This window comes from Halomonas dongshanensis, assembly GCF_024790395.1.
In the GTDB taxonomy this organism is placed as follows: domain Bacteria; phylum Pseudomonadota; class Gammaproteobacteria; order Pseudomonadales; family Halomonadaceae; genus Vreelandella; species Vreelandella dongshanensis.
In genome coordinates this window covers 1-40,713 of record NZ_JAJISC010000011.1, presented here as the reverse complement: position 1 = coordinate 40,713, position 40,713 = coordinate 1, and the positions used below count along the sequence as shown (strand labels likewise).

The following is a 40,713-nucleotide window of genomic DNA, read 5'->3' as shown; positions in this document are numbered from 1 at the left end:
AACACCCTGGTAACTCCCTGACAAACCAAGACTTTTCAGTCTCATCACCGCCGGTGCGCTTGGCGTCCCCCGGCAGCGGATGCGTACTTTACGGATTACCCCCGGCCTTGGCAAGGGGTTTTTCCGATTTTTCAAAAAAGCATCATTTGAGCGTCACACGGGCGTAACGTTTCTTGCCTGCCTGAATGACATACTCCTTACCGGTAGCCAGCATAGTGTCGGGTGCGACCGACTCACCGTCGACCTTTACGCTGCCGTTTTTCAGCATGTCTTTGGCCTGAGCACTGTTCTTGGTCAGTCCCGAGCGATTGAGCACGGTAGCGATAGGGGCAGACTCGGCGCCTTCGAAGTCGACCTCAACTTCGGGCAGGTCATCAGGAAGTTCACCTTCGGCTAGCTGATTACCCGCTGACTTATGCGCGTTGGCGGCGGCTTCCTCACCGTGATAGCGCGCAATCAACTCACGGGCGAGCTCCATTTTGACGTCGCGCGGGTTGGCGCCCTGCTCGATGCTTTGCTTGAGCGCGTCGATCTCTTCGTTGCTCTTGAGCGAGAGAAGCTCGAAATAGCGCCACATGAGGCTATCGGGCATCGACACCAGCTTGTTGAACATCACGCCAGGTGCCTCATCGAGACCGACGTAGTTGCCCAATGATTTGGACATCTTCTGTACGCCGTCCAGCCCTTCGAGCAGCGGCATGGTGATGACCACCTGGGCTTCCTGACCAAAGTGCTTTTGAATCTCGCGCCCCATCAAGAGGTTGAATTTCTGATCGGTGCCCCCGAGTTCGATGTCCGCTTCCAGCGCTACCGAATCGTACCCCTGGACGAGCGGATAGAGGAATTCGTGAATCGAAATCGACTGGTTGGCCTTGTAGCGCTTCTCGAAGTCGTCGCGTTCGAGCATGCGGGCAACGGTGCTTTGCGCGGCGAGCTCGATCATTTTGGCTGCCGTTAGCTCGCCAAACCACTCGGCGTTGAAGCGCACCTCGGTTTTCTCGGGATCCAGGATTTTAAATACCTGGGCTTTATAGGTCTCAGCGTTGGCCTTGACCTCGGCTTCGGTAAGCGGCTTACGCGTGACGTTCTTGCCCGACGGATCACCGATACGCCCGGTAAAATCGCCGATCAAGAAGATGACGGTATGTCCCAGGTCCTGAAACTGGCGCATTTTGGTCAGCAGCACGCTGTGGCCCAGGTGCAAGTCGGGCGCGGTGGGATCGAACCCTGCCTTGATGCGCAGCTTACGGCCGGAGGCGAGCTTCTTCTTGAACTCATCTTCGACCAAAATTTCGTGCGTGCCGCGCGTGAGTAGCGCCAGCGCCTGATCCACCTCGCTCATCGAGCCTTCTCCCTCAATTTTGCCTGCGCCTGCGAGCGCTTGGTTACACGTTGACCGACGATGTTACCATGCCACTCGGTTTTGGTTGAGTCTGCCGAGGTGGGCGCTTTCAAGCGATTCACTGTGTTAAAGGAGAAAACGCGATGCCCCACCCTGCCCACCGCACTGACGACGCCTCAACGAATGCCTCCGGCCTCTACGTTGGGTTGATGTCGGGCACCAGCCTCGATGGCATCGATGCGGCGCTGGTCAACATCGACGCGCACGGACGCCCCGTACTTTTAGGCCATCATGCCGAACCCATGCCGAGCGAGCTTCGTCAGCGCCTATGGGCGCTTTGCCACGCTAGCTCAGCGGGGTTTGACGAGTTCGCCGCAGCCGAAGACGCCTTTTGCGCCCTTCAGGCCAAAGCGGTGGCGACGCTGCTGGCAAACGAAGGCATCGATACCACTGAGATCGTGGCTCTTGGCAGTCACGGCCAGACCATCGAGCACGCCCCAAACGGCCACGCTTCCACGGCCAATGCCCCGTCCTATACGTTGCAGCTGGACAACCCTAGCCTTTTGGCCGAGCTTACCGGCTGCACGGTAGTCGCCGATTTTCGCCGCCGCGATCTTGCCGCAGGCGGACAGGCGGCACCGCTTGCGCCCGCCTTTCACCATGCCCTATTCGCCGACGACCAGCGCCACCGCTTGATTCTCAACCTAGGCGGCTTCGCCAACGTGACCTCGCTGCCACCCAATGGCGGCGAGGTCATCGGTTTCGACAGTGGCCCCGCCAACGCCCTACTGGATGCCTGGTACGCGCGCCACCACGACGGCCACTTCGATGCCGAAGGTGCCTGGGCCGCCCAAGGACGAATCGACTATGCACTTTTGCGCCGCATGCTCGACGACGCCTTCTTTCACCAGCCGCCGCCGCGCAGCACCGGGCGCGAGCACTTTCATCTCGACTGGTTAGCCCAGCACCTTCGCGGCGATGAACGCCCAGTAGACGTTCAAGCCACACTTGCCGAACTCACCGCTGCAAGCGTGGCCGATGCCGTTGCCCTCTTGGGGCTGGGCACGCAAACGCTCGAGCTCATCGCCGCTGGCGGCGGGGTTCACAATACCCACCTCATGGCACGCCTTCAGGCGCGCCTGCCTCAGGCATCACTCACTACCCCCGATGCCTATGGCTGGCCTGGCGATTGGATCGAGGCGGGCGCCTTTGCCTGGCTCGCCTACCGCCGTTTGCAGGGGCTGCCCGGCAATCTGCCAAGTGTCACTGGTGCGCGCGGGCCTCGCTTGCTCGGCGGTGTCTATGCCGCCTGAGAGTCACCCACGCGCATTGCTTTGCCGAGCGTGGCCGCAGTTCGGTACTATCGCTTCTCTTTTCTCCTGCATTTGTCGTTTGCCCTGAGGAGTCGCCATGTTCGATGTCGCCCTTCCCGAGTCCCTTGCCACCGCACGCGAGCGCCTACACCGCGCCCTGGAGCACGCTGGTCGGCCGCTCGACGATGCGCTGCTTCTGGCAGTGAGCAAGACCAAACCGGAAAGCGCAGTACGCCAGGCACACCAGCTAGGCCAGCGCGATTTCGGCGAGAACTACCTACAAGAGGCACTCGACAAACAGACGGCCCTCAGCGAACTCGACGATATCGTTTGGCATTTCATTGGCCCGCTGCAATCCAATAAGACGCGCTCCGTGGCCGAGCGCTTTGCCTGGGTACACAGCGTCGATCGCCTCAAGATCGCCCAACGCCTGAACGAGCAGCGCCCGGCAACACTAGCGCCGCTCAACGTCTGCTTGCAGGTCAATATCAGCCGAGAGCCGAGCAAGTCGGGCGTAGCCCCAGAAGAGACGCTGGCCCTGGCGCGCGAGATTCTAACCCTGCCGCGCCTACGCCTGCGGGGGCTAATGGCGATTCCCGCCCCGGCCGAGTCGATGGCACAGCAGCAGGCGCCGTTCGCTGCCCTGCGTAAGCTGCGCGACGAGCTGCAGGCAAGCCTGCCCGAGGCTCTGCTTGACACCCTGTCGATGGGTATGAGCGATGATCTTGAAGCCGCCGTGACAGAAGGTGCCACCATCGTCCGCCTGGGCAGCGCGATCTTTGGCGCCCGCTGAGGGCAGTGCCTAGCAAGCCGCCAGCACCAGACAACGACACCATTTACGAGGGAGACGACACCATGGAGAAGCAGATCACCTTCATCGGCGCGGGCAACATGGCCAGCGCCATCATCGGCGGCCTCGTCGCCAGCGGCGCGGCACCTGCCACTATCACCGCCACCGCGACCCGCGAGTCGACACTGGCGCCGCTTAGTGAGCGTCTCGGCATTCAAACGACCACCGATAACCGTACCGCCGTAGCTAGCGCTGACATCGTCGTTCTCGGCGTCAAGCCCAAGGTGATGCGTCAGGTGTGCCAAGAGATTGCCGAGGTAGCGCAGACGCATCGTCCGCTGATCGTCTCCATTGCGGCAGGGCTCGAGGTTGCCTCGATCGACGCCTGGCTCGGAGGCGGTCATGCCATCGTGCGCTGCATGCCCAACACGCCCTCGCTGGTTGGCCAGGGCGCCAGCGGCCTGTATGCCAACGCCGCCGTAAGTGAGGATCAGCGCGCCGCCGCCAGCGCGCTGATGGCCGCCGTCGGCCTAGTCGAATGGGTCGATGAAGAGCGCCTACTCAACGCCGTGACCGCCGTCGCGGGAAGCGCCCCGGCCTACTTCTTCTTGATGTTCGAAGCCATGGAAGCCGCCGCCGTGGCGCTTGGCCTGCCCGCCGCCACGGCGCGGCGCTTGGCGATCCAAACCGGGCTAGGCGCCGCCACCATGGCCCAGGCAAGCGATAAGGACCCGGCCACGCTCAAGCAGAACGTAATGTCGCCTGGCGGCACCACCGAGCGCGCCATCGCGCACATGGAGGATGCCAAAATGCGCCAAATCGTTCAGGATGCCATGCACACCTGCGCCCAGCGCGCCGAAGAGATGGCCAAGGAGCTCGGCACGCCCTAGCGGGCCGCTTGGCGCGTATCCACCACCCTCTCTTTCTAACGTATTACCAACATATCACCGCCACACTACTGCGCCCTGACGCACGAGGAGTCACACCGATGGGGAATCAACTGGGCAGCGCCGGGTTATCGTTGATCAATTTGCTGATCAACCTTTACCTCTTCATGCTGATGCTACGTTTTCTGCTGCAGGCATCGCGCGCCGATTACTACAATCCGCTCAGCCAGTCCGTGGTCAAGATCACCCAACCCGCCGTGGGTCTTTTCCAAGGCTTTTTGCGCCCCATCAACGGGCGCTACGACTTGGCCACGCTAGCAGCAGGCTTCGTGCTCAAGGTCGGCAGCATCGCGATCATTTTCGCGCTGTTCGCCAATGGCCTGCCAAATCTTGCCCATCTCGCCATCGCCGGGGTAGCCGCGCTCGCCAACGCCATTCTCAAGATCTACTTCTTCGCCTTGATCGTGATGATCATCCTGAGCTGGGTAGCGCCGAACGCAAGCCACCCAGGCGCGCTTTTAGTCATGCAACTGGTCGAGCCGATCATGGCGCCAGTGCGTCGGATCATTCCGCCGCTGGGCATGATCGATCTGTCGCCCATCGTCGTTTTCATCGCCATCAACCTGCTGGATAGCCTGGTCGTCGGGTCGCTGATTCGCGCCGCCGGCCCCGCTGGCTGGTTCGTCGGCCTGTGATCACCAGGACAACACGCAAGTAGAACGGGACCCACGCCTTCGATGCCTGACTCTGACACTCTCGCCTACGCCGACCGCCCCGCTGGCTCCGTAGGCTTGGTCACGCCCCATATCGCTAAATTCGATACCCCACTGGCCCTGGCCTGCGGCAAGGTGCTGCCGGAATACGAGCTGATCTACGAGACCTACGGCACGCTCAACGCCGAGCGCAGCAACGCTGTGTTAATCTGCCACGCGCTCTCCGGCCATCATCACGCGGCGGGCTACCACAGCGAAGAGGATCGCAAGCCTGGCTGGTGGGACGCCCACATCGGCCCCGGCAAGCCGATCGACACCAACCGCTTTTTCGTCATTGCGCTCAACAACCTCGGCGGCTGCCACGGAAGCACGGGGCCGGTGAGCCACAACCCGGCCACGGGGCGCCAGTGGGGTCCCGAGTTTCCGCTTGTCACGGTCAGCGATTGGGTCAATAGCCAAGCGCGCCTGGCCGATTACCTCGGCATCGAGCGCTTTGCCGCAGCGGTAGGCGGAAGCCTTGGCGGCATGCAGGTGCTGCAGTGGGCGATCACCTACCCCGAGCGCGTAGCCAATGCGGCGATCATCGCCGCCACGCCACGGCTCTCGGCGCAGAACATCGCCTTCAACGAGGTCGCCCGCCAGGCGATTCGCTCCGACCCCGAGTTCTTCGATGGCTGGTATGCCGAACACGACACCGTGCCCAAGCGCGGGCTCAAGCTTGCACGCATGGTCGGCCATATCACCTATCTTTCCGAAGACGCCATGGGCAGCAAGTTTGGTCGTGATCTGCGCAGCGACGATCTTAACTTCGGCTTCGACGTCGAATTCCAGGTCGAGTCCTACCTGCGCTACCAGGGCGACGCCTTCTCCACCGCCTTCGACGCCAACACCTACTTGTTGATGACCAAGGCGCTGGACTACTTCGACCCAGCCGCCGCCTTTGAAGGCGATCTGGCCCAGGCGCTGGCCCCGGCGCAGTGCCCGTTTCTGGTCATCAGCTTCACCACCGACTGGCGCTTTCCGCCTTCGCGCTCGCGCGAGCTGGTGGACGCACTCACCCAGGCGGGCAAGCCAGTGAGCTATGCCAACATCGCCTCACCCCACGGCCACGACGCTTTCTTGCTGCCCGAGCCGCGTTACGAGGCCCTGTTTAGCGCCTTCATGACGCGCATCGCCCGCGATCTCGAGCTCGATCCAGACCACGCCACGCAGGGGGTTGCATGATGCGCGCCGATCTCGCACTGATTTACGATTGGGTAGCCGAAGGCGCCCACGTGCTCGACCTGGCCTGCGGCGACGGCGTTCTACTCGACACCCTCGCCCAGCACAAAAAAGTGACCGGCTACGGTCTCGAAATCGACCCTGACGGCATAACCGCCTGCGTTGCGCGCGGGGTCAGCGTTATCGAGCACAACCTCGATGACGGCTTAGGCTGTTTTCAGGACAACAGCTATGACCTGGTCATCATGACCCAGGCACTGCAGGCCCTGCGCCGTCCCGACAAGATGCTCGACGAGATGCTCAGGGTCGCCAACGAAGGCATCATCACCTTCCCCAACTTTGCCTACTGGCGCCACCGCATCCACTTGGGCCTACGCGGCTACATGCCAGTTTCCAAGTCGCTGCCCCACGCCTGGTACGACACCCCCAACATCCACCTCTCGACCTTCAACGACTTCGAGCACCTATGCCAGGAGAAGGGGCTGGTCATCGTCGATCGGGCGGTGGGCGTGGGTAACCAGCGCGGCCACTGGAGCTCGCGGCTGTGGCCGAACCTGTTCGGCGAGATCGCCATCTTCCGCGTTAGGCGACGCTAACCCGCACCGGTAGTCGCCGGTCAAGCGCAATGCTCACCGGCACGCCCGTTGCCCACTCCACGCGGGTGCCAAAGGCCATCACCTCGACGCCCGCCGCCGTCGCCGCTTGAAGCCCTGCGGCATAGGCGGGGTCGATATGCGCGGCGGGCGCCACATCATTGATGCCCTCGTGAGCGACGCAAAACAGCAGCACTGCCCGCTCGCCTTTGCGCGCCAGCGCTTCGAGCACGTGAAGATGTTTCAAGCCACGTGCGCTAACCGAGTCGGGAAAATAGCCGTGGCCATCGCTCTCCTTGAGCGTCACCTGTTTGACCTCGATATAGACCCGCGCATTGGGCGCTTCACTAAGCGCTCGCGCATCGTGTGGCTGCTGTTCCAAGACGAAATCGAGCCGCGCCTCACCGACACGCACCTCGCGACGGCAGTGGGCATAGCCCGCCAAGGGCGCGAGGCTGCTTTGGCTAAGCGCCGCCTCGACGATGCGGTTGGTCCGCCCGGTATGTACCGATACCGGCGCGGTTCTGCCATTGGCCTCTGGCAGCTCGATCAGCTCCCAAGTCCAGGCGAGCTTGCGTCGTGGGTTATCGCTGGGCGAAAGCCACACCCGGCAACCCGGCACGTTGACCGCCTTCATCGAGCCGGTATTGGGACAGTGCGCGACCACCTCACGCCCGTCATCCAAACGCACCTCGGCGAAGAAGCGCTTGTAGCGTCGCACCAGCGTGCCCGCTACAAGCGGCGGGTAGGCCAGCGTCATAGCCGCGCCACGAAGCGGGTAAGACGCGCAACCGCCTCCTCCAGCCGGGCGACATCGTTGGTAAAGGCGATGCGCACGTAGCGCTCACCGTCGCGCACGGCAAAATCGATTCCCGGCGTGATCGCCACGTTCTCCTCCTGCAGCAGGCGCTCGCAGAACGCTTGGCTATCGTCGCTGTAGCGCGAGATATCGAGCCATAGGTAGAAGGCGCCCTGTGGGGGCAAGTCGGGCGCAAGGCCCAGCGTGGCGAGTCCTTGCATGAGCACGTCGCGCCGAGTTTTGAACGTCGCCCGGCGTGCTTCGAGCAGCTCACGACACTCTGGAGTGAAAGCCGCTAGTGCCGCGTACTGCGCAGGCGTAGAGGCGGCCAAGAAGACGTTTTGGGCCAGCCGCGAAAGCGGCTCCACAGCGGCCTCGGGCGCGACCAGCCAGCCCAGGCGCCAGCCGGTCATGCCGAAGTATTTGGAGAAGCTGTTGACCACGAAAGCACTTTCGCCAAGCGCCAGCGCCGAGGTCGGCGCCTCGTCGTAGTTGAGCCCTTGATAGATTTCATCGACCAGGAGCTGGCCGCCGCGCGACGCGACCGTCTGCATCACCGCGCTCAGCGCCGAGGCGCTCAACGTGTGGCCGGTAGGGTTGGAGGGGGTGGCGAGCATGGCTAGGCGCGTCTCCTCGCGCCAGTGGCGCGCGATGAGCTCGGCATCGAGCTGCCAGCCGCTCTCGCGCGCGACGGCCACGGTATCGATCTCGGCTCCGGCCAAGGCCATGAAGTGGCGATTGCAGGGGTAGTTAGGGTCGGCCATCAGCACCCGATCGCCGCTGCCCACCAGCAGTTGGCTTGCCAACAGCAGCGCCCCGGACGCCCCCGGCGTGACGACGATGCGCGCCGGGTCGACGTCGGCCGCGAAGTGCTCGGCGTAGTGCTTGGCAATCGCGACTTTGAGCGCTGGCAGGCCAGTGGCCGGGGTGTAGCGGGTACGCCCCTCGGCTAGCGCCTGCTGCCCGGCGGCGATGATGGGCGCAGGGGTAGAAAAGTCGGGTTCGCCCACCTCCAGGTGAATGACGTCGTGGCCCTGGGCTTCGCGCGCCTGGGCCATCTCCAGCAAGTGCATGACACGAAAGGGGGCGACGCGATGCACCCGCGTATTTCCAATCATTGACGCTCCTCGGCTCGGGTCCCAAAGGTAGGCAGCATACTCTTATAGCCTCTAGGAACATGGTCTAAGACTCACTATTATGCTTGCAACGGCGCCGTCTTTCAGCTAAACAAGCATCCCTTTGGCGTGAGATCGTGAGACGAGTTTCATGGTCGATCAGCAGTCACTTACGTAAGAGGCAGTCCCATGCCAGTAGCGGAAAAGAAACCGGAAGCTTCCAAGTCCTTCGTCCCGTACGAGCCTGCAGCGGGCGAAGAGTATATGAACGAGCGCCAGCTTGCGCATTTTCGCCAGCTGTTGCTGGACTGGAAACAGGACCTCATGGAAGAGGTGGATCGCACCGTACGCCACCTGCAAGAAGACGCCAGCAACTACGCCGACCCTGCCGACCGCGCAACCCAGGAAGAGGGCTTCAGCCTCGAACTGCGTACCCGCGATCGCGAGCGTAAGCTGTTGAAAAAGATCAACGAGACTATCGAGAAGATCGACGAAGACGACTACGGCTTCTGCGAAGCCTGCGGCGTCGAGATCGGCATTCGCCGTCTGGAAGCACGCCCAACGGCAACGCTCTGCGTCGACTGCAAGACGTTGGCAGAACTCAAAGAGAAGCAGCTCGGCGGCTAAGCCCTTGGCGCCCACCGCATGACCGCTTCCGTAACGGGCACCCCAAGGTGCCCGTTTTCGTTTCGCCGCCAAGGACTTTCCATGCCGACCATCCCGCCCGCTGCTAAGCACCGCCTCTATCGCGGCCGCTTCGCGCCCACCCCCTCCGGCCCGCTGCACTTCGGCTCGCTGGTAGCGGCGCTGGGCAGCTACCTGGACGCCCGCGCCCAGCAGGGGCACTGGGGCGTGCGCATCGAAGACATCGATCCACCGCGCTGCCCGCCGGGCGCCGACGCTCTCATTCTGACCCAGCTCGAACGTTTCGGCCTCACCTGGGATGGCGAGGTTAGCTGGCAGTCGCAGCGCAACGACGCCTACCAACACGCGTTGGAACGCCTCGTGGCTGAAGGGCTTGCTTACCCCTGCAGCTGTTCGCGCAAGCAGTGGGCCGACTCCCCCATCTATCCTGGTTGGTGCCGCAGCGGCCTACGCGAGCCCGGCAAGCCCGTCGCCTGGCGACTGCGCAGCGACCTCGGCCCCCGCCCGGTAAGCTGGGACGACCGCCTCTTCGGGCTCACCACCTTTGATCCCGCCACCCTCGGTGACGTCGTGCTCAAGCGCAAAGAGGGCCTCTGGGCCTACCAACTAGCGGTGGTGGTAGACGACGCCGAGCAGGGCATTACCGACGTGGTACGCGGCGCCGACCTGCTCGACAACACGCCCTGGCAACTGCAGCTTCAAACGGCCCTGGGCGCCTTACACCCGCGTTATCTTCATCTGCCCTTGATCGTCACCGCCAGCGGGCAGAAACTCTCCAAGCAGAACCTGGCGCCACCGCTTGCCGAGGACGCCGAGGGCGTTCGTCGCGAACTTTATCGCGCCCTGGTCGCGCTCGACCAGGCGCCGCCCAAAGCGCTTGCAGCCGAGCCCCCCAAAACCCAGCTCGCCTGGGCGATCGAGCAATGGGACGCCGCCAAACTCGTAGCGCGCATGGAACGCGCGCTCGAAGAAGAGAGCTGAAGCCAAGGGAGGCGAAAGGAGATCCGCGATGTACGTCTACCGCTTGATGCTGTTTCTGGTATTTGGGGGCTACCTGCTCTCGCCGCTATTGATGAGCGGCTGGGGTGACCCCAGCGCGGCCTGGTACCGCCCTTTCGTCATCTGGGGTGGGCTCATCGCCCTTACCCTGTGGCTGGAACAGAAAAGGAAGCTCGATGAGCGTTGAACTTCTCGGCGTACTGCTCTTGGGCGGCGGCTATCTAGGGCTCTTGTTTCTCTGCGCTAGCGCGGTCGAGCGGGGCAAAGTGTCCATTCGCGTACTGCGCCACCCTATCGTCTACACCCTGGCACTCGGGGTCTATGCGAGCGCTTGGGCGCTCTATGGCAGCCTCGAATTCGCTGCCGAAGCGGGGTTTGGCTATCTCGCCTACTATCTGGGTGCGGCTGGCGCGTTCTTACTCGCTCCGGTGCTATTGGTGCCTATTCAGCGCATCACCCGCACCTATCAGCTCTCTTCGCTAGCCGACCTCTTCGCCTTTCGCTTTCGCTCGCGCTGGGCGGGCACGTTGGTTACGCTGATCAGCGCCCTGGCGGTGCTGCCGCTGCTCGGCATTCAGGTACAGACCCTCGGTGGCGCGGTCAGCCTGCTCACCCAAGGCCAAGCGGGTAGCAGCGTAGCACTCGTGTTCTGCGCGCCCATTGCCGCCTTTGCCATTCTCTTCGGCACGCGCCACGCCCACGCCCGCGCGCAGCCCGACGTGCTGCTCAGTACGCTCGCCGTCGAGTCCGTGGTCAAGCTCGCGGCGATGCTGGCGCTTGGTGGGCTTGCGCTGTGGCTCGTCTTCGATGGCCCGGCATCGTTACAGCAGTGGCTCGAAGGGCCGGGGCTCGCCGCCCAGGTAGCGACCACCAAGCTCGACCCGGCGCACTGGCGCACGCTTTTGCTGCTTTTTTTCGCCGCCGCCTTTTTGATGCCGCACCTGTTTCATATCACCTTCGCCGAAAACCTGTCGCGCCACACCCTGCTCCAAGCGAGCTGGACGCTGCCGCTGTTTCTGCTGCTGATGGCGCTGCCGGTACCCTTGATCTGGTGGGCGGCCCAGGCGAGCCAGGGCGACGTGCCGCTGGCGGCCTACGCCGCCTATTTCATCGATACCCACTGGTGGATCGGTGCCATTGCCTTTATTGGCGGCTTGGCAGCCGCCAGCAGCACCATGATCGTCATTGCGCTTGCGCTGTCGGGCATGGTGCTCAACCACATCGTCCTGGTGGCGCGCCCACCCGAGGCCCATAGCGATCTTTATGGTTGGCTGCTGTGGCTACGCCGGGGGTTGATCGTCGCCGTGGTCGTGAGCGGCTGGCTGTTCGATCAGTGGCTCAAACATAGCGCCGTGCTCACCGATTTGGGGCTGACCGCGTTCGTGGGTATCGCCCAGTGCCTACCCGGCATGCTAGCCCTGCTCTACTGGCCGGGCGCCAACCGCACGGGCGTGGTCGTGGGTTTGCTTGGCGGCGCGATCATCTGGCTCTGGGGGCTGTGGCTACCGCTGGTTACCGGCGTAACGCTGCCGCCGCTGCCCTATGCGCTATTCTTACCCCCCGATTCACCGCTGTGGTACCACACGGCACTGCTCTCACTGGCCGTCAACATTCTGCTCCTGATCGTCATTTCGCTGTTTACGCGCACCTCCGAAGGCGAGCGCTCGGCCGCCGAGGCCTGTTCGGTGGATGCGGTGATTCGCTCCAAGCGGCTACCGCTGGAGGCGGCGACCGCCGCCGACTTCACCCCGCACTTGGCCCAGGCCATTGGCGACGAAGCCGCCACCCGCGAGGTCGCTCGGGCGATGAAGGCGCTGCGCCTGCAGCCAGAAGAGCGGCGCCCCTACGCCCTGCGCCGCCTGCGCGACCGCCTTCAAGCCAACCTTTCGGGGCTGATGGGCCCATCGGTTGCCCGCGACATCGTCGACCGCTACCTGCCCTACCGCCACGACGACGCCCCGGCCACCGACGACATCCACTTCGTCGAGAGCCGCCTGGAGGCCTACCGCTCGCGCCTGACCGGCCTTGCCCGCGAGCTCGATGGGCTGCGCCGCCACCATCGTCAAACTCTGGCGCACTTGCCGCTGGGCCTGTGCGTGGTGGGCGATGACGACGAGGTCGTGATGTGGAACCAGGCGCTGTCGCAGCTTTCCGGCATTGGCGGCGACAGCGTCATCGGCTCGCGCTACGACAACCTGCCTGCCCCCTGGCCGACGCTTCTAGCCCGCGTGCTCGGCGCCACCCAGGCGCCGCTCTACAAGCAGGCGGTGACTCTGCACGGGCGCGACTATTTCCTCACCCTGCACAAAGCCGTATTGGATGGCCACGACAGTCGGGGCGGCAGCGTCATCCTGGTCGAGGATCACACCGAAATGAAATGGCTGGAAGAGGAGCTTGCGCACGCAGCGCGCCTGGCGTCCATCGGCCAGCTCGCCGCCGGTGTCGCGCATGAGATCGGCAACCCCATCACCGGTATCTCGTCGCTGGCCCAGAACCTGCGCTACGACACCGAAGACCCGGCGCTTTTGGAAACGGCCGATCAGATCCAGCAGCTTACTCAGCGCGTCACCCGCATCGTCAACTCGCTAGTGGGCTTTGCCCACGGCGGTCTGCCTAGCGCCGTGCTCGATGCCCCGGTGGATTTGGCGTTGATCAGCGCCGAAGCGCTGCACTTGATTAACCTGGCCCGCTCGGGCGAGGATGTGACGCTGATCAACACCTGTCCCGAAGGGATCATCGTGCGTGGCGACGGCCAGCGGCTCACCCAGGTCATGGTCAACCTTCTAAGCAACGCTCGCGACGCCTGTAGCGCCGGTGATGAGATCGTGATCAGCGCTGGCACTGGGGAGCATCAGGCCTGGTGGCGAGTGACCGACACCGGACGCGGCATCGCAGCCGACGTGCGCGAGCATCTTTTCGAGCCCTTCGTCACCACCAAGGCGCCCGGCGAAGGCACTGGGCTTGGCCTCTCGCTGGCCTATCAGATCGTCGCCGAACACCAAGGTAAGATCGAGGTGGCTTCGCCACCGCCGGACACGCCCTGCGGCACCGCCATGACGCTATGGCTGCCGTGTCATCAACAGGATGCCTCGAACGCCCATGCCCAGGATTCTCATCGTTGAAGACGAAGCCATCATCCGCAGCGCGCTGAAGCGTTTGCTGGAGCGGCACGATTATCAGGTCGAGGAGGCGGCGAGTGTCGAGGCCTGCGCGCCCTTAGAGCTCGCCGCTTTCGATCTCATCATCAGCGACCTGCGCCTGCCCGGCGAGCCGGGTACTGCACTCATCCAGGCAGGGGCCCCCGTGCCCGTTCTGATCATGACCAGCTACGCCAGCATGCGTTCGGCGGTCGATGCGCTCAAGCAGGGTGCGGTCGACTACGTGGCCAAACCCTTCGATCACGCCGAGCTGCTGGAGACGGTCGAGCGCATCCTGCATCAGCAATCCGTACAGCACGCCGAGCCGCCGGAGATCACCGTGGGCGGCGAGCGTCGCCCGACGATGATCGGCGACTGCCACGCCATGCAGGTGGTCTACACCCGCATTCGCAAGACCGCCCCGGCCGACGTCACCGTGCTGATCCAGGGCGAGTCGGGCACCGGCAAGGAGCTCGTGGCGCGCGCCATTCATCAGCAGAGCAAGCGTGTCGATGCACCGCTAATCTGCGTCAACTGCGCGGCCATCCCCGAAACACTGATCGAATCCGAACTCTTTGGCCACGAAAAAGGCGCCTTCACCGGCGCCAGCGCCGCGCGTACGGGCCTAGTGGAGGCCGCCGATGGGGGTACGCTGTTTCTCGATGAGATCGGCGAGCTGCCGTTAGACGCCCAGGCGCGTTTGCTACGCGTATTGCAGGAGGGGGAAATCCGTAAGATCGGCTCGGTCGAGACTCGCCACGTCAACGTCCGCCTGATTGCCGCTACCCACCGCGACCTGCGGGCACTGTCGAAAAGCGGCGACTTTCGTCTCGACCTCTACTACCGCCTCAACGTCATGCAGATCGAGCTGCCGCCGCTGCGCGAGCGCGAAGACGACGTACTCCAGCTCGCCGACGTGCTGCTCGACAAGGCGTGCCAGCGCCACGACCGCCCCGGCCTTCGCCTGTCGCGAGCGGCGCGCCAGGATATCCGCGACTACCCCTGGCCCGGTAACGTGCGCGAGCTGGAAAACGCGCTGGAGCGCGGCGTCATTCTCGCCGAAGGTCATCTGATCCATCCCGACGACCTGGGGCTTGGCCCTGTCACGCCTCGCCCGCGCCCGGCCAACGCCACCGCTACGCCAGAAGCCCTCGACGGCGAGAGCCTCAATGAAGACGACCTCTCGCTGGAGGACTACTTTCAACACTTCGTTCTCGAGCACCAAGAAAGCATGAGCGAAACCGAACTGGCACAAAAGCTCGGCATCAGCCGCAAGAGCCTTTGGGAGCGCCGCCAGCGCCTGGGCATTCCACGCAAGAAGAGCAGCCGCCGCCCCTAAATAAACGTACGGGGCGCTAAAAACTCAGCCTCGTTTCAAAGCCCCTAGCTGCCATTCTATCGCCCCACACGGTAGCGCTGCGACCATGGTCCAATAGCTCCAGACGGTAAAAAACGATCCATCTTCATAGCGCAAAATGCGGTGTTACCGTCCCACACAACGCTGCCCTGTGCATGCCTCAAAATGGGTAACACAGCGGCTTTCCAGGGTGTACCCATGCTCGCAAAAAACACATAAGAAATTGAATTAAAAATGAATAAAAAGAAATGGCATGCGCTCTGCAATATTTATAGCAAGAAGAACAAGCTGGGCTCGGCGGCTTCAATAACAACAACAAGATTCAAGCGCCTCCCCTTCGGTCACAACAAGAACAACAGGTCCGAAGCGAGACAACGGCACCAACAAGAACAACAGGCCCGGATCTCATCGCTTGCTGACACTGGGATAGCCATGGCTAACCAGTGGGCGAACAACAACAAGACAGCAAGCTGTCCCACGATAAGGACGCGACGTACGCAAGGCACTGCGCCCCAACAACAATAACGGCAGTGAAGGCGTGCACCCCGGAGCCAACAACAACTCACCGGGGAGAAAAAGTTCGCGGTTGGATTATTGTTTTGAATACGAGGCGGTCGGAAATAACGTACGCCGTACGCGTTTACTGACTGTGGTGCGTATTCAGGGCGATGCGCCATCATGAAGAAAAATAGCAGCAGGGATGCTGGTCGATGGCCCAATGAGCATGGGCTCAGAAGGTGATCGATAAGTTGCTTGAATTGCTTATCTTGTATAGGGGAGGCCCATTTGGCCTCCCCTTTCTGCGTCTAGTGCCAGCACGTCCCCGCGTTATGCGTTTCAGCCAACGCCACGAGCGCCGTGGTCTTGGTATAGGCGGCGGCATTGACGATCAACGCCTCACCCATGAGTAGATTGCGCGTTTCGAGCCGTGCACGAAGCCCGGTGTCAATGATCTCCTCGAAATCGGCGTTGTGCGCCAGCGACAGTACCCGGCGGTGCATCTCGATTCCACAGTAGGCCAGGGCGTCTTCACGAATCTCATCGAGTAGCGCTTGGCAGGCGACATCGCTGGCATGCTGTTGATCTTCGAACAGCGTCTGGGGAAAGAGAATCCCGCGCCGCTCAGTTTGCCAGAGGCGCTGAAACTCGGCGTCGAAGCTATCAAGACAGGCGGCGATCACCTCTAAAATCCAGCGCTGGTAAGCCGCAAGCTCGTCGGCGCTGCGGTGAGCGGGCTGACTGAAGTAGGCCATCAAGAAGTTGGCGACCGCCATGCCGAGATCGAAGGCCATGGGGCCATACTGGGAGAACTCGGGGTCGATGATGCGCACGCTCGCATCGGTCGCCATGATCGAGCCCGAATGCAGGTCACCGTGAAGCATGGTTTCGGTGTTGGCGGTGAACTTCATCAGCATCCGCTGTGCCTTGGCCTTGAGCGCGACGTTGCCGCGCAGGCGCGCTACGACCGCGGAAAGCTCCGGGGTGTGATGGTTCATCTCGGCGTCGTAATACGGGTCGGTGAACACCAGCGATTCGGTAATGGCGGGAATCGCCACGTTGCCCGAGAAGAGCCCGACATCGGCCTTCTTCTCCGGGCTTGGCAGCGAAAGCTCCGAGCCGCGAAAGGCCGTCTGCGCGCAGAAACGCCCCAGGGTCTCGCCAAGCTCGGCCACGCGCTCGCCCTTGATTAGCTTGCGGCGCAAAATGACGTGCGGGTAGAGATACTCCATTACGATCAGCGCCTGAGGCTTGTCGAAGTAGAACACCTCCGGCGCCACGCCCGGTGCGTAGCGCGCCTGACGCACCAAAGCGTAGTACTCGTAGTGAGCGCGGTAGAGCGGCAAACGCCAGCTCTCGCCCACCATGCGCACGTAGGGCAGCGCCTGCTTGACCACGACCGCACCCTGAGTGCCTTCGACGATGAACACCAGATTTAAATTGCCGTCGCCGACTTCACGGATACGCCAGTTGGCCGGATCTCCCCCCACGCGCTCGCTTACCGCGGGGATATCGCCTAGGCGTACGCCCAACGTCTCGACGCTCAAGGCGACATAGTCGCTGGCGCGTTGGGTATCGTTGGTCGCCTCGCCTGCCGTTGTGCTCTCGCGGCGCGAGGTATTTTGGCTCTCCACTGGGCTTTGCCCGGGACTCTGCCCTGAACTCTCCACTATGCGCTCCTCGTTCTGTAAGCTCGTTATCGGAACTCGTTGTAAAAGCTGTTCAAAATTCAGGCGTATTTGGCATACCGGTAAGGCAATGTCAAACCTCGCAGCGAAGAGGCCACCTTTGGCATGGTTTATGTCGATGACATGCAAGCACGACGCGGGCGTTTCACGCTCTGTCATATGCTCGCCGATAGCGACGCCGAACTGAACGCCATGGCCGCTCGGCTGGGCATCGATAGGCGCTGGCACCAATACCCAGGCTCCCCCAAGAGTCATTACGATATAAGTCTAGAGGATCGCGCCCGCGCCATCGCCATGGGCGCCCAGCCCGTGGGCCGACGCGAGGTGGCGCTGCTGCTCAAATCACGCCGTCAAAAGGCCAATAGATACCAGATCGGCGTCAAACACGACGGGCGGTGAGTAGCGCTTTTATTCGACCTCCTGGATCGCGAAAACGCTGTCACGTGACTGTAAGGAAACGTTCGTAGGCTAGGCGGACCTACCGCTATGGAGCCTCTTCCATGTTCGAACGTTCGCTCTCAACTGCCATTGCCCTTGCCGCCCTCATGCTGTCCGCCAGCGCCTCGGCCGAGACCCTCAGGCTCTATACCAGCCAGCCCAATAGTGATGCCCAACAGACGGTCGACGCTTTCCAGGCTTCCTATCCCGATATCGAGGTAGAGTGGGTGCGCGACGGCACCTCGCGGTTGATGACCCGCCTGCGCTCCGAGCTTGCTGCGGGTGTAAGTAGCCCCGATGTGTTGCTGATCGCCGATAGCATGACCATGGAGTCTCTCAAGCAAGAGGAGTTGCTACAGCCCTACGCGAGCCCCGAGCGCGACGCCTACGACCCCGAACTCTTCGACGCCGACGGTTACTACTACGGCACAAAACTGATCACCACCGGCATCGTCTACAACACCGGCGCGGAAGAGCGCCCGACGCGCTGGGCAGATCTGCTCGCTCCCGAATACGCCGGGCTCGTTACCCTGCCAAGCCCGCTCTACTCGGGGGCAGCACTGATTCACATGGCGGCCATCGAAGCCGACCCCGACCCCGACCTCGGCGATGACTACTACGCGGCACTCCACGCCAATCGCGCCGAAGCGCAAAGCGGTAACGGTGGCGTCTTCAACGCCGTGGCGGCGGGTACCAAGCCTTACGGCATCGTGGTCGATTTCCTGCCCATTCGTGAAGCCGCCAAGGGCTCACCGGTCGCGTTCGTCTTCCCCGAAGAGGGCGTCAGTGCGGTAACCGAGCCGGTCGCCATCATGGCCGGTGCCGAGAACATCGATGCGGCGCAGAAGTTCGTCGATTTCGTGCTCTCGCAAGAGGGTCAGGCGCTGGTCAGCCGTCAGGGCTACCTGCCCGCGCATCCGGACGTCGCCCCGCCCGAAGGCTTCCCGGCGCGCGACACTATCGAGCTGATGCCGGTAGACATCGCCACGGCACTGGACGGCGAAGAGGCCATGAAGCAGCGCTTCAGCGACCTGTTCGGCGGCTGACATGACGCCAAGCCTTTCCCACGGCAGCCAGCACCGCTGGCTGCTGAGCGCGCTGACGCTGGCCATCGTACTCTTGAGTCTGGCACCCAGCCTGCGCCTACTCATCGAAGCGCTGAGCGATTTGGCGCAAGGTGCCGAGGCGCCGCTGTGGCGCGTACTGCAATCGACAGCCACTTGGCGCGCGCTCTCCCACAGCCTTTACACCTCGACGCTGGGCATGCTGATCGCGCTCGCCCTGGGCAGTTTGTTCGCTTTCATCATTACCCTGACCGACGTTCGCGGCAAAGCGGCCCTGGTGTTCTGCTTCATGCTGCCGATGATGATTCCGCCGCAGGTGACCGCCCTTGCCTGGCTTCAGCTCTTTGGCCCGGCAAGTCCGCTACTCAAGAGCCTAGGTCTCGCCCCGCCGCTGGGCAGCCCCCAACCGCTCTACTCCGCCGAAGGGATTGCGCTGCTGCTGGGCATTCAGAGTGCACCGCTGGTGTTTCTTGGGCTGCGCACCTCGCTGCTGTCACTACCTCGCGAGCTTGTCGAGGCCGCGCGTATCAGCGGCGCTCGCCAATCCCAGGTATGGCGCCACGTGATTTTACCCGTGACCCGCAGCGGCTTGGTGGCGGGTGGCGCCATGGCGTTCATCTCCAGCCTAGGCAACTTCGGCATCCCCGCCATGCTCGGCATTCCTGCGGGGTATTACGTGCTACCAACGCTGATCTACCAGCGGATGGCCAGCTTCGGTACCCACGTACTGGCAGAAATGGCATCGCTTTCGCTGCTGATCGGTGTGTTGGCGCTCGCCGGTGTGGCGCTTCAGCAGCGCTGGATGGGGCGCAGCCGCTATGGCCTGGTGGGCCACAGCGGGCGAGCGCACGACTTCGCCCTGGGGCGCTATCGCGGGCTGGCTACGGCGCTGCTCGTGGCGCTGCTGTCGATCATTCTCGTTGCCCCGCTTGCGGCTCTTGCCACGAGCTCGCTGGTACCGGCGATGGGCGTACCGCTGAGCGCTGAGAGCGCAACGCTTGGCGCCTACGCCGAAGTCATCGGTCGCCAAGGGGCGACCTGGCGAGCCATGCGCAACAGTCTGTGGCTCGCGGGCGGCGCGGCGCTGGTGTTGATGCTCTGCTGTCTACCCCTGGCCTACCGCCTTCAGCGCCTGCCGCCGCGCCTGCAAAGCGTGACGCTGAGCGCTATCGAACTGCCCTACGCGCTCCCCGGCGTAGTACTGGCGGTGGCCTGCATTCTACTGTTCGTACGCCCGCTGCCGCTGATCGAAGTCACCCTCTACGGCACGCTGGGACTGATTTTCATTGCCTACCTAGCGCGCTTTTTAGTGGTGTGCCTCAAGCCGGTCGCGGCGAGCTTGGCTCAACTCGACCCCTCGCTCGAGGAGGCCGCGCAGTTGGCGGGCGCAGGCCCCTGGCGGCGGCTAATCACCATCGCCTTACCGCTGGTGGCGCCAGCGCTGTTCGCCGGGGGACTGTTGGTCTTTTTGCTGGCGGTCAACGAGCTCACGGTCTCGGCGCTTTTATGGAGCGCGGGTAACGAAACCCTGGGCGTGCTCATCTTCAACCTCGACGAAGGGGGCGAAAGCGTGCTCGCCGCCGCGGTCTCGATGCTGGTGGTCGGCTTGGTCGCCGCGCTGATGCTGTCGCTGAGTCTGCTGGCCCCGCGTCTACCCAAAGGAGTGGTGCCATGGCAGGACTGACCATCGAACGGGTCACCAAGCACTTTGGCGATCATGCTGCCGTCGACGCGATGTCGCTTGCCATCGAACCGGGCGAATTCGTTGCCCTTCTCGGCCCGAGCGGCTGCGGAAAGACGACGATGCTGCGCATGTTGGCTGGGTTCGAAGCGGTGAGCCAGGGCGAAATCCACCTGGGTGATACGCTGCTGGCAAGCGCGACGCAGCATACCCCGCCTGAGGCGCGCAACATGGCGATGGTGTTTCAATCCTACGCCCTATGGCCGCACATGAGCGTGGCCGATAACGTCGGCTACCCACTCAAACTGCGCCAGATACGCGGCGCCGATTATCAGCGCCGCGTGGCCCAGGCGCTCGACCTGGTAGCGCTTGGCCCTTACGCTGCGCGTACGCCTCAGGATCTTTCTGGTGGCCAGCGTCAGCGGGTCGCGCTGGCACGGTGTCTGGTCACCGACCCTGCCGTGGTGCTGCTCGACGAGCCGCTAGCGAATCTCGACCGCCACCTGCGTGCCTCGATGGAGCATGGCTTCGCCGATTTTCATCGGCGTACCGGCGCCACCATGGTCTACGTCACCCACGACCAACACGAAGCAATGGCACTGGCTGACCGTATCGCCGTCATGCGCGCCGGGCGCTTGGTGCAGTGGGCCACTCCCGAAACGCTCTACCGTCGACCGCGCACGCCCTGGGTGGCGAGCTTCATCGGCCAAGGCAGCCAGCTAATGCTCGGCGCTGGCGCCCCGGGGCAGCACGTTGCAAGCACGACCTTGATGCAGGGGCTGCACGCCCCCGAGCATCAGCGCACCCACACCGTGCTGGTGCGCCCCGAGCACGTTTACATACACGCAAACGCACCAACGTCTCAGGATCTTACCGCCCGCGTCGAGCGCCAGACTTTTCGCGGCGAGCGCTTCGAGGTACACCTGCGCTTACCCGATGGCGTAGCACTCATGGCCTATCACCCCGAAGCACTGCATGAAGGCCAGCAGGTCGGGCTAACGCTTACCGAAGGGTGGGGCCTGGAGGCCGACACATGAGCGCGACCATCACCTGCCTTGGCGGTTTTGGCGGCAAAGGCGCGGCGGCGATTCTCATCGAGACCGACGGTAAGCGGCTGCTGCTGGATGCCGGTGGCGCGCTGCACCCTGGTGAAACGCTGACCTGGGCCCAGTACCTTGATGAGCATGCGCTCGATCTAGATGCCGTACTGATCAGCCACGACCACATCGACCATATCGGTGGCGTGGACAAGCTTGCCCCCTCGGTTCCGATCTACTGCACGCCGCTAGTGGCCAAAGCACTACCGCCGGGGCGCGTCTGGCATGCCCTACCCGAGCGCGGCCGCTGCCAAGTGGCAGGCGTTACCGTCACCACCGGGCAAGCGGGGCATTCGCTTGGCGGCGTGTGGCTGCACTTGGCGGTGGCAGGCGGCATTTTCTATAGCGGTGATGCCTGCTTCGAATCCAGGGTTTACCCCTTCGATTCTCCGCCGCCCGCGCGCTTGGCGCTGCTCGATGCCTCCTATGGCGCCTACGATACGCCGCAGCGCGACTGTCTGACGGCCATCGAGACACATCTCAAGCATCCACTCGCGCTGCCGGTACCGGCGAGCGGGCGCGCGCTAGAGATGGCCCTATGGCTTGGCGAAGAGGCCGACCGACGCTGCCTTGGCCTAGCCATCGCCCCGGTCATCCGCGCCCATCTGGCGACACTGCTGACGCTTCCTGAAACGCTGCGGCGACCGGGTGTCACACCTGCCATCGAGGCCCTGCTGGCGCACCCCGATGCGCCCCATCCGTCGCTTTATCTCTTCGACGATCACGACGATACCGCCGCCATGTGGCCTCGGCACCGTCTCTTGCATACCGGCTACCTGACGCCCGCACGCTGCGCCGAGCTCGCCGCAGGGCAAATATTTTTGCAGCGCTGGAACGTGCATCTGCGCGCCTCACACCTCGTCGCGCTGGCCGATGATCTGGGCGCCGACGTCGTGGTACCGCTCTTCACATCGCTTGACGAACCGAATACAAGCGTATGGCGTCATCTGTTGGGCAGACGCTTTACCGCTCAGCGCACACTATCACTGCCTCATTCACACCGCCCTTCGCTCACCTCTTGGAGTATGGCATGACCGCTACCGTCATCGTCGATGTGGATGGCACCCTGGCCGAGTTTCATCCCGACACCGTGCATCACTGGGTGCTCGGCCCGATCAAGCAGTGGGATCCCTTTTTTGCCCATATGGCCGAGGCGCCGGTGATCGAGCCAGTCGCGCGGCTGGTCAAGCTGCTCAAGGCGCAGGGGCAGCAGATCGTCATCTGTAGCGGTCGGCCCGATACCCATCGCGCACATACCCAACAGTGGCTAGTGCGCCATGAGATTCCTTTCGACGCCATGTACCTGCGCCCGGACGGCCACGATCATGTCGATGACGAAAAGGTCAAAGAGGCGCTGCTCGCTACCATGCGCGACGACGGCTTCGAGCCCTGGCTCGTGCTCGACGACCGCGACGCTGTCGTCGAGCAGTGGCGTGCGCTCGGCCTCACCTGCCTGCAGTGCGCGCCGGGAGATTTTTAACCTCACTTTTTAACCCCACGCGCGCCAACATCGATATGCAGTCGATTAGCATTTCGACATTTTGTGGTAGGGTAAGGATTACCGCGCTCGTAAGAGTCGCCATCACGCCTCACTGCACGCTGCTCGGCACAGCGATTGGCGCCGCGCCGCTCGAGGCTTAGGTAACCGGCATAAGGAGCTTTGCCTTGACTACCCCCTCTACCGCTGACGGCGCGCTTTCCGTCGCCGAACTCCACCGCCTGATCACCGCTTCGCAAGGCGATGAAACGCTTGTGTGGCCGGATGCCGACATCACCCTCGATGAGGCCAACCAGACGCTGGTGTTTGAACTTCGTGACTACGGCAACCTCTCACTGACACTGTCGCGCAGTGATAACGAATGGATCGCCATGACGCCCATCGTCGCCGTCGATAGCGTGAGCAACACCACCGAGCTCAACGACGTGCTGCTGCGCCAAGGCCTTGCGCTTCCGCTCGCCTCGGTGGGCATCGTCACTTTCGATGCGCGTGACTACTACGTCGCTTACGGACAGCTCTTCGGTGACTCCAAACTCGCCTCGATCTGCGCCGAGCTGCATGCCACTGCCAGTGCCGCCATGGAAGTGGCCGAACTCATTCATGAACACTTTTCCTGACCGGAAGGAGCCTTCCTATGCTGAGCAAGATCATGACCGCCCTGCGCGGCAAAGCCAACGAAACCGGCCAGGCCATCGTCGACACCCAGGCGCTGCGTATTCTCGATCAGGAGATTCGCGACGCTGAGCAGAACCTCAAGGCCTCCAAGACCGAACTCGCTCGCCTCATGGGCCAGCGCCAGGTGAACAGCAACAAGGCCGATACGCTGGAAGCCAAGATCACCGAGCTCGAGCAGAGCGCAGAAGCAGCGCTGGATAAAGGCGAAGAGCAGCTAGCCATCGAAGTGGCCGAGCGCATGGTGGCACTGCAAAACGAGCTGGACGCCGAGCGCGGCATCGTGAGTGAGTACGACACCAGCATCGAGAGCCTGCGCGGCGCCATTCGCAGCACCGAAAACCAGCTGCGCCAGCTCAAGCAGCAGGTCAGCGTGGTCAAGGCTACCGAGTCGGCGCAAAAAGCGCAGTCCGCCGTGGCCGCGCGCCACTCGGGTCAAAGCAGCGCCATGAACAGCGCCGTCGAATCGCTCGAGCGCATCCGCGAGCGTCAGCAGCTCAACGCCGCCCAAATGCAGGCCGCCGAACAGCTGGCCGCCGATGAGAGCGGTTCGAGCCTGGACGCGCGCCTGAAAGCGGCGGGCATCGGCGCCAACGAGCGCAAGGCCGAGGACGTACTCGCCCGCTTGAAGGCCAAGAAAAACTCGGCGCAGAGCTGAACGCGCTAGCCGTGGCATAAACCAGCGGTTACGCATCGCTTGGCCGCCGTGTGGCGCCCGCCCCTCTGGCGGGCGCTTTGACGTTGATGACCAAGGGGTGCCCCGCAGGAGAAGACTCCATGTTCAAGACACTGAAATCGCTCTTTCGCGCCCAGACCGAGCGCCCCGAACCCGCCCCATCAGAAGCCACCTTTGCCGCAGGATTGCCGCTGGGAATGGCGCCGGAGCTGTTCGAAGGGCTACGCCTGGATGGCCGGGTCCGCGTGCGTCTTGCCAGCCTTGCCGCCTATTCCGATACGCTGTTTGCCTGGGATAGCGATAGCTACCGTCACATCGCCGCCGTCGGCCACGTCGATTTGGGCCAGGGATCGCATTTGGTGCGCTTTTATCTCGACAACGACACCTGGATCCAGGCCAACGTCGAACACCAGCAGATACTCGAGTACAAGCTCTTCGATTTCTATCGCGTTGCCCACCTCTCCGACGTCGAGTTCGACCAGTTGATCAACGCAAGCGACAAGAAAGCCGACCAGCCCGGTGCGCAAACGCTCACCCTCGAGGCCACCGATGGCTCGGCGCGCCGCCCAAGCTATCAGCGCGTGTGGGGCGATGCGGCAAGCCTGTGGTCACCGCCGGTGGTGCTGGAGGAGCAGGTGACGACCACCGAGCGTATCGTCCCACGCCACGTCACCCACCACGCCATGCTCTACGAGCGCCCCATCGAGGGTTCCGAGCGCATGGAGTACGTGCTGGTTAGCGCCGAAGACGATGGCGAGGGCGGCTTCATGCGGGTCGACAACCTAGGCGTTGATATTGCCTCGGTCGATATCGACGCCGTCTGATACACTTTTTGCCATCCACCGACTGCCAAGGATGCACCGACCATGCTCGACTACCTGCAAGGGTTGCCCCACTTCTTCGCCTACCTGATCGGGGCGCTGATACTGCTCGCCGCCTTCATGTACTGCTATAGCCGAATCACGCCTCACAACGAGTGGAAACTGATTCGCGAAGGCAATACGGCCGCAGCACTTGCCTACGGCGGCTCCATACTCGGCTTTACCCTGCCGCTTTACAGCGCCATGGCCAACTCGGTCAGCTACCTCGACTTCACCCTATGGGGGCTGATCGCCTTTGGCGTGCAGTTGGCAGCCTTCTTCGGTCTCAAGCTGTTCTTGAAACAGCAGGGCGAAAGCCTCTCGCTACACATTACCGAAGGGCACACCGCCTACGGCATCCTCGCCGCCAGCGTCTCTCTCGCGGTTGGCTTGATCAACGCCGCCTCCATGACGTGGTAAGACGTAGAGGCCTGGAGCAACGAGATTAGGAGCAACGCGATGTCGACCCCAGACAACACGCCCCACCTGCCCCGGCGCAAGCGCAGCGCCCGCCTCTCTTTGGCGATGATGGGCGCCAGTGCCTTTGGCTTGAGCGCCTGCGGCCAGCCCGAGCAAACCACCGATGTCAGCTTCGATAGCCCGCGCAGCTACCAAAGCGTGGACGAGTGCGTAGCCGCCAACGTCTATACCCAGAGCGCCTGCGAAGATGCCTATGCGTCGTCGCTCGAACAGGTGCCCCGCTACACCTCGATCGAACAGTGCGAAGCCGAGCACGGCGAAGGCGCCTGCGTGGCGCCAACCGAAGAGCAGGCCCAGATGGCCACTGGCGGCAGCGGTGGAAGCTGGTTCATGCCTGCGCTGATGGGCTACATGGTGGGCAACATGATGTCGCGCACCAGTCGAGGCGCGACCTCTCAAGGGCTCTATCAGGAGCCGGTCTACCGCAACCGCCAGAACCAGGGCAACTGGAACGCGGCGACCAATCAGGCCAGCCAACGCATCAGCCAGCGCCAGCAAACCATGCGCAACCAGGCTACACAGAACCGTCAGGCCACCTCGCAGCGCAGCGGCTTCGGTTCGCGCTCCTCGGCGCGCGGCGGCTGGGGCTCGTGAGGCAGGCACTTTCATGCTGAGAATCGACGTTAGCGAGCGCCCGCGCTGGAAAACCCTAGCTCACGAGTTGGGGTTTCATTTTCATACCATCGACGGCGAGCCTTACTGGAAGGAGGACGCCTACTACCAGTTCACCCTGGAACAGGTCGAGCGCGACATCGAAGCGCCCACCGAAGAGCTTCATGAGATGTGTCTGGAGCTGGTCGATCGGGTGTGCCACTCCAACGCGCTGATGCAGCGCTTGGCGCTGCCCGAATTCATGTGGGATACCATTCACGATTCCTGGAAGGCGGGCCAGCCCCACCTCTATGGCCGCATGGACTTCGCCTACGACGGCAGCGGCCCGGCCAAGCTTTTGGAGCTGAACTACGATACACCCACCTCGCTCTACGAAGCGGGGTTCTTTCAGTGGGTATGGCTCGAGCAGGCCATCGAGCAGGGACTCATCGTACGCCACGCCGATCAGTACAATTCGATCCAAGAGCGCCTGATCGCAGCACTCGCCCATATTGGCCAGCGCCTGCCGGAGGCCACGCTGCATTTCGCCTGTATCAAGGACAACCTCGAAGAGCGCGCCACCGTTCACTATCTTCAGGACATGGCGGTACAGGCGGGGCTCAAGGCGCCGTTCATCCACATGGAGGAGATTGGCTGTCGTGCGGACTGCGACTACTTCGTCGATCTCGACGACCGCCCCATCAAGGCGCTGTTCAAGCTCTACCCTTGGGAAGTGATGGCCGACGATGCCTTCGGCGAGGCCGTGCCCCAGCACACCACGCACTGGTTCGAGCCGCCGTGGAAGGCGATCCTCTCCAACAAGGGGATCTTGCCGCTGTTATGGGAGCACTTCGAAGGTCACCCCAACCTGTTGCCTGCCTTCTTCGAAGAGAAAACGCCCACGCCGCTGGCGCCGGGCTGGGTGCGCAAACCCTTCTTTTCACGCGAGGGCAGCAACGTCGAGTTGATGACCCCGGCTGGCGAGCGTGAAGCCGTTGACGGCCCCTACATCGACAGCCCCTGGATACGTCAGGCCTACCATCCCATGCCGCGTTTTGGCGCACGCCATGCGCTGATCGGCAGCTGGGTGGTCGGCGATCGCGCCTGCGGCATGGGTGTGCGTGAAGACGTTGGCCGCATCACCAAAGACTCCTCCTGCTTCGTTCCTCACGCCATCGTCTGAGCCCACACGGCGTTAACCCGCTTCAGGCAACGCGTGCGGGCTCGGGCGCAGGCGCTACGGGCGCAGAAAAGACGAAGTGGCGCCCGCCAACCCAATGCAGCGGCTCGGCCAAATGCACTTCGCGTGGGCGACCGTCGACGAGCTGAAGCAGATAGTTCTCGCTTTCGGTGGGGTGCCAATGGGCAAGCAACTCGAAAGGTGCCTTGGGAGAACGGCGGTAGGCGAGCACGCCCGTCTCCGGGGTGATGTAGAGCTCGATGACCTGGGCCACGCCCTTGGCGATCAGCGTGCGGTAGGTGTCGCGATCGAGCGGCTCGGTGACCACAGCGGTAATGTCGACCGGCAAACTCGGCAGGCGCTGGGCCAGGGCGCGCCAGCCCTCTTTATGGGTCACTAGCACGTCGCCCGCCTTAAGCTCCCACAGCGCGTTGGCGTGATCGAAGAGGTTACGGTTGCGCCAGCCCGCCACTTGGGGCAACAGCGCCCCGAGCATGAAGCCAGGTACGGTTTGATAAGCCAGCCAGCTCACCAGCGTACGCTCTTGGGAACGCTCACCCTGTATATCCCCCATTAGGGCGGCGAGCGCGCGCGCTTCTTGGCGCAGGGCATCGGCTTCGTGGCGATACTGCCGTTGGAGCTGCTGGCTAAAGGCGCCGTTTGCCACCAGATCGAAGAGTTTGAGCTCGACTACCTCAGCGGCATCGCTGATCGTCGTGGCCCACTCCTGCAGCATCAGAGCCGTATCGGGCATAAGCGACGTATCGCTCAGACCAAACAACTGTTGCACCCGTTGAGAAAGGGCGGCGCGCTCCGGCGTGCCCACGCTGGGCAGGGTATCGCTGCGCGAGGCATCGCACAGCCCGGACAGTGCGCGCAGTACGCGCATGACCGTAGGGGCAGTCAGTGACAGCATTTGGCGGGCTTCCTTGGTAATCATTATCGCTTCCTTTGGCTGCCAAGATACGTTCTTGTATCACTTCTGTCAAAATAATCGATCGTATAAAGGCATACTCAAAACATCGCCATATACAGAAAACATATTGTTATAAAAAGAAAGACATCGGCGACACAGGGCAGTTTTCGCCTCATGGCGACAGGGTGAAACATCTTTCATCATTGTATAAGTTTGTGACGTTCGTATGACGCGTGAAGCGCTCCTTGATCCCGCTTGCGAAGATTAGTTATCGAGTTGATCGACAACACTGGACAGAACCTTCGAAAGCCGCTCAAATCGAGGTATAACGACGTTTTACTCTAAAGCGATGGCACCATACTGCGGCCGGCTGCCGCCATCGTTTCGCCCTGTTTGGAGCCATGCGGATCATGAACCTGCGTTGGAACACCCTGCCCTTTCGGCTACGCCTTTATCTCTCCCTTGGCACGGTGCTGGTACTGGCCATGCTGGCCGCGCTCTACTGGCAGGCGCGCAGCCACAGTAGCGAGCGCCTCGACACCCTGGTCGAAGATGCCCTGCCCGCCCAGGTCGAAAGCTTGGCTGCCCATCTATCACTGAGTTTGAGTCCGGCGTTAGCGCTTTCCGATAGCTTGGCCAACAACACCTATCTCGAGCAGTGGGTCGCCGAGGGCATGCCGCTTGCCGAGCGCCGCGCCATGACCGCGTATCTACAGCGGCTGATGGCACAGCTAGACACTGAGCTGCTCTTCATTGCTGCCCGCGTCGAGGGGCAAAGCATCTATCTGCAGTACCGCGACGGCGCCTTACAGCAGCGCACTATGGGCCCGCGCGGCGGCGATGACGACTGGTACTACCGCTTCACTGAAAGCAACCGGGACTACGAGCTCAATCTCGATGCCGATTCCTTCTCCCAGGACGAATCCTTCGTCTTCCTCAACTTTCGCAGCGACACCCTAAGCGCCGACGGCCTGCCGCTGGTAGTGGCCGGTGCGGGGCTCGATCTCTCCCAGATGGCCGACATGATCGAGGAGTTCAACCTCACCGGCGTCGGCCGCGCGGCGCTGCTCAATGCCGACGGCGAATGGATGGTGGGCAGCGACGAAGCGGGCAACTCGACCACCGGCACTAGCGTGCCGCTGGCCCTGTCGCCCCAGACCGGGCTACAGGTCCAGGAGGTCGAATACGACGGCCAGACCTATCTCGTTGCCACCCGTTGGCTGCCGGAGATTGACCGCTATCTGATGATCGAGCTGAACAAGGACGACTACCTCAATACCATTGGTGACAGCCTGTTGGCCTCGGCCGGCGCCGTGCTGTTGATTCTGTTGATCAGTTTGATCGTGCTCTACCCGCTCACCGGCAGCCTGATTCGCCCGTTGACCCAGCTACAGCGCCAGCTCAAGGACATCACCCAGAGCCTGGATCTTTCGCGCCGGGTCGAGACCGACGATCAGGCCGAGGTCGGTGATTTGGCACTCCAGACCAATGCCCTGCTCGAACGCCTCTCCCGCGCCATTGCCGCGGTATCGCATAACGCGGCGGCGCTGGCCACCGCCGCCGATCAGCTCGCGCGCACGGCAGGGCTCTCCGGCATTCAGCAGGGGCGCGACGTTCAGCAAGAAGCAAGCCAAACCATGGCCGCTGCGGTCGAGGAGATGGCCTCGTCGGTGGCCGAGATCACCTCGACCATGGAGGAGCTTTCTACCTCCTCCACCCAAATTGCCGATCACTCACAGTCGGTGGTCGATGTCGCCAATCAGACGCTCGAACGCAGTCGTAAAGGCAGCAATGCCATGCAGCGGCTACAAACGAAGATGCACGACATCCGTAGCGACAGCGAACAGAGCCTGGCCGAGATCGTGACGCTAGGAGCCAAATCCAAGCAGATCAGCAAGGTCATGGAGCTGATCAACAATCTCGCCGCCCAGACCAAGCTGATCGCCTTCAACGCCGCGCTCGAAGCTTCCAGCGCCGGTGAAGCGGGGCGGCGCTTTTCGGTGGTCGCCGGTGAAATCCGCCGCCTGGCCGATAGCGTCACCGACTCGACCCAGGAGATCGAAGGCCATACCGACGAGATTCAAAACGCTATTAACCGCTTGGTAGTCGCCTCCGAGAAGAGTGCTGCGTCCATCGAAGAGGGCGTCGAGGCGAGCAGCAGCACAGGGCAAGATCTGGAAGCGCTGGTCAAGGCAGCCAGCCAAACCAGTAGCGCCGCGCAGCAGATTTCGCTGTCGACCCAGCAGCAGAAGACCGCCAGCAACCAAGTCGTGCTGGCGCTACGCGACATCGACACCGTCAGCACGCGCAACGCTCAATCGGTGCGTAACATCACCGATATCAGCGAGGAGATGATCAAGATGTCCGCCGAGCTCAGCGAGCTGGTGCAGGAGTTTACCGTGGCGCCAGCAAAGCCCCTAAATAAGCCCTTGGAAAAGCCCTTAAGCAAGCCCTCCTCAGCGGAGACGAAGCGCGATGCGCCACGACGCTAGCGTCTCGCCCCTACGCGTACTGATCGCCGATGACAGTGCCCTGGTGCGCGACGTGTTGCGCGCCATGCTCACCCGCGACGGCGAGATCGAAATCGTCGGCGAAGCCAGCAACGGCCTCGAAGCCGTGGAGATGGCGCGCCAGCTCAAGCCGCAGCTGATCACCATGGATCTCACCATGCCGGTAATGGACGGCATGCGCGCCATTGAAGAGATCATGCACACCAAAGGCGTGCCGATTTTGGTAATCAGCGACCGCGCCGATGCCACTACCGCCTACGAGGCACTTGAGCTCGGCGCTCTGGAGGTGATGCCCAAGCCGTCGCTCGACAGCGACGATAGCGACCGGCTGATCGAACGCGTGAAGCTTTTGGCAGGCGTGGCGGTCATCACGCGCCTGCGACGGCGCACGGAGGCGCTCACCGCCCTGCCCGTATCGTCGCCAAGCGCCTTCAGTGCCTCCCCCCAGGCCCATGCGCCGCGAAGCTTCAAGCGCGTCGTCGCCATCGCCTGCTCTACCGGCGGGCCTCAGGCGCTGGTGCGGCTACTTTCGGCGCTGCCCGCAAGCTTTCCTGCGCCCATCGTCATCGCCCAGCACATAAGCCACGGTTTCATCGGCGGCATGGCGCAGTGGCTGGCGTCGCTTTGCGCCATGCCCGTGCGCGTGGCCGAAGCGGGCGAGCCACTATGCCCCGGTCACGTCTACCTCTCGCCGTCGGAGTGCGACCTGACTATCGACGCGCATCATCGGGTAGCCCTCAAGGCAAGCCCCGCCGAGGCCATCTATCACCCTAGCTGTGATGCACTACTCGCCAGCGTGGCCGAGGTTTACGGCCGCGACGCCATTGGCCTGATTCTCACCGGCATGGGCCGCGACGGCGTTAGCGGCATGCGCGCCATCCATCAGGCAGGCGGCCTGACGCTGGCTCAGGACGAAGCAAGCTCGGTGATCTTTGGCATGAATCAGGAAGCGCTCAAAGCAGGCGCCGTGCGCCACGTGGTTGCCCTCGACGAGCTCGCCGAGCGGCTTTTGACCACAGTGCAGTACGGCATCTTCATGGAGCCCTCTTCATGAATACCCTGACGGCGTTCAAACACTGGATCCACTCCCGCTGCGGCCTGCAGCTCGAAGGGCTCGCCGAAGAGCGATTGATGCGTGCCATCGAAGCCCTGGCTCAGCGCTTTCCCGGCCAGAGCCATGCGGCGCTGCTCATGCGCCTGCAAAGCGACGATGCCCTATTCGAAGATTTCGTCAGCCACCTGACCGTCAACGAGACCTACTTCTTTCGCGAGCCCGAAGCGCTCGATTGGCTCGCCAAGCGCTACCTACCCGCTTGCCTAGCCCAGGTCGAGCGGCCGCTTCGCGTGCTCAGCGCTGGCTGCTCATCGGGCGAGGAGCCCTATAGCCTCGCCATGCTGCTGCTCGAGCACCTCGGTGAGCAGGCCCCGGCGCGCGTGACGATCACTGGCGGAGATTTGGATCAGCGCGAGCTTGCCAAGGCGCGAACGGGCCTCTACGGCGGCATGGCCTTTCGCGCCACGCCGCCGGATTTAAAAGCGCGTTACTTCACCCCGCAGGGGCAGCGCTTTCGTCTGGCCGAGCCGCTGCGCGAGTGGGTCGACTTCGTTCCCCTCAACGTATTGGCACCCGAGGCATCAGCGTTTGCCGCGCCCTTCGACGTCATCCTCTTTCGCAACGTGTCGATCTATTTCGACGCCCCCACGCGCAAGCAGATTCAGCGTCATCTCAAGGCGCTGCTGGCCCCCGATGGGGTACTGCTATGCGGCATCACCGAGATTATCGGCAACGACCTCGGCGTGCTAACGCTCACCAACGACCAGGGCATTTTTCATTTTCGTCACCCGACCAGTACGCCAACGCCCGATAGCGAGCGCGCGCCCGTTGCTGCTCTGGCGGACCCCGCACGCGTTTCATCTTTCGTGCCTGACGCGGTACCAACGGCGCAGGCGGTAGCGCCCGATACCGCGCCGCAGGCATCCGTCGCGCCGCTTTCGCTGCCCTGGGACGTGCGCTTGCACAACGCCCAAACGCAGCTCAACGCCAACGACTTCGACGCCGCCGACAGCGCCTTTGCCGCGCTTCTCGCCCAGCAGCCCTGGAGCGTCGATGCGCTGGTGCTGGCAGGGCTTGCCGCGCGCTGGTGCGCGCACCCCGAGCAGGCGCTGGCGCATTTCAAACGTGCGATCTACGTCGCCCCAGACTGCTGGCCCGCGCACTTCTACCTGGCCGAGCTCTATCGCCAAGGCGAGCTTGCCGACGTGCCGCTACAGCGCCAGCGCAGCTACGCGGCCGTCGTGCGTCTGCTCGAAGAGACGCCCGCAAGCGTGGGCAGCTTCAGCGTCGTGGCTCCGCCACTGCCGCCGGGAGATGCGCTGTTTCTGGCACGACGTCACCTTATGGCCGACGCCGTCGCCCAGGGGGCTCACTAATGCCACTGGATATCAGCCGCTTTATCCGCCGCTTCATCGAAGAGGCCGCCGATCACCTACCGCGCCTGCGCAGGGGTATCGCCGCGCTGGAGCAAGGCAGCGCCGACCCCGAGCGCATCAATGAGCTGTTTCGCGCCGCGCATACCCTCAAGGGGTCGTCGCGCATGCTCAAGCTTGCGCCCATCACGGCCCTTGCGCACAGCACCGAAGAGCTCTTGAGCGCGCTACGCGACGGTAACCGCGAGGCGACTCCCGAGATAACCAGCCTGCTCTATCAGGCAAGCGACGCCTTGGCCGGGCTCGTCGATGCTCTGGCAAGCGATCTGGACCCAACCGCCCTACCCGCAGCCGACCCCGCACTATGCCAGGCGCTCGAACAAGCCGCTGGCAGTACGCCCGCCGCGCCCGACCCTACGCCCGCGATGACAAGCGCCGCCCCTGCCGTGGCGCCAGCGCTTGGTACGGCAACATCCGCTGCCTCCGCGACGCCATCGTCACCGACGGGCACCACTCGGCCCGAGGCGCTGAAGGAGGCACATGGCCTACAGCTCAGCGATACCGTACGCGTGCGCATGGAGCGCCTCGACGACGTCATTCGGCTCATGGGCGAAGTGCTCTCAGGGCATCATCATCTGCACTCGCTGGTCGCTCAGGCCCAGGCGCTGAGTGCTGCACTGCCCCCGGCGGTGCAGGAAGCGCAGCGCGCTTTCACTCGCGAGCTCAAGGAGAGCGTCAACGCCCAAGATGCGCTGATGAACGATCTCCACGAGCGTGCCTTGCAGATGCGTATGCTGCCCCTGAGCGTAGTGTTCGATCCGCTGGCCAGCATGACCCGAGAGCTTGCCCAGGCGTTGGACAAGCGCGTGGTGTGCCGCTTGCGCGGCAGCGAAATCGAGCTCGATCGCCAGATGATCGACCGTCTCTCGGAGCCACTCATCCACCTGCTGCGAAACGCCCTCGATCACGGTCTCGAAACCAGCGAGGCGCGCCTAGCAGCGGGTAAACCCGGCGTTGGGCAGATCAGTCTCGAGGCGTGGCAGGATGGCGGCTGGGTCGTGATCGAAATGCGCGACGACGGCCAAGGTATCGACGTCGAGGCGATACGCCAGAAAGCCCGCACCCGCCAGCTGGTCGACGAAGAAACGCTGGCGCTGATGAGCGACCAGGAGGTGCGCGAGTTGGTGTTTTTACCGGGCTTCTCGACCAAGGCGATGATCACCGATTTCTCTGGTCGCGGCGTGGGCATGGACGTGGTCAAGCGCACCGTCGTGGACGAGCTCAGCGGCGACTTGAGCCTAGCGAGTGAGCCAGGCCAGGGCACCCGTTTTACCCTGCGCCTGCCGCTCTCTTTGGCGATGATGCGCGTGCTGCTGGTGAGCGTTGGCCAGATGACGGTGGGCGTCACCGCCTCTTTCGTCGCCGAGCTGGTGGAGTCGTCGGCCGACGCGTTCATCGATGCCGCCGGGCAACCCACGCTGATCCTGCGTAATGAGTTCGTCCCCGTAGCGTCGCTCGCCGAGCTGCTCGACCTGCCCGCCGTGGCACCGGGAAAGGCCACCCAGCTTTTGCTGGTGCTGCAACAGCGCCAGCAGAAACTCGCGCTGATCGTGGACCAGCTGGTGGATGAGCGCGACATGGTGATCAAGCCGCTGCCCGTACACCTGCGCCATCTGCCGCTGGTGTCGGGTATGGTGACTCAGGGCCGTAATGCGCTGGTCAGCCTGCTACACGTACCGGCGCTGTTTGAGCTTGCCAAGCGGCGCACCCAGCCGCTGATGAGTAGCGAAAGCGAGCAGGTCGAGAGTCCGCGTATTCTGGTGGTCGACGACTCGCTCAACACCCGCGAGATCGAAAAAGACGTGCTGGAGGCCTGGGGCTACCGAGTGGCGCTGGCGGAAAACGGCCGTGACGGTCTCAAAAAAGCCCTCGCCGAGCCTTTCGATGCCGTACTGACCGACGTCGAAATGCCCGTCATGGACGGCTTTGCGCTCACCGCGCGACTGCGCGAAAATGAGCACTACCGCCACCGGCCCATCATCATCATCACCTCACGCGAGAAGGAAGCCGACCGCCGTCGCGGTATCGAAGTGGGCGCCGACGCCTATATCGTCAAAGGCACCTTCGACCAAAACAACCTGGTGGATACGCTCAAGGCGTTGCTTGGCTAAAGCCAAAGCCATCCTCGACGCCACCATCGCTACGCTCTCACGGGAGAGCATCAGGAAAAGGGGCACTGCATGCGCATACTAGTGGTCGACGACGACTCCCTCGCCGGTGAGATGACCGCTGCGGTACTCGAAGAGCAGGGCCACACCACCCTCATCGCCGACGACGCCATGGCAGCCATCGAGCTACTGGAGCAGCACGCCGACATCGAGCTGATCGTCAGCGACATGCACATGCCGCTGGTCAACGGTATCGAACTCGCCGAGATGCTGCGCGAACAACAGGTAACGCTGCCCTTCATCCTGCTCACCGGCGATACCCCAACGTCGGCGCTTTCGAGCCACCCAGCGCTTGCCGCCTGCTTGATGAAGGATGCCGCGCTCATGGACACGCTCGCCAACGCCATAGACGCTACGCGGATATCCTGATGGCCGACGCCACGCTACAAGAGAAACTGGCTGGGCTACGCCAGCGCTTTATCGACCAGCTCCCCGCCCGGGTCGCTCATACCCGCGAGCAGTGGGCGCAGAGCCAGACGGATAGCGCGAGCGAAGCGCGCCTGGCGCCAGAGCTTCACCGCTTTTTTCATAGCCTCAAGGGCACCGGGCGCACGCTGGGTTTCGAGCGCGTGGCGCGCCTTGCCGAACAAGCAGAGAGTTTACTCAACCAGTCCACGCCGCCACATGACGTAGAGCTTCGGATCAGCCAGTTGCTGGCCCAGATCGAGCTAGAGCAGCAGCGGTTGGCCTCGGTCAAGGGCCAGCGACAGGCGCTCAAAGCGATCCAGAGCGTCGAGTTTACCCCTGCCCCCCAGGTGCTACGCAGTAAGCGCCAGCGGCTGATCTATCTGTGCGACGATGAGCCCGAGCAGGTGAGCCAATTGGTTCATCACCTGCGCTGTTTCGGGCATGAAGTGGTGCACTTCGCCGAGACCGAAGCGTTTTTCAACGCCGTGCTCTCACGCCGCCCCGATGCGGTGGTGATGGACGTTCACTTCCCCCAGGGCGATACCGCCGGTACTGAAACGCTGACCAGCCTCAACCGCCTGACCGGCGAGTCGCTACCCTCCATCGTGCTCTCGGCCCATGGCGACTTTCACTCGCGTTTGAGCGCCGTGCGCGCAGGCTGCAACGGCTACTTCACCAAGCCGGTCAAGCCACTCGATTTGATGCTCGCTATCGACGAGGTGACCACGCCGGTCGAAGAGGAGCCCCTGCGCGTGCTGATCGTCGATGACGAGCCCGAGGTCGCGGCCTACCACGCACTGCTGCTCGAGCAGGCTGGTATCATCGTCGAACAGGTTTACCACCCGGCGGAGGTACTCGGGGCCATGGCCAGCTTCGTGCCCGACTTGCTGCTCACCGATGTCTACATGCCGGTCTGCTCCGGTGAGGAGCTGGCCAGCATCATTCGCCAACAGCCAGAGTACGTCGGCCTGCCGATCATCTACCTGTCGAGCGAAACCGACAGCCGCAAGCAGCTTTCGGCCATGGCGGCGGGGGTCGAGGCCTTCATCACCAAGCCCGTCGAGCCTGAGGAGCTAGTGTCCGCCGTGCGCCTGCGCGCCGAGCGGCTGCGCCTTTTACGCTCGCTGATGACCCGCGACAGCATGACCGGGCTCTACAACCACAGCACCACCACCGATTTGATCAATAAAGCCTTGGTGCAGGCCGACCGCGACGACGCCGAGCACGCGCTGGTGATGCTCGATATCGACCACTTCAAGGCGGTCAACGATACCCACGGCCACCTCGCTGGGGACCAGGTCATCATTACCCTGGCGCGACTTCTCAAGAGCCGTTTTCGCACCTCCGATATCATCGGCCGCTACGGCGGAGAAGAGTTCGTGCTGCTACTCAAGAACCTCGACGGCGAGCGCGCCATGACGCTGGTCGACGAGCTGCGCGAGGATTTCTCTCAGGTCGATTTTCACGCGGGCAGCACCCACTTTCGCTGCACCTTCAGCGCCGGGATCAGCGCCTTTCCCCTTCAGCCCTCGACCGAAGCGCTGCGCCTGGCCGCCGACCAAGCGCTTTACCGCGCCAAACATCAAGGGCGCAACCAAGTAGTGCTCAACCGCGAGGTGGACGATGAGTGACGATTCCAGTGCCAATCAGGATATCGATGCCCTGTCGCTCGACGAAGCACTCGCCGCGCACAGCGACGACGGCCGCATCGTCGATGTCGAGGAGCCCACACAGCAAGTCGTGCTGTTCCGCTTGGGCAACCAGCGCTTTGCTCTGCCCGGAAGCGCAGTGCAGGAGATTCTCGGGCGTGATCAAGAGGTTTATTACGTACCGGGGCTGCCCGCCTCCACCGAAGGCGTGATCCACCTGCGCGGCGCCATCGAGTCGGTCATTCGCCTGCAGCCGCTGCTGGGCCTACCCGCTCCCTCCGCTGCGCAAGGGATGATCCTGCTGGTCAAGGGCGCAGGGCTACGCAGCGGCGTACGCATCGATCACCTGGACGACGTTTGCGCCATGCCGCAAAGCGCCTTCAAGGACGCCCCCGATACGCTGCCGGAAGCGCTTCACCCCTTCGTTGCCGCGCTGCTTCACGAGAATGATGCCCGCGATGCCACCGCGCTGCTCGATGCCGATGCGCTCATGGCCGCCTACCGCGCTGGCCAGGGCTGATTCATGGGTCAGGTTGCGCTGGTGAGCTTCTCGCTAATGGGCGCACGCTACGCCCTGGAGGCGAGGCGCGTTCTACGTATGGATGCTCACGCTTCGCTCGAACGCCGGGTAAGCGCCGCCGAGCTTCTGACGTCGGCAACGCCTGCCGCGAGCCGCTCCCTGCTCTCGTACCTACCCGCGCGCTGGCTTACCCTGCGCGATGGCGAAGGCTTCTGGCAGTTGGGCGTCGAAGGCGGCGTTCAGTTCGACCGCTGGCCCGCCGAAGCACTCTTGCCACTTCCCCCGCTCGTGATCGCTCGCTGCCAACACCCGGGCCTTCGCGGCGTCGCCCTCGATGCCGACCGCCCGGCGATGTGGCTGCTCGACGCCCAGCAGCTAAGTCCCAACAGCTCAGTCCTAACAACTAAGTCCTAACAGCTAAGCCCTTCCGGCGCCTAACCGCCTAGGCTTGTAGTCCTAGGCTTGTAGCCATAGACAAGCGACAGCGTCGCCTTTGGCAACCGTCTGATGCGGCGCAATCACCGCGAGAGCATCCGCTCCCACGCAGGAAGAGAGCACCGACGAGTCCTGATCGGCAAACGCCGTTGCCGTGATGCCTGCCTCATCGAAGGCGAGCGTGACACGCATGTAGTGCTGACGCGGCCCAGTGGTGGTGTCGAAGGCCGCCGTGGCGACAAGACAGGGCAGCGATGCCAGCGCCGGGCAGCCGAGCAGCGCCCCCATTAGCGGGCGCAGAAATAGCCAAGCGCCAACGAAGCTCGACACAGGATTGCCAGGCAGCCCGACAAAGCGCGCCGCGCTGCCGTCTTTGCGCAGAAGCCGCCCCAGCGCCAGCGGTTTGCCTGGGCGAATGGCCAGACGCCAGAGATCGAGCTGACCAAGGGCCTCGAGGGCGCCCTTGACGTGATCCTCCTCGCCCACGCTAACTCCCCCCGTAGTGATCACCACATCGGCCTTTTCGGCAGCGCGCGCGAGCATCGAGCGGGTGGTCGCGGCGTCATCAGGTATGCTATCGAGCTGGACGATCTCGGCGCCGAAGCGTTCGAGCAGACGCTTGAGCATCGGCCGGTTGGCATTGTAGAGCTGGCCAGGGGCAAGCGGCTGGCCCGGTTCGATGATCTCGTCGCCGGTCGAGAGCAAGGCCACGCGTGGCGCGTGGCGCACCTGTACCTCGGTCACGCCCTGGCCCGCCAAATGCCCAAGCGCTGCCGCCTCGAGGCGCACGCCCGTGTCCAGAAGCGTTGCCCCACGGGCCACGTCGCGAGCGCGGCGGCGTACGTTGTTGCCTGCGGGAACATCGGCGGGAATCAGCGCCCGCTCACCGTCGCGCTCGACCTGCTCCTGCATCACTACGCAGTCGGCCCCCGGCGGTATTTCGCCGCCAGTGAAGATCCGCGCGCAGCTGCCCGGTGCCAGCGGCGTCGCCGCCACGCCCGCCGCAATGCGCTGGGTCACTGGCAGCCACTGCCCGGCATCGCAGGCGCGCAGGGCATAGCCGTCCATAGCACTGTTGTCGAAGGCGGGCACGTCACGCTGCGCCATCACCGGCTGCGCCAATACCCGCCCGGCGGCAGCCTCAAGGGTAATACGCTCTTCGCCAAGCGGGGCGACATCGGCAAGCAGTGCGGCCAAAGCATCGTCGATGGGAGCCAGATCAGCCATGTTGGCCTCGCTCGGGGATGACCAGGTTGGCAAAATTGCAGGGCCGGTGGCGGCTATCGAGCTGTTCGGCGAGAAGCGCGTCCCAGCCGGTGCGGCAGGCACCGGTGGAGCCTGGTAGGGCGAAGATCACGGTGGCGTTGGCCAGGCCGCCGACCGCGCGGCTTTGGATGGTGGAGCTGCCGATCTCATCGCCGCTGAGCTGGCGAAAGCGCTCGCCAAAGCCCTCGATCGTCTTGTCGAAAAGAACGCAAAGCGCCTCGGGCGTCGAGTCGCGCCCGGTAAAGCCGGTGCCGCCAGTAGTGAGCACTACTTGAATATCGGGATCGGCAATCCACTGGGCAACCACGGCGCGAATGCGGTAGACGTCATCGGGCACGATGCGCCGCTCGGCGAGTACGTGCCCGGCGGCGGTCAAGCGCTCGATGAGCGTGTCACCAGAGCGGTCGGTGGCCTCGGTGCGCGTATCCGAGACGGTGAGCACGGCGATGCGCAGGGGAATCAGCGTCTCCATGCCCTACTCCTTCGCCTTGCTGGCTTGGCGCGCCTCGAAGGCCGCCAACTGCTCGGGGGTCGCTTGCGGCTGGTAAAGCGTCTTCCACTCGGCGTAGGGCATGCCGTAGACGTACGTTCGCGCTTGCTCGTAGTCGAGGGTTTCGCCCCGCGCCTCGGCCGCACTCACTAGCCACTTGGAGAGGCAGTTACGGCAGAAATCCGCCAGAATCATCAGGTCGATGTTCTGCACGTCCTTGTTGGCGTCCAGGTGTTCGAGCAGACGGCGAAACGCGGCGGCTTCGAGTTCGGTTCGGGTGGCATCGTCGAAGTGTTCCATCAAGCCTCCAATGGCGAGTGAGTGCGCAACGCAGCGCTATGTCGAGCATAACAAAAGACGCCGCCCGAGACGCTCTGCTAGGCTAGTTCGAACGCCGATTACCTCGAAGGAGGTAGCGCGTCCAAGGCATCGACGCGGTATCCTCGACGCGTCTATCGCCTCTCTTTTTGCCGTTTACGGAGACCTGCCTATGCTCGCTACCGCCGATCTTACCGGCGTGATTCTCGCCG

General features: G+C 63.3%; 39 protein-coding genes. 31 read left to right on the top strand and 8 right to left on the bottom strand.

The window, feature by feature from the left end:
• Positions 1 to 142 precede the first annotated feature (142 nt).
• Entirely contained in the window at positions 143 to 1,342 is a 1,200-nt protein-coding gene (tyrS, locus tag LLY24_RS18135; RefSeq protein WP_259037725.1) for a tyrosine--tRNA ligase, read from the bottom strand.
• Positions 1,343 to 1,485: 143 nt separating this feature from the next.
• On the opposite strand from tyrS, the gene LLY24_RS18130 reads away from it, so the two are divergent.
• From LLY24_RS18130 to metW, 6 genes are all read left to right on the top strand, one after another.
• A complete protein-coding gene (locus tag LLY24_RS18130; RefSeq protein WP_259037724.1) occupies positions 1,486 to 2,655 on the top strand; it encodes an anhydro-N-acetylmuramic acid kinase in 1,170 nt (389 codons plus the stop codon).
• Positions 2,656 to 2,752: 97 nt separating this feature from the next.
• On the top strand, positions 2,753 to 3,448 hold the full coding sequence (locus LLY24_RS18125) for a YggS family pyridoxal phosphate-dependent enzyme (RefSeq protein WP_259037723.1): 696 nt from the start codon (positions 2,753 to 2,755) through the stop codon (positions 3,446 to 3,448).
• Between the two features lie 62 nt (positions 3,449 to 3,510).
• On the top strand, positions 3,511 to 4,335 hold the full coding sequence (gene proC, locus LLY24_RS18120; RefSeq protein WP_259037722.1) for a pyrroline-5-carboxylate reductase: 825 nt from the start codon (positions 3,511 to 3,513) through the stop codon (positions 4,333 to 4,335).
• A 98-nt stretch (positions 4,336 to 4,433) separates the two neighbouring features.
• Positions 4,434 to 5,027, top strand: a complete 594-nt coding sequence (locus LLY24_RS18115; protein ID WP_259037721.1) for a YggT family protein — start codon at positions 4,434 to 4,436, stop codon at positions 5,025 to 5,027.
• 42 nt (positions 5,028 to 5,069) lie between these two features.
• Positions 5,070 to 6,269 carry a homoserine O-succinyltransferase MetX gene (gene metX / locus LLY24_RS18110; protein WP_259037720.1) on the top strand — a complete coding sequence of 400 codons (1,200 nt, stop codon included), beginning with the start codon at positions 5,070 to 5,072 and terminating at the stop codon, positions 6,267 to 6,269.
• On the top strand, positions 6,269 to 6,862 hold the full coding sequence (gene metW / locus LLY24_RS18105) for a methionine biosynthesis protein MetW (protein ID WP_259037726.1): 594 nt from the start codon (positions 6,269 to 6,271) through the stop codon (positions 6,860 to 6,862). Before metX ends, metW begins: the two co-directional genes overlap by 1 nt.
• Here the strand turns inward: metW and sfsA are convergent.
• Together sfsA and LLY24_RS18095 are read right to left on the bottom strand one after the other, a co-directional pair.
• The gene (gene sfsA / locus LLY24_RS18100; RefSeq protein ID WP_259037719.1) at positions 6,849 to 7,619 is read right to left on the bottom strand and encodes a DNA/RNA nuclease SfsA; all 771 of its coding nucleotides are present in this window, start codon (positions 7,617 to 7,619) and stop codon (positions 6,849 to 6,851) included. The two genes, metW and sfsA, sit on opposite strands and share 14 nt — an antisense overlap.
• Positions 7,616 to 8,776: an aminotransferase class I/II-fold pyridoxal phosphate-dependent enzyme gene (locus LLY24_RS18095; RefSeq protein WP_259037718.1), complete on the bottom strand. Its 1,161-nt coding sequence runs from the start codon at positions 8,774 to 8,776 to the stop codon at positions 7,616 to 7,618. Before LLY24_RS18095 ends, sfsA begins: the two co-directional genes overlap by 4 nt.
• A 186-nt stretch (positions 8,777 to 8,962) precedes the next feature.
• Here LLY24_RS18095 and dksA point away from each other — a divergent pair, with 186 nt between their 5' ends.
• From dksA to LLY24_RS18070, 5 genes are all read left to right on the top strand, one after another.
• Entirely contained in the window at positions 8,963 to 9,400 is a 438-nt protein-coding gene (gene dksA, locus LLY24_RS18090) for an RNA polymerase-binding protein DksA (RefSeq protein WP_259037717.1), read from the top strand.
• 81 nt (positions 9,401 to 9,481) lie between these two features.
• Complete coding sequence (gluQRS, locus tag LLY24_RS18085; protein WP_259037716.1) at positions 9,482 to 10,399, top strand: tRNA glutamyl-Q(34) synthetase GluQRS; 918 nt, start codon at positions 9,482 to 9,484, stop codon at positions 10,397 to 10,399.
• A gap of 28 nt (positions 10,400 to 10,427) precedes the next feature.
• On the top strand, positions 10,428 to 10,604 hold the full coding sequence (locus tag LLY24_RS18080; RefSeq protein ID WP_259037715.1) for a hypothetical protein: 177 nt from the start codon (positions 10,428 to 10,430) through the stop codon (positions 10,602 to 10,604).
• On the top strand, positions 10,594 to 13,539 hold the full coding sequence (locus tag LLY24_RS18075; protein WP_259037714.1) for an ATP-binding protein: 2,946 nt from the start codon (positions 10,594 to 10,596) through the stop codon (positions 13,537 to 13,539). Before LLY24_RS18080 ends, LLY24_RS18075 begins: the two co-directional genes overlap by 11 nt.
• Positions 13,517 to 14,893 (top strand): sigma-54-dependent transcriptional regulator, encoded by a 1,377-nt coding sequence (locus LLY24_RS18070; RefSeq protein ID WP_259037713.1) that lies wholly within the window; start codon positions 13,517 to 13,519, stop codon positions 14,891 to 14,893. The genes LLY24_RS18075 and LLY24_RS18070 overlap by 23 nt, the downstream gene beginning before the upstream one ends.
• 824 nt (positions 14,894 to 15,717) lie before the next feature.
• Here LLY24_RS18070 and mtnK read toward each other — a convergent pair.
• The gene (mtnK, locus tag LLY24_RS18065; protein WP_259037712.1) at positions 15,718 to 17,079 is read right to left on the bottom strand and encodes an S-methyl-5-thioribose kinase; all 1,362 of its coding nucleotides are present in this window, start codon (positions 17,077 to 17,079) and stop codon (positions 15,718 to 15,720) included.
• A gap of 123 nt (positions 17,080 to 17,202) precedes the next feature.
• Between mtnK and LLY24_RS18060 the strand changes: the two genes are divergently transcribed.
• The 12 genes from LLY24_RS18060 (at position 17,203) to LLY24_RS18005 (ending at position 27,337) form a co-directional block, all read left to right on the top strand.
• The gene (locus tag LLY24_RS18060; protein ID WP_259037711.1) at positions 17,203 to 17,496 is read left to right on the top strand and encodes a DUF4031 domain-containing protein; all 294 of its coding nucleotides are present in this window, start codon (positions 17,203 to 17,205) and stop codon (positions 17,494 to 17,496) included.
• Positions 17,497 to 17,597: 101 nt separating this feature from the next.
• The gene (locus LLY24_RS18055) at positions 17,598 to 18,581 is read left to right on the top strand and encodes an ABC transporter substrate-binding protein (protein WP_259037710.1); all 984 of its coding nucleotides are present in this window, start codon (positions 17,598 to 17,600) and stop codon (positions 18,579 to 18,581) included.
• Between the two features lies 1 nt (position 18,582).
• Positions 18,583 to 20,283, top strand: a complete 1,701-nt coding sequence (locus LLY24_RS18050) for an ABC transporter permease (protein ID WP_259037709.1) — start codon at positions 18,583 to 18,585, stop codon at positions 20,281 to 20,283.
• Positions 20,271 to 21,317 (top strand): ABC transporter ATP-binding protein, encoded by a 1,047-nt coding sequence (locus LLY24_RS18045; RefSeq protein WP_259037708.1) that lies wholly within the window; start codon positions 20,271 to 20,273, stop codon positions 21,315 to 21,317. The genes LLY24_RS18050 and LLY24_RS18045 overlap by 13 nt, the downstream gene beginning before the upstream one ends.
• Positions 21,314 to 22,411 carry an MBL fold metallo-hydrolase gene (locus LLY24_RS18040; RefSeq protein ID WP_259037707.1) on the top strand — a complete coding sequence of 366 codons (1,098 nt, stop codon included), beginning with the start codon at positions 21,314 to 21,316 and terminating at the stop codon, positions 22,409 to 22,411. The genes LLY24_RS18045 and LLY24_RS18040 overlap by 4 nt, the downstream gene beginning before the upstream one ends.
• Entirely contained in the window at positions 22,408 to 22,857 is a 450-nt protein-coding gene (locus LLY24_RS18035; protein ID WP_259037706.1) for a phosphatase domain-containing protein, read from the top strand. Before LLY24_RS18040 ends, LLY24_RS18035 begins: the two co-directional genes overlap by 4 nt.
• A gap of 185 nt (positions 22,858 to 23,042) precedes the next feature.
• Positions 23,043 to 23,492 (top strand): DUF2170 family protein, encoded by a 450-nt coding sequence (locus LLY24_RS18030; protein WP_259037705.1) that lies wholly within the window; start codon positions 23,043 to 23,045, stop codon positions 23,490 to 23,492.
• 17 nt (positions 23,493 to 23,509) lie between these two features.
• Entirely contained in the window at positions 23,510 to 24,205 is a 696-nt protein-coding gene (locus tag LLY24_RS18025) for a PspA/IM30 family protein (RefSeq protein WP_259037704.1), read from the top strand.
• 119 nt (positions 24,206 to 24,324) lie between these two features.
• Positions 24,325 to 25,047, top strand: coding sequence for a DUF2491 family protein (locus tag LLY24_RS18020; protein ID WP_259037703.1), 723 nt, complete (start codon positions 24,325 to 24,327; stop codon positions 25,045 to 25,047).
• A gap of 42 nt (positions 25,048 to 25,089) precedes the next feature.
• Positions 25,090 to 25,503 carry a DUF350 domain-containing protein gene (locus LLY24_RS18015; RefSeq protein WP_259037702.1) on the top strand — a complete coding sequence of 138 codons (414 nt, stop codon included), beginning with the start codon at positions 25,090 to 25,092 and terminating at the stop codon, positions 25,501 to 25,503.
• 39 nt (positions 25,504 to 25,542) lie between these two features.
• Positions 25,543 to 26,157, top strand: coding sequence for a DUF1190 domain-containing protein (locus LLY24_RS18010; RefSeq protein WP_259037701.1), 615 nt, complete (start codon positions 25,543 to 25,545; stop codon positions 26,155 to 26,157).
• Between the two features lie 13 nt (positions 26,158 to 26,170).
• Entirely contained in the window at positions 26,171 to 27,337 is a 1,167-nt protein-coding gene (locus tag LLY24_RS18005; RefSeq protein ID WP_259037700.1) for a glutathionylspermidine synthase family protein, read from the top strand.
• A 22-nt stretch (positions 27,338 to 27,359) separates the two neighbouring features.
• Here the strand turns inward: LLY24_RS18005 and LLY24_RS18000 are convergent, their stop codons facing one another.
• A complete protein-coding gene (locus LLY24_RS18000; protein ID WP_259037699.1) occupies positions 27,360 to 28,274 on the bottom strand; it encodes a hypothetical protein in 915 nt (304 codons plus the stop codon).
• Between the two features lie 386 nt (positions 28,275 to 28,660).
• On the opposite strand from LLY24_RS18000, the gene LLY24_RS17995 reads away from it, so the two are divergent.
• The 8 genes from LLY24_RS17995 to LLY24_RS17960 all read left to right on the top strand — a co-directional run bounded on the left by LLY24_RS17995 (position 28,661) and on the right by LLY24_RS17960 (position 38,406).
• Positions 28,661 to 30,742 carry a methyl-accepting chemotaxis protein gene (locus LLY24_RS17995; RefSeq protein ID WP_259037698.1) on the top strand — a complete coding sequence of 694 codons (2,082 nt, stop codon included), beginning with the start codon at positions 28,661 to 28,663 and terminating at the stop codon, positions 30,740 to 30,742.
• Positions 30,726 to 31,814, top strand: a complete 1,089-nt coding sequence (gene cheB / locus LLY24_RS17990; RefSeq protein WP_259037697.1) for a chemotaxis-specific protein-glutamate methyltransferase CheB — start codon at positions 30,726 to 30,728, stop codon at positions 31,812 to 31,814. The genes LLY24_RS17995 and cheB overlap by 17 nt, the downstream gene beginning before the upstream one ends.
• Complete coding sequence (locus LLY24_RS17985; RefSeq protein ID WP_259037696.1) at positions 31,811 to 33,190, top strand: CheR family methyltransferase; 1,380 nt, start codon at positions 31,811 to 31,813, stop codon at positions 33,188 to 33,190. Before cheB ends, LLY24_RS17985 begins: the two co-directional genes overlap by 4 nt.
• Positions 33,190 to 35,358 carry a hybrid sensor histidine kinase/response regulator gene (locus tag LLY24_RS17980; protein WP_259037695.1) on the top strand — a complete coding sequence of 723 codons (2,169 nt, stop codon included), beginning with the start codon at positions 33,190 to 33,192 and terminating at the stop codon, positions 35,356 to 35,358. The genes LLY24_RS17985 and LLY24_RS17980 overlap by 1 nt, the downstream gene beginning before the upstream one ends.
• Positions 35,359 to 35,427: 69 nt before the next feature.
• Positions 35,428 to 35,784, top strand: a complete 357-nt coding sequence (locus tag LLY24_RS17975) for a response regulator (protein WP_259037694.1) — start codon at positions 35,428 to 35,430, stop codon at positions 35,782 to 35,784.
• Positions 35,784 to 37,454 carry a diguanylate cyclase gene (locus tag LLY24_RS17970; RefSeq protein WP_259037693.1) on the top strand — a complete coding sequence of 557 codons (1,671 nt, stop codon included), beginning with the start codon at positions 35,784 to 35,786 and terminating at the stop codon, positions 37,452 to 37,454. Before LLY24_RS17975 ends, LLY24_RS17970 begins: the two co-directional genes overlap by 1 nt.
• Entirely contained in the window at positions 37,447 to 37,992 is a 546-nt protein-coding gene (locus tag LLY24_RS17965) for a chemotaxis protein CheW (RefSeq protein WP_259037692.1), read from the top strand. The genes LLY24_RS17970 and LLY24_RS17965 overlap by 8 nt, the downstream gene beginning before the upstream one ends.
• Before the next feature lie 3 nt (positions 37,993 to 37,995).
• Complete coding sequence (locus LLY24_RS17960; RefSeq protein ID WP_259037691.1) at positions 37,996 to 38,406, top strand: hypothetical protein; 411 nt, start codon at positions 37,996 to 37,998, stop codon at positions 38,404 to 38,406.
• Positions 38,407 to 38,448: 42 nt separating this feature from the next.
• On the opposite strand, the gene LLY24_RS17955 is transcribed toward LLY24_RS17960, so the two are convergent.
• From LLY24_RS17955 to LLY24_RS17945, 3 genes are read right to left on the bottom strand one after another with little or no spacing between them, the layout of a single operon-like run.
• On the bottom strand, positions 38,449 to 39,654 hold the full coding sequence (locus tag LLY24_RS17955; RefSeq protein WP_259037690.1) for a molybdopterin molybdotransferase MoeA: 1,206 nt from the start codon (positions 39,652 to 39,654) through the stop codon (positions 38,449 to 38,451).
• Complete coding sequence (gene moaB, locus LLY24_RS17950; RefSeq protein WP_259037689.1) at positions 39,647 to 40,165, bottom strand: molybdenum cofactor biosynthesis protein B; 519 nt, start codon at positions 40,163 to 40,165, stop codon at positions 39,647 to 39,649. The genes LLY24_RS17955 and moaB overlap by 8 nt, the downstream gene beginning before the upstream one ends.
• A 3-nt stretch (positions 40,166 to 40,168) precedes the next feature.
• On the bottom strand, positions 40,169 to 40,483 hold the full coding sequence (locus LLY24_RS17945) for a DUF1244 domain-containing protein (RefSeq protein ID WP_259037688.1): 315 nt from the start codon (positions 40,481 to 40,483) through the stop codon (positions 40,169 to 40,171).
• Positions 40,484 to 40,713 lie beyond the last annotated feature (230 nt).

Excerpts from the sequence above, each read along its gene's own strand:
- LLY24_RS18075 (WP_259037714.1), top strand. The coding sequence starts at position 10,594 with ATGAGCGTTGAACTTCTCGGCGTACTGCTCTTGGGCGGCGGCTATCTA.
- LLY24_RS18020 (WP_259037703.1), top strand. The coding sequence starts at position 24,325 with ATGTTCAAGACACTGAAATCGCTCTTTCGCGCCCAGACCGAGCGCCCC.
- LLY24_RS18125 (WP_259037723.1), top strand. The coding sequence starts at position 2,753 with ATGTTCGATGTCGCCCTTCCCGAGTCCCTTGCCACCGCACGCGAGCGC.
- LLY24_RS18050 (WP_259037709.1), top strand. The coding sequence starts at position 18,583 with ATGACGCCAAGCCTTTCCCACGGCAGCCAGCACCGCTGGCTGCTGAGC.
- LLY24_RS18055 (WP_259037710.1), top strand. The coding sequence starts at position 17,598 with ATGTTCGAACGTTCGCTCTCAACTGCCATTGCCCTTGCCGCCCTCATG.
- LLY24_RS18130 (WP_259037724.1), top strand. The coding sequence starts at position 1,486 with ATGCCCCACCCTGCCCACCGCACTGACGACGCCTCAACGAATGCCTCC.
- LLY24_RS18015 (WP_259037702.1), top strand. The coding sequence starts at position 25,090 with ATGCTCGACTACCTGCAAGGGTTGCCCCACTTCTTCGCCTACCTGATC.
- LLY24_RS17960 (WP_259037691.1), top strand. The coding sequence starts at position 37,996 with ATGGGTCAGGTTGCGCTGGTGAGCTTCTCGCTAATGGGCGCACGCTAC.
- LLY24_RS17985 (WP_259037696.1), top strand. The coding sequence starts at position 31,811 with ATGAATACCCTGACGGCGTTCAAACACTGGATCCACTCCCGCTGCGGC.
- LLY24_RS17945 (WP_259037688.1), bottom strand. The coding sequence starts at position 40,483 with ATGGAACACTTCGACGATGCCACCCGAACCGAACTCGAAGCCGCCGCG.
- LLY24_RS18035 (WP_259037706.1), top strand. The coding sequence starts at position 22,408 with ATGACCGCTACCGTCATCGTCGATGTGGATGGCACCCTGGCCGAGTTT.
- LLY24_RS17995 (WP_259037698.1), top strand. The coding sequence starts at position 28,661 with ATGAACCTGCGTTGGAACACCCTGCCCTTTCGGCTACGCCTTTATCTC.
- moaB (WP_259037689.1), bottom strand. The coding sequence starts at position 40,165 with ATGGAGACGCTGATTCCCCTGCGCATCGCCGTGCTCACCGTCTCGGAT.
- LLY24_RS18115 (WP_259037721.1), top strand. The coding sequence starts at position 4,434 with ATGGGGAATCAACTGGGCAGCGCCGGGTTATCGTTGATCAATTTGCTG.
- metX (WP_259037720.1), top strand. The coding sequence starts at position 5,070 with ATGCCTGACTCTGACACTCTCGCCTACGCCGACCGCCCCGCTGGCTCC.
- LLY24_RS18040 (WP_259037707.1), top strand. The coding sequence starts at position 21,314 with ATGAGCGCGACCATCACCTGCCTTGGCGGTTTTGGCGGCAAAGGCGCG.
- LLY24_RS18095 (WP_259037718.1), bottom strand. The coding sequence starts at position 8,776 with ATGATTGGAAATACGCGGGTGCATCGCGTCGCCCCCTTTCGTGTCATG.
- dksA (WP_259037717.1), top strand. The coding sequence starts at position 8,963 with ATGCCAGTAGCGGAAAAGAAACCGGAAGCTTCCAAGTCCTTCGTCCCG.
- LLY24_RS18025 (WP_259037704.1), top strand. The coding sequence starts at position 23,510 with ATGCTGAGCAAGATCATGACCGCCCTGCGCGGCAAAGCCAACGAAACC.
- LLY24_RS18010 (WP_259037701.1), top strand. The coding sequence starts at position 25,543 with ATGTCGACCCCAGACAACACGCCCCACCTGCCCCGGCGCAAGCGCAGC.
- LLY24_RS18000 (WP_259037699.1), bottom strand. The coding sequence starts at position 28,274 with ATGATTACCAAGGAAGCCCGCCAAATGCTGTCACTGACTGCCCCTACG.
- LLY24_RS17975 (WP_259037694.1), top strand. The coding sequence starts at position 35,428 with ATGCGCATACTAGTGGTCGACGACGACTCCCTCGCCGGTGAGATGACC.
- LLY24_RS17955 (WP_259037690.1), bottom strand. The coding sequence starts at position 39,654 with ATGGCTGATCTGGCTCCCATCGACGATGCTTTGGCCGCACTGCTTGCC.
- LLY24_RS18045 (WP_259037708.1), top strand. The coding sequence starts at position 20,271 with ATGGCAGGACTGACCATCGAACGGGTCACCAAGCACTTTGGCGATCAT.
- cheB (WP_259037697.1), top strand. The coding sequence starts at position 30,726 with ATGCGCCACGACGCTAGCGTCTCGCCCCTACGCGTACTGATCGCCGAT.
- LLY24_RS18060 (WP_259037711.1), top strand. The coding sequence starts at position 17,203 with ATGGTTTATGTCGATGACATGCAAGCACGACGCGGGCGTTTCACGCTC.
- metW (WP_259037726.1), top strand. The coding sequence starts at position 6,269 with ATGCGCGCCGATCTCGCACTGATTTACGATTGGGTAGCCGAAGGCGCC.
- LLY24_RS18080 (WP_259037715.1), top strand. The coding sequence starts at position 10,428 with ATGTACGTCTACCGCTTGATGCTGTTTCTGGTATTTGGGGGCTACCTG.
- proC (WP_259037722.1), top strand. The coding sequence starts at position 3,511 with ATGGAGAAGCAGATCACCTTCATCGGCGCGGGCAACATGGCCAGCGCC.
- tyrS (WP_259037725.1), bottom strand. The coding sequence starts at position 1,342 with ATGAGCGAGGTGGATCAGGCGCTGGCGCTACTCACGCGCGGCACGCAC.
- LLY24_RS17965 (WP_259037692.1), top strand. The coding sequence starts at position 37,447 with ATGAGTGACGATTCCAGTGCCAATCAGGATATCGATGCCCTGTCGCTC.
- sfsA (WP_259037719.1), bottom strand. The coding sequence starts at position 7,619 with ATGACGCTGGCCTACCCGCCGCTTGTAGCGGGCACGCTGGTGCGACGC.
- LLY24_RS18005 (WP_259037700.1), top strand. The coding sequence starts at position 26,171 with ATGCTGAGAATCGACGTTAGCGAGCGCCCGCGCTGGAAAACCCTAGCT.
- LLY24_RS17970 (WP_259037693.1), top strand. The coding sequence starts at position 35,784 with ATGGCCGACGCCACGCTACAAGAGAAACTGGCTGGGCTACGCCAGCGC.
- gluQRS (WP_259037716.1), top strand. The coding sequence starts at position 9,482 with ATGCCGACCATCCCGCCCGCTGCTAAGCACCGCCTCTATCGCGGCCGC.
- LLY24_RS17980 (WP_259037695.1), top strand. The coding sequence starts at position 33,190 with ATGCCACTGGATATCAGCCGCTTTATCCGCCGCTTCATCGAAGAGGCC.
- LLY24_RS18070 (WP_259037713.1), top strand. The coding sequence starts at position 13,517 with ATGCCCAGGATTCTCATCGTTGAAGACGAAGCCATCATCCGCAGCGCG.